General features: G+C 64.4%; 58 protein-coding genes, 1 pseudogene and 1 riboswitch. Of the genes and pseudogenes, 33 read left to right on the forward strand and 26 right to left on the reverse strand.

Annotated elements, in window-relative coordinates:
* A pseudogene (locus LZA78_RS12025) lies at positions 1–104 on the forward strand (IS5/IS1182 family transposase); the annotation flags it as partial.
* Between the two features lie 405 nt (positions 105–509).
* On the opposite strand, the gene hemP reads toward LZA78_RS12025, so the two are convergent.
* The 3 genes from hemP to LZA78_RS12040 form a co-directional block, all read right to left on the reverse strand.
* Positions 510–674: a hemin uptake protein HemP gene (gene hemP / locus LZA78_RS12030; RefSeq protein WP_233677186.1), complete on the reverse strand. Its 165-nt coding sequence runs from the start codon at positions 672–674 to the stop codon at positions 510–512.
* Positions 671–835, reverse strand: a complete 165-nt coding sequence (locus LZA78_RS12035) for a hypothetical protein (RefSeq protein ID WP_233677187.1) — start codon at positions 833–835, stop codon at positions 671–673. Before LZA78_RS12035 ends, hemP begins: the two co-directional genes overlap by 4 nt.
* Positions 836–998: 163 nt before the next feature.
* A complete protein-coding gene (locus LZA78_RS12040; protein ID WP_233677188.1) occupies positions 999–1,871 on the reverse strand; it encodes a hypothetical protein in 873 nt (290 codons plus the stop codon).
* Between the two features lie 116 nt (positions 1,872–1,987).
* Here LZA78_RS12040 and miaB point away from each other — a divergent pair, with 116 nt between their 5' ends.
* The 21 genes from miaB (at position 1,988) to LZA78_RS12145 (ending at position 20,788) form a co-directional block, all read left to right on the forward strand.
* Entirely contained in the window at positions 1,988–3,313 is a 1,326-nt protein-coding gene (gene miaB, locus LZA78_RS12045; protein WP_233677189.1) for a tRNA (N6-isopentenyl adenosine(37)-C2)-methylthiotransferase MiaB, read from the forward strand.
* Between the two features lie 211 nt (positions 3,314–3,524).
* On the forward strand, positions 3,525–4,544 hold the full coding sequence (locus LZA78_RS12050) for a PhoH family protein (RefSeq protein ID WP_233677190.1): 1,020 nt from the start codon (positions 3,525–3,527) through the stop codon (positions 4,542–4,544).
* Entirely contained in the window at positions 4,525–5,037 is a 513-nt protein-coding gene (ybeY, locus tag LZA78_RS12055) for an rRNA maturation RNase YbeY (protein WP_233677191.1), read from the forward strand. Before LZA78_RS12050 ends, ybeY begins: the two co-directional genes overlap by 20 nt.
* A gap of 35 nt (positions 5,038–5,072) precedes the next feature.
* Positions 5,073–5,963, forward strand: coding sequence for a hemolysin family protein (locus tag LZA78_RS12060; protein ID WP_233677192.1), 891 nt, complete (start codon positions 5,073–5,075; stop codon positions 5,961–5,963).
* Positions 5,964–5,965: 2 nt separating this feature from the next.
* On the forward strand, positions 5,966–7,507 hold the full coding sequence (gene lnt, locus LZA78_RS12065) for an apolipoprotein N-acyltransferase (RefSeq protein ID WP_233677193.1): 1,542 nt from the start codon (positions 5,966–5,968) through the stop codon (positions 7,505–7,507).
* Between the two features lie 11 nt (positions 7,508–7,518).
* A riboswitch (SAM-SAH riboswitch) is annotated at positions 7,519–7,567 on the forward strand.
* Between the two features lie 7 nt (positions 7,568–7,574).
* Positions 7,575–8,741 carry a methionine adenosyltransferase gene (metK, locus tag LZA78_RS12070; protein WP_233677194.1) on the forward strand — a complete coding sequence of 389 codons (1,167 nt, stop codon included), beginning with the start codon at positions 7,575–7,577 and terminating at the stop codon, positions 8,739–8,741.
* Positions 8,742–8,901: 160 nt separating this feature from the next.
* Positions 8,902–9,366 (forward strand): preQ(1) synthase, encoded by a 465-nt coding sequence (queF, locus tag LZA78_RS12075; RefSeq protein WP_233677195.1) that lies wholly within the window; start codon positions 8,902–8,904, stop codon positions 9,364–9,366.
* Between the two features lie 80 nt (positions 9,367–9,446).
* Complete coding sequence (locus LZA78_RS12080; protein WP_233677196.1) at positions 9,447–9,893, forward strand: DMT family transporter; 447 nt, start codon at positions 9,447–9,449, stop codon at positions 9,891–9,893.
* Positions 9,894–9,935: 42 nt separating this feature from the next.
* On the forward strand, positions 9,936–10,664 hold the full coding sequence (gene trmB, locus LZA78_RS12085; RefSeq protein WP_233677197.1) for a tRNA (guanine(46)-N(7))-methyltransferase TrmB: 729 nt from the start codon (positions 9,936–9,938) through the stop codon (positions 10,662–10,664).
* A 68-nt stretch (positions 10,665–10,732) separates the two neighbouring features.
* Positions 10,733–12,076 (forward strand): 3-phosphoshikimate 1-carboxyvinyltransferase, encoded by a 1,344-nt coding sequence (gene aroA / locus LZA78_RS12090; protein WP_233677198.1) that lies wholly within the window; start codon positions 10,733–10,735, stop codon positions 12,074–12,076.
* A 3-nt stretch (positions 12,077–12,079) separates the two neighbouring features.
* Positions 12,080–12,688: a (d)CMP kinase gene (locus tag LZA78_RS12095; RefSeq protein ID WP_233677199.1), complete on the forward strand. Its 609-nt coding sequence runs from the start codon at positions 12,080–12,082 to the stop codon at positions 12,686–12,688.
* Positions 12,685–13,632 carry a hypothetical protein gene (locus LZA78_RS12100; RefSeq protein WP_233677200.1) on the forward strand — a complete coding sequence of 316 codons (948 nt, stop codon included), beginning with the start codon at positions 12,685–12,687 and terminating at the stop codon, positions 13,630–13,632. The genes LZA78_RS12095 and LZA78_RS12100 overlap by 4 nt, the downstream gene beginning before the upstream one ends.
* 50 nt (positions 13,633–13,682) lie before the next feature.
* Complete coding sequence (locus tag LZA78_RS12105; RefSeq protein WP_233677201.1) at positions 13,683–14,234, forward strand: hypothetical protein; 552 nt, start codon at positions 13,683–13,685, stop codon at positions 14,232–14,234.
* 190 nt (positions 14,235–14,424) lie between these two features.
* Positions 14,425–16,107, forward strand: a complete 1,683-nt coding sequence (rpsA, locus tag LZA78_RS12110; RefSeq protein WP_218630272.1) for a 30S ribosomal protein S1 — start codon at positions 14,425–14,427, stop codon at positions 16,105–16,107.
* Between the two features lie 264 nt (positions 16,108–16,371).
* Positions 16,372–16,659: an integration host factor subunit beta gene (ihfB, locus tag LZA78_RS12115; RefSeq protein WP_233677202.1), complete on the forward strand. Its 288-nt coding sequence runs from the start codon at positions 16,372–16,374 to the stop codon at positions 16,657–16,659.
* A 3-nt stretch (positions 16,660–16,662) separates the two neighbouring features.
* Positions 16,663–17,019 carry a LapA family protein gene (locus LZA78_RS12120; protein WP_233677203.1) on the forward strand — a complete coding sequence of 119 codons (357 nt, stop codon included), beginning with the start codon at positions 16,663–16,665 and terminating at the stop codon, positions 17,017–17,019.
* Position 17,020: 1 nt separating this feature from the next.
* Positions 17,021–17,695, forward strand: coding sequence for a phosphoribosylanthranilate isomerase (locus tag LZA78_RS12125; RefSeq protein ID WP_233677204.1), 675 nt, complete (start codon positions 17,021–17,023; stop codon positions 17,693–17,695).
* A 94-nt stretch (positions 17,696–17,789) separates the two neighbouring features.
* Positions 17,790–19,022: a tryptophan synthase subunit beta gene (gene trpB, locus LZA78_RS12130; RefSeq protein ID WP_233677205.1), complete on the forward strand. Its 1,233-nt coding sequence runs from the start codon at positions 17,790–17,792 to the stop codon at positions 19,020–19,022.
* 192 nt (positions 19,023–19,214) lie between these two features.
* Positions 19,215–19,685, forward strand: a complete 471-nt coding sequence (locus LZA78_RS12135; RefSeq protein ID WP_233677206.1) for a PepSY domain-containing protein — start codon at positions 19,215–19,217, stop codon at positions 19,683–19,685.
* Positions 19,686–19,786: 101 nt separating this feature from the next.
* Positions 19,787–20,242, forward strand: a complete 456-nt coding sequence (locus tag LZA78_RS12140; protein ID WP_233677207.1) for a PepSY domain-containing protein — start codon at positions 19,787–19,789, stop codon at positions 20,240–20,242.
* Positions 20,243–20,275: 33 nt separating this feature from the next.
* A complete protein-coding gene (locus LZA78_RS12145) occupies positions 20,276–20,788 on the forward strand; it encodes a helix-turn-helix transcriptional regulator (RefSeq protein WP_306798980.1) in 513 nt (170 codons plus the stop codon).
* Here the strand turns inward: LZA78_RS12145 and LZA78_RS12150 are convergent.
* From LZA78_RS12150 to LZA78_RS12160, 3 genes are read right to left on the reverse strand one after another with little or no spacing between them, the layout of a single operon-like run.
* Complete coding sequence (locus LZA78_RS12150; protein ID WP_233677209.1) at positions 20,774–21,763, reverse strand: aldose epimerase family protein; 990 nt, start codon at positions 21,761–21,763, stop codon at positions 20,774–20,776. The two genes, LZA78_RS12145 and LZA78_RS12150, sit on opposite strands and share 15 nt — an antisense overlap.
* Complete coding sequence (locus LZA78_RS12155) at positions 21,760–22,476, reverse strand: 2-dehydro-3-deoxygalactonokinase (protein WP_233677210.1); 717 nt, start codon at positions 22,474–22,476, stop codon at positions 21,760–21,762. Before LZA78_RS12155 ends, LZA78_RS12150 begins: the two co-directional genes overlap by 4 nt.
* Before the next feature lie 51 nt (positions 22,477–22,527).
* Positions 22,528–23,448: a zinc ABC transporter substrate-binding protein gene (locus LZA78_RS12160; RefSeq protein WP_233677211.1), complete on the reverse strand. Its 921-nt coding sequence runs from the start codon at positions 23,446–23,448 to the stop codon at positions 22,528–22,530.
* 80 nt (positions 23,449–23,528) lie between these two features.
* Between LZA78_RS12160 and LZA78_RS12165 the strand changes: the two genes are divergently transcribed.
* The 3 genes from LZA78_RS12165 to LZA78_RS12175 are packed head-to-tail and all read left to right on the forward strand — an operon-like array spanning position 23,529 to position 25,598.
* Positions 23,529–24,023, forward strand: a complete 495-nt coding sequence (locus LZA78_RS12165; protein ID WP_233677212.1) for a Fur family transcriptional regulator — start codon at positions 23,529–23,531, stop codon at positions 24,021–24,023.
* Positions 24,020–24,820, forward strand: a complete 801-nt coding sequence (locus tag LZA78_RS12170; protein ID WP_233677213.1) for a metal ABC transporter ATP-binding protein — start codon at positions 24,020–24,022, stop codon at positions 24,818–24,820. The genes LZA78_RS12165 and LZA78_RS12170 overlap by 4 nt, the downstream gene beginning before the upstream one ends.
* Positions 24,813–25,598, forward strand: coding sequence for a metal ABC transporter permease (locus LZA78_RS12175; RefSeq protein ID WP_233677214.1), 786 nt, complete (start codon positions 24,813–24,815; stop codon positions 25,596–25,598). The genes LZA78_RS12170 and LZA78_RS12175 overlap by 8 nt, the downstream gene beginning before the upstream one ends.
* Before the next feature lie 6 nt (positions 25,599–25,604).
* Here the strand turns inward: LZA78_RS12175 and LZA78_RS12180 are convergent, their stop codons facing one another.
* A complete protein-coding gene (locus LZA78_RS12180) occupies positions 25,605–26,909 on the reverse strand; it encodes a UDP-glucose dehydrogenase family protein (RefSeq protein WP_233677215.1) in 1,305 nt (434 codons plus the stop codon).
* A gap of 297 nt (positions 26,910–27,206) precedes the next feature.
* Here LZA78_RS12180 and LZA78_RS12185 point away from each other — a divergent pair, with 297 nt between their 5' ends.
* Positions 27,207–27,392 carry a hypothetical protein gene (locus LZA78_RS12185; protein WP_218630257.1) on the forward strand — a complete coding sequence of 62 codons (186 nt, stop codon included), beginning with the start codon at positions 27,207–27,209 and terminating at the stop codon, positions 27,390–27,392.
* A 98-nt stretch (positions 27,393–27,490) separates the two neighbouring features.
* Here the strand turns inward: LZA78_RS12185 and LZA78_RS12190 are convergent, their stop codons facing one another.
* The 9 genes from LZA78_RS12190 to LZA78_RS12230 all read right to left on the reverse strand — a co-directional run bounded on the left by LZA78_RS12190 (position 27,491) and on the right by LZA78_RS12230 (position 38,197).
* Positions 27,491–28,165: a YjbF family lipoprotein gene (locus LZA78_RS12190; RefSeq protein WP_233677216.1), complete on the reverse strand. Its 675-nt coding sequence runs from the start codon at positions 28,163–28,165 to the stop codon at positions 27,491–27,493.
* Positions 28,162–30,273 (reverse strand): YjbH domain-containing protein, encoded by a 2,112-nt coding sequence (locus tag LZA78_RS12195; protein ID WP_233677217.1) that lies wholly within the window; start codon positions 30,271–30,273, stop codon positions 28,162–28,164. The genes LZA78_RS12190 and LZA78_RS12195 overlap by 4 nt, the downstream gene beginning before the upstream one ends.
* 182 nt (positions 30,274–30,455) lie before the next feature.
* Positions 30,456–31,610 carry an iron-containing alcohol dehydrogenase gene (locus tag LZA78_RS12200; RefSeq protein WP_233677218.1) on the reverse strand — a complete coding sequence of 385 codons (1,155 nt, stop codon included), beginning with the start codon at positions 31,608–31,610 and terminating at the stop codon, positions 30,456–30,458.
* Complete coding sequence (locus tag LZA78_RS12205; protein WP_233677219.1) at positions 31,607–32,995, reverse strand: aldehyde dehydrogenase family protein; 1,389 nt, start codon at positions 32,993–32,995, stop codon at positions 31,607–31,609. The genes LZA78_RS12200 and LZA78_RS12205 overlap by 4 nt, the downstream gene beginning before the upstream one ends.
* Before the next feature lie 73 nt (positions 32,996–33,068).
* Entirely contained in the window at positions 33,069–34,433 is a 1,365-nt protein-coding gene (locus LZA78_RS12210) for a glutamine synthetase family protein (protein WP_233677220.1), read from the reverse strand.
* 80 nt (positions 34,434–34,513) lie between these two features.
* The gene (locus tag LZA78_RS12215; protein WP_233677221.1) at positions 34,514–35,551 is read right to left on the reverse strand and encodes a TRAP transporter substrate-binding protein; all 1,038 of its coding nucleotides are present in this window, start codon (positions 35,549–35,551) and stop codon (positions 34,514–34,516) included.
* A gap of 50 nt (positions 35,552–35,601) precedes the next feature.
* On the reverse strand, positions 35,602–36,927 hold the full coding sequence (locus LZA78_RS12220) for a TRAP transporter large permease (protein ID WP_233677222.1): 1,326 nt from the start codon (positions 36,925–36,927) through the stop codon (positions 35,602–35,604).
* The gene (locus tag LZA78_RS12225) at positions 36,927–37,433 is read right to left on the reverse strand and encodes a TRAP transporter small permease subunit (protein WP_233677223.1); all 507 of its coding nucleotides are present in this window, start codon (positions 37,431–37,433) and stop codon (positions 36,927–36,929) included. The genes LZA78_RS12220 and LZA78_RS12225 overlap by 1 nt, the downstream gene beginning before the upstream one ends.
* Complete coding sequence (locus LZA78_RS12230) at positions 37,433–38,197, reverse strand: N-formylglutamate amidohydrolase (protein WP_233677224.1); 765 nt, start codon at positions 38,195–38,197, stop codon at positions 37,433–37,435. Before LZA78_RS12230 ends, LZA78_RS12225 begins: the two co-directional genes overlap by 1 nt.
* A gap of 138 nt (positions 38,198–38,335) precedes the next feature.
* Here LZA78_RS12230 and LZA78_RS12235 point away from each other — a divergent pair, with 138 nt between their 5' ends.
* Complete coding sequence (locus LZA78_RS12235) at positions 38,336–39,211, forward strand: MurR/RpiR family transcriptional regulator (RefSeq protein WP_255697433.1); 876 nt, start codon at positions 38,336–38,338, stop codon at positions 39,209–39,211.
* 68 nt (positions 39,212–39,279) lie between these two features.
* Here LZA78_RS12235 and LZA78_RS12240 read toward each other — a convergent pair whose 3' ends face one another.
* The 4 genes from LZA78_RS12240 to LZA78_RS12255 form a co-directional block, all read right to left on the reverse strand.
* A complete protein-coding gene (locus LZA78_RS12240; protein ID WP_233677225.1) occupies positions 39,280–40,326 on the reverse strand; it encodes an ABC transporter ATP-binding protein in 1,047 nt (348 codons plus the stop codon).
* The gene (locus tag LZA78_RS12245; RefSeq protein ID WP_233677226.1) at positions 40,323–41,105 is read right to left on the reverse strand and encodes an ABC transporter permease; all 783 of its coding nucleotides are present in this window, start codon (positions 41,103–41,105) and stop codon (positions 40,323–40,325) included. Before LZA78_RS12245 ends, LZA78_RS12240 begins: the two co-directional genes overlap by 4 nt.
* Entirely contained in the window at positions 41,102–41,977 is an 876-nt protein-coding gene (locus LZA78_RS12250) for an ABC transporter permease (RefSeq protein WP_233677227.1), read from the reverse strand. Before LZA78_RS12250 ends, LZA78_RS12245 begins: the two co-directional genes overlap by 4 nt.
* An 89-nt stretch (positions 41,978–42,066) precedes the next feature.
* Positions 42,067–43,170 (reverse strand): ABC transporter substrate-binding protein, encoded by a 1,104-nt coding sequence (locus tag LZA78_RS12255; protein WP_233677228.1) that lies wholly within the window; start codon positions 43,168–43,170, stop codon positions 42,067–42,069.
* Positions 43,171–43,532: 362 nt separating this feature from the next.
* Here LZA78_RS12255 and LZA78_RS12260 point away from each other — a divergent pair, with 362 nt between their 5' ends.
* The 4 genes from LZA78_RS12260 (at position 43,533) to LZA78_RS12275 (ending at position 45,788) form a co-directional block, all read left to right on the forward strand.
* The gene (locus tag LZA78_RS12260) at positions 43,533–43,850 is read left to right on the forward strand and encodes an antibiotic biosynthesis monooxygenase (RefSeq protein WP_233677229.1); all 318 of its coding nucleotides are present in this window, start codon (positions 43,533–43,535) and stop codon (positions 43,848–43,850) included.
* A 63-nt stretch (positions 43,851–43,913) separates the two neighbouring features.
* Positions 43,914–44,537 (forward strand): ParA family partition ATPase, encoded by a 624-nt coding sequence (parA, locus tag LZA78_RS12265; RefSeq protein WP_233677230.1) that lies wholly within the window; start codon positions 43,914–43,916, stop codon positions 44,535–44,537.
* Between the two features lie 66 nt (positions 44,538–44,603).
* A complete protein-coding gene (locus LZA78_RS12270) occupies positions 44,604–45,206 on the forward strand; it encodes a rhodanese-like domain-containing protein (RefSeq protein WP_233677231.1) in 603 nt (200 codons plus the stop codon).
* A 12-nt stretch (positions 45,207–45,218) separates the two neighbouring features.
* Positions 45,219–45,788 carry an NYN domain-containing protein gene (locus LZA78_RS12275; RefSeq protein WP_233677232.1) on the forward strand — a complete coding sequence of 190 codons (570 nt, stop codon included), beginning with the start codon at positions 45,219–45,221 and terminating at the stop codon, positions 45,786–45,788.
* Here the strand turns inward: LZA78_RS12275 and uvrB are convergent.
* Complete coding sequence (gene uvrB, locus LZA78_RS12280; RefSeq protein ID WP_233677233.1) at positions 45,721–47,904, reverse strand: excinuclease ABC subunit UvrB; 2,184 nt, start codon at positions 47,902–47,904, stop codon at positions 45,721–45,723. The genes LZA78_RS12275 and uvrB overlap by 68 nt on opposite strands.
* Positions 47,905–48,072: 168 nt before the next feature.
* On the opposite strand from uvrB, the gene LZA78_RS12285 reads away from it, so the two are divergent.
* Both LZA78_RS12285 and aroQ read left to right on the forward strand, forming a co-directional pair.
* Positions 48,073–48,384: an ETC complex I subunit gene (locus LZA78_RS12285; RefSeq protein ID WP_233677234.1), complete on the forward strand. Its 312-nt coding sequence runs from the start codon at positions 48,073–48,075 to the stop codon at positions 48,382–48,384.
* A 137-nt stretch (positions 48,385–48,521) separates the two neighbouring features.
* A complete protein-coding gene (gene aroQ, locus LZA78_RS12290; protein ID WP_233677235.1) occupies positions 48,522–48,965 on the forward strand; it encodes a type II 3-dehydroquinate dehydratase in 444 nt (147 codons plus the stop codon).
* 6 nt (positions 48,966–48,971) lie between these two features.
* Here the strand turns inward: aroQ and cynS are convergent, their stop codons facing one another.
* Genes cynS through nirB form a run of 5 tightly spaced genes read right to left on the reverse strand, consistent with a single transcriptional unit; the run spans position 48,972 to position 54,860 of the window.
* On the reverse strand, positions 48,972–49,415 hold the full coding sequence (cynS, locus tag LZA78_RS12295; RefSeq protein WP_233677236.1) for a cyanase: 444 nt from the start codon (positions 49,413–49,415) through the stop codon (positions 48,972–48,974).
* 31 nt (positions 49,416–49,446) lie between these two features.
* Entirely contained in the window at positions 49,447–51,180 is a 1,734-nt protein-coding gene (locus tag LZA78_RS12300; protein ID WP_233677237.1) for a bifunctional protein-serine/threonine kinase/phosphatase, read from the reverse strand.
* A gap of 55 nt (positions 51,181–51,235) precedes the next feature.
* A complete protein-coding gene (locus LZA78_RS12305; RefSeq protein ID WP_233677238.1) occupies positions 51,236–52,069 on the reverse strand; it encodes a formate/nitrite transporter family protein in 834 nt (277 codons plus the stop codon).
* Between the two features lie 26 nt (positions 52,070–52,095).
* Positions 52,096–52,416 (reverse strand): nitrite reductase small subunit NirD, encoded by a 321-nt coding sequence (gene nirD / locus LZA78_RS12310; RefSeq protein ID WP_233677239.1) that lies wholly within the window; start codon positions 52,414–52,416, stop codon positions 52,096–52,098.
* Entirely contained in the window at positions 52,413–54,860 is a 2,448-nt protein-coding gene (gene nirB, locus LZA78_RS12315; RefSeq protein ID WP_233677240.1) for a nitrite reductase large subunit NirB, read from the reverse strand. The genes nirD and nirB overlap by 4 nt, the downstream gene beginning before the upstream one ends.
* Positions 54,861–55,038: the final 178 nt, after the last annotated feature.

Below are 55,038 nucleotides of genomic sequence, written 5' to 3' on the forward strand. Positions count from 1 at the left end.
GGCGGTTGAAGGATTGGCGGCGCGTGGCGACCCGATACGACCGGTGCCCGGAAACCTTCTTCTCCACGATCATGCTCGCTGCAACCGTCTTGTTCTGGCTATGAAACTCAATGAGTCTGGACCCTAGCGACAAGGTCCATTAGATCACGCCACGGCGTCACGATGCTATCGAAAAAGCGGATTTGAACGTGATCCAATAGAGCCACCTAATGCTATCTGTGAGTTTCGTGGGAATTTCTTGGCACACTCGAAGCACTAGAGCCAGAAACAACACGCTTGGCGAGGCAACGCAAATCCATTAGCGTTAGCACACAATGACAACACGTCAGGCACACACGGGAAAAAATCACCGGAAAGCCGCGCGGATGTAAGTTATTGATATGGAAAGAAAAAGTGGCGGCGTGGCTCGGTTCGATTTCACCTCAGGTCGCCCGCCGCCCGCTCCAGAAATCCTGAAAATGAATAGGGCCGGCGGGCCGGCCCAGATCAGCGCCGTAGATGGCGCCGGATCATTTCGTCAGGATCAGCTTGCCAGCCCGCGTGATGCGCAGCGTGTAGACCTGCCCGTTCAGAAGGATATGGGCTTGATTTCCTCCGCGTGTCAGCGTCGTCGCATCGTGGATGGGCAGGGCATTGGCCAGGGTGGCCGTGGTGAAGTCTTGCGAAATGGTCATGGCATCCTCTCGATACGGTCCAGCATCATCTCCAGCCCGTCCGCCGACGGGGTAAGCCCGCTGCAGAGCGCCTGCACGAGGTCGCGCAGGGAAAAGCTCGGGTAATCGGTGGATTGCGTTGCGGCCCGCGGAACGGGGCCCGGAAGCGACAAGGTCTTCATGTCCGGTCTCCTAGGGATGGGGGCTCGTCGGGGTGACTGGCGATGCGCATAACCTGAGTTAAAAAATCAGGTTTGTAAAGTCTGATTACTTTTATCGGAATATATTTTGATTCTGCTGCTGGCAGATGCGCGAGTTGCAATTGGGAGAGCTATGCTTTGCTGCTTAGAACCACTGGCCGGGTTCGATCAGGCCGAGGTCCATCAACTGCTGGCTCGACCAGTCGAACCGAACCGAATTGTGCCAGGAGAAATTCTGAACCTCGAAGCTGGAGCCCGGGTTGTATTTCAGCGCCTTGGCGACCCGGAAGGACATCACGGCCGCCGTCAGGTTATGGTGCCAGGGGCAGGCGAAGGTGTTGTATTCCTCGTCGTTGAACGTGTGGTTTGGGCGCAGCTCCAACCCCTTGCGGGAGCGAAACAGCGCGATGCGGTCGATCTTGCGCCGGTTCTGCGGGATGTGCTCGTCAAAGCGCCAGCGCAGCCCGCCGAAGAAATCGAGCTGGCGGTCTTTCGGGTGGTAGTGGTTTGCCGGGTCCTGGCGCGCCAGCGCGTAATAGCCCGAGCGGTCGAGCATCGCGCCTTCACGATCCACGCCGTTCGGGTGCGTGCCCAGATCGGGGGCGTAAAGGTCGATCGCGTAGCACAGCATCGCGTCGCGGCGTTCCTCGGTATGGAAGGCCAGCAACTCGCGCACGTTGCGGGTCTCGCTGAACGGGTAAAAGAGGTATTCGGCGTTGAAGCCGTAATAGAACCACGTCCCCTCGGGGGCGGCGGCGAGCAGCGGGTTGATCAGGCCGGGCAGGGCCTCGGGGCCGCGGGACGCGCAGGGGATGCGGTGGACCTGATCGGCCAGCGTGGCCGGTAGTTCAAGCCCGTCCGGCATGAAGGCGATGAGGGTGCGAAAGCCAAGCCCGATGTGGTGGTTGAGCGTGCTTTCCACCTCGACCGGGTCTTCGACCACGATGATGGCGACCGGCCCCCTGGCCAGTGCCGCCCTGTCCCGTTCCAGAAATGCCGCGAGCGATGCGTGGTTCATGCCTGCCCCTTTTGGCGCCCAGATTGACCATGAGTGCCCCGATTGCAAGCGTGGAAAGGTTGCGGCGCGCGCGGGTTTTGGCTAAAGGGCGCATCTGTTTTAGCCCGGAGGGCCTCATGTCGGATACGCCGAAGAAGCTGCATATCAAGACCTATGGCTGTCAGATGAACGTCTATGACAGCGAGCGCATGGCCGAGGCCATGGGCACCAAGGGCTATGTGCTGACCGACGATCCGGCCGAGGCGGATATGGTGCTGCTCAATACCTGCCACATTCGCGAGAAAGCCGCCGAGAAGGTCTATTCAGACCTTGGCCGCCTGCGCCCGTTCAAGGAGGCCAAGCCGGATCTGAAGATCGGAGTGGCGGGCTGCGTCGCGCAGGCCGAGGGCGAAGAGATCATGCGCCGGATGCCGCTGGTCGATCTGGTCGTGGGCTCGCAGAATTACCACCGGCTGCCCGACATGGTCGCCGCGACCGACCGGGGCGAAAAGCCCGTCGACACCGAATTCCCGACCGAGGACAAGTTCGACCTGCTGCCCGAGCGTCCGCTGAGCGCGCGCCCGACCGCGTTCCTGACGGTGCAGGAGGGCTGCGACAAGTTCTGCGCCTTCTGCGTGGTGCCCTATACCCGCGGCGCCGAGATCAGCCGCCCTGTTTCGCGCATCCTGACCGAAGCCCAGAAACTGGTGAGCAAGGGCGTGCGCGAGATCACGCTGCTCGGCCAGAACGTCAACGGCTACCATGGCGAGGGGCCGGACGGCGACTGGGGCCTGGGCAAGCTGGTGCGGGCGCTGGCGCGGATCGATGGGTTGGAGCGCATCCGCTACACGACCTCGCACCCCAATGACATGACCGACGATCTGATCGCAGCGCATGGAGAAGAGCCCAAGCTGATGCCCTATCTGCATCTGCCGGTGCAGTCTGGCTCGGACCGGATCCTCAAGCTGATGAACCGAAAGCACACCGCCGAGGACTACATTCGTCTGGTCGAACGCATCCGCGCGGCCCGCCCCGACATGATGATGTCTTCGGATTTCATCGCGGGCTTCCCCGGCGAGAGCGACGAGGATCACCGCGCGAGCCTCGATCTGATCCGCGAGATCGGCTACGGCATGGCCTTCTCGTTCAAGTATTCGCCGCGCCCCGGCACCCCCGCCGCGGGGCGCGAGGGGGTGCCCTCGGATGTGGCCGACGCGCGGCTGCAAGAGATCCAGGCGCTGATCACCGAACAACAGCGCGCGGCGCAGCAGGCGATGGTCGGGCGCGACGTGGGCGTACTGTTCGAAAAACCCGGGCGGCTGGAAGGCCAGTGGGTCGGCAAGTCGGACTATCTGCACGCTGTCCACGTCAAGGCCGAGGGGCTGGCACCGGGCGCGCTGCGCCGCGTGCGGATCACGGCGTCGGGGCCGAACTCGCTGGCGGGCGAGTTGCTGGCAGACTGACTTCCGCGCGAAAAGAATCGGGGCGACGCCTTAAAATCGTGCGCGCGTCGCCTAAATATTGGGCATGCCCGCCCAGGGCTTCGTCAGGGCGCCTGTTTTGTTGCAGCTTCGTGAAATCTGCGGATTCCGCGCGGCCCGACAAAACCAATGCTTGCGTGACTCAGGGGTTGGGGGCACCATATCTTTACCAACCTCGGACAGGGAGACGTTCTTGGGCTTCAGCGCGATCACACCCCCGCCTCGCTCTCAGGATGCACACGAGACGCTTCTTGAGTTCCCTGACAACCGGCTGTTGATCGACCTGTGCGGAGAATTTGACCGCAACCTCGCCCAGATCGAACACAAGCTTTCGGTGCATATCCTGCGGCGCGGCAACCAGCTTGCCATCGTCGGAACGCCAGAGGCGCAGGAGCAGGCCGCCGGAGTGCTGAACCAGCTCTATCAGAAGCTCGAGGCCGGGCGTCCAATCGACGCCGGTGAAATCGACGCGACGATCCGCATGGGCGATTTCGGTCATGCCGGCGTGACGATGGACGAGCAGCTCGAGATGTTCGCCGCCGGCAAATACGAGATCCGCACCCGCAAGAAACAGGTGGAGCCGCGAACCGAGGCGCAGAAAGCCTATGTGAAGGCGCTGTTCGAGAATGAGCTGGCCTTCGGCATCGGCCCCGCGGGCACCGGCAAGACCTATCTGGCGGTTGCCGTGGGCGTGACCATGCTGATCGGCGGCCATGTCGACAAGATCATCCTGTCGCGCCCTGCCGTCGAGGCGGGCGAGCGTCTGGGCTTCCTGCCCGGCGACATGAAGGAGAAGGTCGATCCCTACATGCAGCCGCTCTATGACGCGCTGAACGACTTCCTTCCCGGCAAGCAGATGCAAAAGCTGATGGAGGAAAAGCGCATCGAGATCGCGCCGCTGGCCTTCATGCGCGGCCGCACCCTTTCGAACGCCTTCGTGGTGCTTGACGAGGCGCAGAACGCAACGACCATGCAGATGAAGATGTTCCTGACCCGCCTGGGGCAGGGCTCGCGCATGGTGATCACGGGCGACCGCAGCCAGATCGACCTGCCGCGCGGCGTGGCCTCGGGTCTGCAGGATGCCGAGCGGATTCTCGATGGGGTCAAGGGCATCTCGTTCAACTACTTCACTGCCTCGGACGTGGTGCGTCACCCCCTTGTGGCGCGCATCATTGACGCCTATGACCGCGACGATGTTGGAGCCGCTGGTTGACATTCTGATCGAAGACCCGCGCTGGGAGGAGATTGACCTTCCAGCGCTGGCCGAACATGCAGCGCGGGCCGTTCTGGCGGACCGTGGCCTGGACCCCGAGGATTTCGAAATCAGCCTTCTGGGCTGCGACGATGCCCGCATCGCCGTGCTGAACGCCGATTTCCGAGGTAAGGCCAGCCCGACCAACGTGCTCAGCTGGCCGTCGGACGAACGCGCGGCCGAGGATGACGGGGGCGAACCCGACCTGCCCGAGCCGTTCGCGTCCGGCATCCCCGAAGGTTTGGGCGATATCGCCATCGCCTACGAGACTTGCGTGCGCGAGGCGGGCGATCAGGGCAAGGCGCTGCGCGACCATGTGCTGCATCTGCTGGTGCATGGAACGCTTCACCTGCTGGGTTTCGATCACATTCGCGAAGGCGATGCCGCCCTTATGGAAGAAATCGAGGTGCGGGTGCTTGATCGGATGGGGATTCTCAACCCATATGGAGAGTAAGGCCGCCATCTTGGCCGGTTGTTTGGAAAGGACCGATGGGACAAGTCGCTGACGGAGGAGCCTCCGCCAACGCGTCCGTGTCAGAATCTGACGCGGGCGATAGTAGTACAGAACCGCCGTCGCGCGGATTTCTGGGACGCATATTCGAAGTATTTTCCAGCTCTGAGGCTGAACCGACGCCCATGGACGTTCCGGTCACGCCTGCGGTCTTGCCCGGCATGGGTAACCTGCGCCGGATGCGGGTGGGCGATGTTGCCATTCCCAAGGTCGAGATCGTTGCCGTTCCGGTCACCATTGCCCGCGATGAGCTGGTCGAGGTGTTCCGCGCGCAGGGCTATTCGCGCCTGCCGGTGTTCAAGGACACGCTCGACACGCCGCTGGGGCTGATCCACCTGAAAGACCTTGCTCTGGAATACGGCTTCGGCGCCTCGGGTGGGCGCTTCTCGTTGCGCAAGCTGTTGCGGCCGTTGCTTTACGTGCCGCCCTCGATGCCGATCGGGGTGCTTTTGCAAAAGATGCAGGTGCAGCGCATCCACATGGCATTGGTGATCGACGAATATGGCGGGGTGGACGGGCTGGTGACGCTTGAAGACCTCATCGAACAGGTCATCGGCGAGATCGAGGATGAGCATGACGAGGCCGAGGACGGCTACTGGAAGCTGGAGAAGCCCGGCCAGTGGCTGGTGCAGGCGCGCGCTCCGCTGAAGGATTTCGAGGCCGAGATCGGCTTGACCCTCGCCGACCCCGGCGAGGATCAGGATATCGACTCGATGGGCGGGCTTGTCTTCATGCAGATCGGCCGCGTGCCCGCGCGGGGCGAGGTCGTCGTGGGCGAGAACGGTATCGAATACGAGATCGTCGATGCCGACCCGCGCCGCATCAAACGGCTGCGCGTGCGCCTGCCGGGCGTGGCCCCGGCCGAGTGATCATGCGCCTGCCGCGTTTCCTGCTGCCGCCCAAGCGGCCCGGCTGGCGACAGCTGGGCCTTGCGGCGCTTCTGGGCGCGGGTGTCGCGGCAGGGCAGGCCCCTCTTTACTGGTGGTTCGCGGCTTTGCCCGCGCTGAGTGCGCTGATCTATCTGGCGGTGCGCTCGGTCAGCTCCGGCTGGATCGGCTTTGCCGCAGGCTTCGGCTACGCACTTGCTGCGATGTTTTGGATCGTCGAACCCTTCTTCGTCGAGGCTGACCGATACGGCTGGATGGCGCCGTTCGCCCTTGTCCTGATGGCGGCGGGGATGGGGGTGTTCTGGGCGCTGTCGGTTGGGCTTGGCGCCCGACTCGGCGCCGGTCCGGCATTGCGGGCGCTTGGCGCGGCGCTCGGGCTGGTCGCGGGGGATGCGCTGCGGTCTTACGTCTTCACCGGTTTCCCCTGGGTGCTTCTGGGCCATATCTGGATTGACATGCCGGTCGCCCAAGCAGCGGCCTATATCGGCCCCCTAGGGCTAAGCTTGATCACCGCCGCACTGGCGGCGCTGCCTGTTGCGGGGCGCAAGCCGCAGGTTGCGCGCATCGGCATCGCCGCCGCGCTTCTGGGCGTGCTCTGGTGGGGTGGGGCGCAACGGCTGGCCACGCCCGATCCCGCGCGGGCCGAGCCCGTGACCCTGCGCCTTGTCCAACCCAATGCGCCGCAGCACCTCAAATGGCTGCCCGAATACCGGATGGAGTTCTTCCTGCGCCATCTGGCGCTGACCGCGACGCCGCCCGAACAGGGCCAGCCGCGCCCCGACCTGATCATCTGGCCCGAAACCGCCGTTCCTTTCCTGCTGGAGCGCCCGGGCGACGGGCTTGAGATGATCGCCGAGGCGGCCTCGGGCGTGCCGGTTGCGATTGGTGTGCAGCGCGCCGAGGGGCGGCGCTACTTCAACAGCCTCGCCGTGATCGACCCCGAAGCGCAGGTCACGCAGGTCTATGACAAGGTGCACCTAGTGCCCTTTGGCGAGTACATCCCCTTTGGCGATCTTTTCGCGCGCTTCGGGATCGCCGCCTTTGCCGCTCAAGAGGGCAACGGTTATTCGGCTGGCCCCTCGGTGCAGGTGCTCGATCTGGGCCGCCTTGGCCTTGCGCAGCCGCTGATCTGCTACGAGGCCGTCTTTCCGCAGGATATCCGCCGCGCACCGACCCGCCCGGATTGGCTGTTGCAGATCACGAATGACGCTTGGTTCGGCGATCTCTCGGGGCCGTGGCAGCATTTCGCGCAGGCCCGGCTGCGCGCGATCGAGTTCGGCCTGCCGCTCGCACGCGCGGCCAATACCGGCGTTTCGGGGATGATCGACGCGAAGGGTCGCGTGCTGGCAACGCTTGGCATGGGGCGCGAGGGCGTGCTTGATGTGCCGCTCCCGGCTGCCCTTGCGCCTACGCCCTACGCGCGGTTTGGCGATGCGCCGATCCTCGCCCTGATCCTGACGCTTTCAATCATTATTTACCGCCTGCGACAAAGATACCGCGTTGACCCCGGCGCGCAGCGGGTCTAGGCAGTCGCATCGAACCGTCACAACGGCTTCCTGGCGTGGCGGGGTTATATCAATGGAGCACTTCCCCATGGCACGACAAAATTATGTGTTCACCTCCGAGTCGGTCTCGGAAGGTCACCCCGACAAGGTCTGCGACCGCATCTCCGACGCGATCCTCGACGCTTTCCTCGCCGAAGAGCCCAACGCCCGCGTCGCCTGCGAGACCTTCGCCACCACCAATCAGGTGGTTGTCGGCGGGGAGGTTGGCCTGTCGGACAAGGCACGCCTGGCCGAGTTCATGAGCAAGATCGACGGCATCGCCCGCGACTGCGTGAAGGATATCGGCTACGAGCAGGACAAGTTCCACTGGGCGACGCTGCAATTCGCCAATTACCTGCACCCGCAATCGGCCCATATCAGCCAGGGCGTGGACAAGGACGGGGCCGGGGACCAGGGCATCATGTTCGGTTACGCCACCGACGAGACGCCCGAACTCATGCCCGCGCCGATCCAGTATGCCCATGCGATCCTGCGCCGCCTGGCCGAGGCTCGCAAATCGGGCGCCGAACCCACGCTTGGCCCCGATGCCAAGTCGCAGCTCTCGGTGCGCTACGAAAACGGCAAGCCGGTCGGGGTCACCTCGATCGTGCTCTCGACCCAGCACAAATACGAATCCCAGACGTCGGACGATATTCGCCAGATCGTCGAGCCCTATATCCGCGAAGTGCTCCCCGAAGGCTGGATCACCGAGGCGACTGAATGGTGGGTCAACCCTACCGGCACCTTCGTGATCGGCGGTCCCGATGGCGATGCGGGCCTGACTGGCCGCAAGATCATCGTGGATACCTATGGCGGTGCCGCCCCCCATGGCGGCGGCGCCTTCTCGGGCAAGGACCCGACCAAGGTCGACCGCTCGGCAGCCTATGCTGCGCGCTACCTGGCCAAGAACGTGGTCGCCGCGGGTCTCGCGCAGAAATGCCTCATCCAGGTCTCCTACGCTATCGGCGTGGCCAAGCCGCTCTCGATCTATGCCGACACCTACGGCACCGGCGCGGTCTCGGACGAGGAAATCGAGCGCATCGTCGCGCAATGCATGGATCTGACCCCCAAGGGCATCCGCACCCATCTCGACCTGTGCAAGCCGATCTACGCGCGCACGGCGGCATACGGCCATTTCGGCCGCGCCCCCGAGGCCGACGGCGGCTTCAGCTGGGAAAAAATCGACCTGACCGAGGCGCTGAAAAACGCCCTCTGACCTGACGTCACAGGCGCGCAACACCAGGGGAGCCTTCGGGCTCCCCTTTTTATGCAACTATGCCATTCAACGTGGCGCAAATATCCTCGGGGGTGAATGGCCGAAGGCCAGAGGGGGCAGACAGCCCCCTGACGCCCCCGCAACCCGAACCGAGGCCCCGATGGAAAAAACCGATGTCACCGGCCTGACCCAACTCGGTCAGAACGTCTCCGCCCCACAATCGCCCGAAGAGGCGGTGCTCGAACGCGTGCCCGCCTCGCATCCCGGCGCCGATTACTGTGTGCGCTTCACCGCGCCCGAGTTCACCTCGCTTTGCCCGATGACCGGCCAGCCCGACTTCGCCCATATCGTGATCGACTACATCCCGACCGACTGGCTGGTGGAATCGAAGTCGCTCAAGCTCTTCCTCGGCGCGTTCCGCAACCATGGCGCCTTCCACGAGACCTGCTCGGTCGAGATTGCCAAGCGCCTCGTCGATCTGCTCAGCCCGAAATGGCTGCGCATCGGCGCCTATTGGTATCCGCGCGGCGGCATCCCTATTGATGTCTTCTGGCAGACCGGCACCCCACCCGAGGGCGCCTGGATCCCCGATCAGGGCGTCGCTCCCTATCGAGGCCGCGGCTAAGATTGTGCCCCGCACAACCCCGGCCTTGCACGCCGGGGCGATGCGTTGCAGCCTGCCCCCCGGGAGAGAGGGAGGCATTCATGGGCGACGGGTTTCGCTATGCGGCGATCATGCTGGCGGCGGGGATCGGCATTCCGGTCCTTGCGGCGCTGAACGCGCAGCTTGGCACGCGCATCGGCTCGCCGGTCGTTGCGGCAGTGGTGCTGTTTTGCGTGGCGCTCTGCGGCGCGGTGATCGTTATGCTGGTCAGCCACGGCCCCTCGGCCTTCACCCACGTGCCCGCGCAGCCGCGCCATCTGTTCATCGCGGGGCTGCTGGTGTGTTTCTATGTCCTCTCGGTTACCTTCGTCGCGCCCAAGTTCGGCGTCGGCAACGCGGTCTTCTTCGTGCTGCTCGGGCAGATGATTTCCGCCGCGATGATCGACCAGTTCGGGCTATTCGGCGCCATGGTCCGCCCCATTACCGCCCTGCGTGCGGCGGGCATCGGCTTCATGGGGCTGGGGCTTTTCCTGATCCAGAAGGGCTGAGGGCTTGACCTTGCGCGCATCGGGGCGCTAGAGGCCCGCCCCATGAGCGATGAAACCCAGACCCCCGAAACCCCCGAGCCCGAGGCCGCGCGCCCCGAGTGGCGCAATTTCTATGGCCGCCGCGCCGGCAAGACCATGCGCCCGAGCCAGAAGACCTACCTGTCCGAGGATCTCGACTCGCTCACCCCCCGCGGCATCACCCGCGAGGACAACCCCGAGCGCGAAATCATCGACCCCGCCTCGATCTTCGGCAATGACAACCCGATCTGGCTCGAGGTCGGCTTTGGCGGGGGCGAGCATCTGGTGCATATGTGCGCGCGCTACCCGCAGGTGAACATCATCGGCTGCGAGCCTTTCATCAACGGGGTCGCCATGCTCTTGGGCAAGATCCGCGAGGCCGGCGTGACCAATATCGCCGTGCATCCGGGCGATGCGCGCGACCTGATGGATGTGCTGCCCGAGGGCTCGATCGCCAAGGCCTTCCTGAACTACCCCGATCCCTGGCCCAAGCGCCGCCACCACCGCCGCCGGTTTGTGACCCAAGATCACCTCGTGCCGCTGGTGCGTTGCCTGCAACAGGGCGCCGAGTTCCGCGTGGCCACCGACATCCCCAGCTACATGACCCAGGCGCTGCGCGAAGCGCCGAAGGCCGGCTTCGAACTGACCGCCCATTCCGGCACGGCATGGGGCGACTGGATCTCGACCCGTTACGAGCAGAAGGCCCTGCGCGAGGGCCGCACGCCCGATTACGCCACCTTCCGCAAACCCTGAAGTCCGTCAGGGCTTCCGGCCCGCCCGCACATGCGCTAACAGGGGCCGACCAGACGAGGGAGGCAAGCATGTCCGGCCATGGCGATCCTGTTCCGATGATTGCGCGCAAGAGCGCGGCGCTGAAAGGCGTGGCCGAGGTGCCGGGCGACAAGTCGATCTCGCATCGCGCGCTGATCCTTGGCGCGCTGTCTATTGGCAAGACCGAGATCACCGGGCTGCTGGAAGGTCAGGACGTTCTGGACACGGCCAAGGCGATGCGCGCTTTCGGTGCGACGGTCACCCAGCATGGCCCCGGCGCCTGGACGGTCGAGGGCGTGGGCGTTGGCGGTTTCGCCGAGCCCGAGCAGGTCATCGACTGTGGCAACTCGGGTACTGGTGTGCGCCTGATCATGGGCTGCATGGCGACCTCGCCGATCACCGCGACCTTCACCGGCGACGCCAGCCTGCGCAAGCGTCCGATGGGCCGGGTCACCGATCCGATCGCGCTCTTTGGTGCGCAGTCCTATGGCCGTCGCGGTGGCCGTCTGCCGATGACCATCGTCGGCGCCCCCGATCCGGTGCCGGTGACCTACACCGTGCCGATGCCCTCGGCCCAGGTGAAATCGGCGGTGCTTCTGGCGGGTCTGAATGCCCCCGGCCAGACCGTCGTGATCGAGAAAGAGGCGACCCGCGACCATACCGAGCGGATGCTGCGCGGCTTTGGCGCCGAGATCAGCGTCGAGGAAACGCCCGAGGGCCGCGTCATCACCCTTCAGGGTCAGCCCGAGTTGACCGGCCAGACCGTGGCCGTTCCGCGCGACCCAAGCTCGGCCGCTTTCCCGGTCTGCGCCGCGCTGATCGTGCCGGGCTCCGAGATTTTCGTGCCCGGCGTGAGCCAGAACCCGACCCGCAACGGCCTCTTTACCACGCTGGTCGAGATGGGCGCCGACATCGCCTTTGAAAACCCGCGCGAAGAGGGGGGCGAGCCGGTGGCTGACCTGCGCGTGCGTTACTCGTCCCTCAAGGGCATCGAGGTGCCGCCTGAGCGCGCGGCCTCGATGATTGACGAATACCCGGTGCTGTCGGTCGTGGCGGCTTGCGCCTCCGGCACCACCGTGATGCGCGGCGTCAAGGAGCTGCGCGTGAAGGAATCCGACCGGATCGACGCGATGGCGCGCGGGCTTGAGGCCTGCGGCGTGTCGATCGAGGAAGACCAGGATACGCTGATCGTTCACGGCCTTGGCGCGGGCAATGTGCCGGGCGGGGCGACCTGCGCCACCCATATCGACCACCGGATTGCCATGAGCTTCCTCGTGCTTGGCCTTGCCGCACAGCAGCCGATCTCGGTCGATGACGGCTCGCCCATCGCAACCTCGTTCCCGGTGTTCGAGGATCTGATGCGCGGGCTTGGCGCCCAGATCGAGCGGGCCTGAGCCATGGCCTTTACCGTGGCCATCGACGGGCCTGCGGCGGCGGGCAAGGGCACGATCAGCAAGGCCGTGGCCGCGCGCTTCGGCTTTGCCCATCTCGATACCGGGCTGCTGTACCGTGCGGTGGGTGCCAAGGTCGGCGACGGGGCCGAAGCGATTGCGGCGGCGAACAGCCTGAGCACCGACGATCTGGCGCGGGATGATTTGCGCACGCTGGCGGCGGGGCAGGCGGCTTCCAAGGTCGCGGCCATCCCCGAGGTGCGCGCGGCCCTGGTCGAATTCCAGCGCCGCTTTGCCCGTCAGGATGGTGGCGCGGTTCTGGACGGGCGCGACATCGGCACGGTGATCTGCCCCGAGGCCGAGGTGAAGCTGTTCGTCACCGCCAGTGCCGAGGTGCGGGCGCGCCGCCGCTGGCTCGAACTGGGCGGCGAGGCGGCGGATCAACCCTACGAGGCTGTTCTGGCCGAGGTGAAAGAGCGTGACGACCGCGACATGAACCGCGCCGACGCGCCGCTGCGGCCTGCGACAGACGCGCTGATCCTCGACACCTCCGAACTCAGCATCGACGAGGCCGTTGCCCGCGCCGTGGCGGCGATCGAGGCCGCCCGGGCATGAGCCCGGCGCGCGTCATCCTGAACTTGACCCCACGCCTCGAGGCCCAGGTGCGCGAAGCGCGCGTGCCCTCGCTTTATAGCCGCATTCACGACCTGATCGTCCGGCGTGGTGGCACGGTCGGTTTCGGCCCGCCGCGCTGGACGCGTGAGCCCGATGGCGATCTGCATGTGATCGACAACGCGCAAATCCCCGGCCCCGGCCAATTGGCCGCCGCCACCGCCTATCTCGACAAGTTCTGGCATCTCGACCCCGAGGGCGTGCTGGCGCATTCGCGTATCCGCGACCGGGTGTTCGACCCCGAGGCGGTCCCTTCGGGCGACGCGCAGCTCTACTACGATGCACTGCGCGCGCGTTTCGTGCTGCCGCGGATCTCGCGCTACAACCAGCCGCGCGCGGTGCAGACGATCCCAGACGGCGCGATTGCCGTCTTCTTGCAAGGCCCCGCGCCCTATGTCGCCGGGCAGGCCTATCTGGACGCCGACACGATGCTGCGCGTGGTGGCTGCCGGGGCAGGGGGGCGGCCCGTCGTCGTCAAACCGCACCCGCTTTTCGTCGAGGACGGGCGCGTGCTGATCGCCGCATTGCGGGCCGATGGTCTGTCGCTGATCGAAAGCCTTGCCAATGTGCACGACATTCTGGCCGCGGCCTCGGTCACCGTCTCGGTCAATTCCGGCGCGGCGATGGAGGGGTTCTTGCATGGCAAGCCCGCCATCCTCTTCGGTCAAAGCGATTTCTCGCAGATGGTCGAAATCGTGCGCAACCCCGAGGATTTCGTCCCCGCGCTGACACGTGCGCTGGCGACGGCGCGGCCCTATGAGCGGTTCATCCATTGGTATTTCGGCACGCAGTGCCTGTGGCTCGACGATCCGGAACTGGATCGCAAGGTGCTGGCGATCTTTGCCGAGGCCGGCTTCGATGCTGAACGGCTTGGCCTGACGGCTTGATTGCCGTCTGCGCCTATTGATGCCCCGAGGGGCCGCACCATATCAGCATCATGACGCGTCTCATCGCCCTTATGGTTGCCCTTGCCCTGTCGCCTGTCGCGATACAGGCCGAGGAGGCGCGCCCACAGGGGCTGCTTTGGAGCGAAACGGACCTTCCGCGGACCTTTCCGCTGGTGGTGAAGACGGCGCCCGGAGGCGATTATCTTCTGGTGCTGCGCGACCTGGCCAACGGGCAGGATGTTCTGGGCGCCTATATCCGGGGCGGGGAGTTCTTCCGGGTGCTTGTTCCGCCCGGCAGCTACAGCCTGCAATTCGCCGCCGGGATCGAGTGGCAGGGCGAGCAGGCGCTGTTCGGTGAGCGGACCCGGCGCTTCGTGCTTGATCCGCCGCTGCGCTTCGGGGTCGAGGGCGTGGGCCGCAAGCAGGGCAATGTCGTCGATCTGCGCGATCTGGGCGATGTCAGCACCAAGCCCATCGCGCTATGCCAGCGTTTCGCGCTGAACCCCGAGCCGTTCGACCCGCAGGGGGGCAGTCCGCCCGATCCGCAAGAAGACCCCTTCACCGCGCCGGAATACACGCTGCGCAGCCGTATCTGCGACTGACCGGCACGGGCAAAGCACAGCAAAACAAGGCGCGGCGGGGCAATTATGGCTTGCTGCATGGGGGATTCGGGCCTATATCGGCGCGGTCCAGAGGCCCCGGATCGTTCCGCGGGCCGCTTGGGCGTCTTCACAAAAGACCGGCGGAGCCAACCGCATGGCCAGAAAACCCATGTAAAGGAAACTCAGACGCATGTGCGCTAAAGCAACCATGGAAGAATTCGAAGCCCTCCTGAGCGAGAGCCTCGAGATCGACACCCCGAACGAAGGTTCGGTTGTCCGCGGCAAGGTCATCGCCATCGAGGCGGGCCAGGCCATCATCGACGTCGGCTACAAGATGGAAGGCCGCGTTGATCTGAAAGAATTCGCCAACCCGGGTGAGGCCCCCTCGATCGCCGTCGGCGACGAAGTGGAAGTGTACCTCGACCGCGTTGAAAACGCCCGTGGCGAAGCCGTCATCTCGCGCGAGAAAGCTCGCCGCGAAGAAGCCTGGGATCGCCTGGAAAAAGCCTACGCTTCGGAAGAGCGCGTCGAAGGCGCCATCTTCGGTCGCGTCAAGGGTGGCTTCACCGTCGACCTCGGCGGCGCCGTTGCCTTCCTGCCGGGCTCGCAGGTCGATGTCCGTCCGGTGCGCGATGCCGGCCCGCTCATGGGTCTCAAGCAGCCGTTCCAGATCCTCAAGATGGACCGTCGCCGTGGCAACATCGTTGTCTCGCGCCGCGCGATCCTCGAAGAGTCCCGCGCCGAGCAGCGCGCCGAAGTCATCGGCAACCTCTCGGAAGGCCAGGTGGTCGATGGCGTCGTCAAGAACATCACCGAATACGGTGCGTTCGTTGACCTCGGCGGCGTTGACGGTCTGCTGCACGTCACCGACATGGCGTGGCGCCGCGTGAACCACCCGTCCGAGATCCTGTCGATCGGCGAGACCGTCAAGGTCCAGGTCGTCAAGATCAACAAGGACACCCACCGCATCTCGCTGGGCATGAAGCAGCTCCAGAACGATCCGTGGGATTCGGTCGAGTCGAAGTTCCCGATCGGTTCGGTCCACAAGGGCCGCGTGACCAACATCACCGACTACGGCGCGTTCGTCGAGCTGGAAGCCGGTGTCGAAGGTCTGGTGCACGTTTCGGAAATGTCGTGGACCAAGAAGAACGTTCACCCCGGCAAGATCGTTTCGACCTCGCAAGAGGTTGACGTCATGGTGCTCGAGATCGACACCGCGAAGCGTCGCGTTTCGCTCGGCCTCAAGCAGTGCATGCGCAACCCGTGGGAAGTGTTCGCTGAAACGCACCCGGTCGGCACCGTCATCGAAGGCGAAGTCAAGAACATCACCGAATTCGGTCTGTTCGTCGGCCTCGACAACGACATCGACGGCATGGTCCACCTCTCGGATCTGTCGTGGGAACAGCGCGGCGAAGACGCGATCCAGAACTACCGCAAGGGCGACATGGTCAAGGCCGCTGTCACCGAAGTGGACATCGAAAAAGAGCGTATCTCGCTCTCGATCAAGGCTCTGGACGCCGACACCTTCTCGGACGCCGTTGACGGCGTGAAGCGTGGCTCGGTCATCACCGTGACCGTCACCGCGATCGAAGATGGTGGCATCGAGGTCGAGTACAACGGCATGAAGTCCTTCATCCGCCGTTCGGATCTGGCCCGTGACCGCGCCGACCAGCGCCCCGAGCGCTTCCAGGTTGGTGACCACGTCGACGTGCGCGTCGTGAACGTGGACAGCAAGACCCGCAAGCTGGGCGTGTCGATCAAGGCCCGCGAAATCGCCGAAGAGAAAGAAGCCGTGGAACAGTACGGCTCGTCGGACTCGGGCGCTTCGCTCGGCGACATCCTCGGCGCCGCTCTGAAGGGCAACAAGGAGTAATCCTTGCCCTGACTGGCTTGCGCGGCCTCGCCTTCGGGCGGGGCCGCATTCATTTGGCGATTCGGATTAAGGTCAGTTTGGCTGCCCGATCATTGGGCATTTCCCCTCGGGCGCGGGGGGGGCTATGCTTTTCATACAGGCAGGAAGCTGCAAATCGGGTGCTATTCCAAGCCTTTGCTGTTTGTGCTGTCGAAATTTGACCTTATAGTCTCATAGATTAATCAACCCGGCACGAACCGGGAAGCCCGTGGGGGGAACAACAGAATGATCCGCTCGGAACTGATCGCAAAGATCGCCGAAGAGAACCCGCATCTCTTTCAGCGCGACGTCGAGAAGATCGTAAACACGATTTTCGATGAGATCATCGAGGCTATGGCGCGCGGCGACCGTGTCGAGTTGCGCGGCTTCGGCGCCTTTTCGGTGAAGCGGCGCGACGCCCGCACCGGGCGCAACCCGCGCACCGGGGATTCGGTGGATGTCGATGAAAAACACGTGCCGTTCTTCAAAACCGGTAAGCTGCTGCGTGACCGTCTGAACGGGGACGAGGAATAAATCATGTTCCGCATTTTGCGCCTGCTGTTTCTCGCCTCTCTGGCGCTGGTTCTGATCGTGCTGGCGCTGGCCAACCGCGAGGTGGTGACCCTGCGCCTGTTGCCGCCCGAGGCGGGCGAGTTTCTGGGCCTGACCTGGGGTATGCAGGTGCCGCTGTTCCTGGTGATCTTCGCGGGCATTCTGCTGGGGCTGCTGGTGGGGTTCGTCTGGGAATGGATGCGCGAATACCGTATCCGCTCGACCGCGGTGAAGGCCACGCGCAAGGCGGCCTATCTCGAGGGTGAAGTGGATCGCCTGCGCGAGAAGACGCAAGGCCCGCAGGACGACGTTCTGGCCCTGCTGGAAAAGCCGGCGCGCTGATATGGTGACGATTGCAGTCAATCGCGGACGCCCCGGCGGGGTTCGCGTCAAAATCTGTGGCCTGACCCGGCCCGAGCATGTGCGCGCCGCCGCCGACGCGGGAGCCGCCTATCTGGGCTTCGTGTTCTTCCCCAAAAGCCCGCGCAATGTCTCGATCGCGCAGGCGCGGGATCTGGCGCTGGAGGCGCCGATTGGCGTCGCCAAGGTGGCGCTTCTGGTCGATGCGACCGACGCCGAGATCGGCGCGATCCTGGCCGAGGTTCCGCTCGACATGCTGCAACTTCATGGCAAGGAAAGCCCCGCCCGTGTGGCCGAGATCCGGGCCCGCAGCGGGCTGCCGGTGATGAAGGCCGTGGGCGTGGCCGAGGCCGCCGATCTGGCCGCAATCCCAGCCTATGAGGCGGTGGCGGATCAGATCCTCGTCGATGCCAAGGCGCCCAAGGACGCGGTTTTGCCAGGGGGCAACGGGCTTTCGTTCGACTGGCGCCTGATCGCCGGGCGCGAATGGGCCAAACCCTGGATGCTGGCTGGCGGGTTGACGCCTGGCAACGTCGCCGAAGCAATCCGCCTGACCGGAGCGAAGCAGGTCGATGTTTCCTCGGGCGTCGAGCGCGCGCCGGGCGAGAAGGACGAAGCCTTGATCCGGGCCTTCATCGCGGCGGTGCAGCCGGGCTGAGGCCGCGATATTTGTCGCGCCATGCGGGGCCGGTCCTTTACCCGCAGGGGCAATCGCGCTAAGTCGCTTTGATGACTTTGCGCGAGGTGAGACGATGGCCGAGGACCTTCCTAACAGCTACATGACCGGCCCCGATGAAAACGGGCGTTTCGGCATTTTTGGCGGGCGTTTCGTGTCGGAAACGCTGATGCCGCTGATCCTCGAGCTTGAGGCGCAGTATGAGTACGCCAAGACCGACCCGACCTTCTGGGCCGAGATGGACGATCTGTGGAAGCATTACGTCGGCCGCCCCTCGGCGCTGTATTACGCGCCCCGCCTGACCGAGGAGCTTGGCGGCGCCAAGATCTACCTCAAGCGCGAGGATCTGAACCACACCGGTGCGCATAAGATCAACAACGTGCTTGGCCAGATCCTGCTGGCGCGCCGTATGGGCAAGACCCGGATCATCGCCGAGACCGGCGCGGGCCAGCACGGCGTGGCAACCGCCACCGTCTGCGCGCGCTTTGGCCTGAAATGCATCGTCTATATGGGCGCGACCGATGTCGAGCGTCAGGCGCCCAACGTCTTCCGGATGCGCCTTCTGGGCGCGGAGGTCGTGCCGGTCACCTCGGGTCGCGGCACGCTGAAGGACGCGATGAACGACGCGCTGCGCGATTGGGTGACCAATGTGCGCGACACCTTCTACTGCATCGGTACCGTCGCGGGCCCGCACCCCTATCCGGCCATGGTGCGCGACTTCCAGGCGATCATCGGCAAGGAAACCCGCTGGCAGCTCGAAGAGCAGGAAGGCGAGGGGCGTCTGCCCGACACCGTGATCGCGGCGATTGGTGGTGGCTCGAACGCCATGGGCCTGTTCTACCCGTTCCTCGACGACAAGTCGGTGCGCGTCATCGGCGTCGAGGCGGGCGGCCACGGCGTGGATGAGCGGATGGAGCATTGCGCCTCGCTTACCGGCGGGCGCCCGGGCGTGCTGCACGGCAACCGCACTTACCTGTTGCAGGACGAGGACGGTCAGATCCTTGAAGGCCACTCGATCTCGGCCGGTCTCGACTATCCCGGTATTGGCCCCGAACACGCCTGGCTGCACGATATCGGCCGCGCGGAATATGTCTCGGTCACAGATCAGGAGGCGCTGGCCGCGTTCCAGCTGCTGTGTGCGACCGAAGGGATCATCCCCGCGCTTGAGCCCTCGCACGCGCTGGCGCATGTGACCAAGCTGGCGCCGACGCTGCCCAAGGACCACATCATCGTGGTGAACCTCTCGGGGCGCGGCGACAAGGACATCTTCACGGTCGCGAAGCACCTCGGCTTTGATATGAAGATCTGAGCCACAACAGATCCAAAGGCCCGGCACTGCCGGGCCTTTTTCTTTGAATTTTCCGCATAAACTCTGGTTTATGCCCCTATCGCAGGGGGTTAAAGGGCCGGTTTATACCCTCAGCCCTATATCGCCCGCCGAAATTGCGTGGTGTAATCCCCTCGACGGCAATTGGTTCCGCCGCATAACGGGAGACCCACAATGAAACGCACTTTCATCCTGTCTGTCGCCGCCGCCATGTTCATGGCTGGTTCGGCATTTGCAGCAATTGACACCCAGTCGATCATCGATGACCTGACCTCGAAGGGCTTCACAAAGATCGAGATCGTCCGCGGCACGACCCAGGTCAAGGTCGAGGCCTATGGCAGCGTCGGCAAGATCGAGGTCATCTACGATTCCACGACCGGTGAGATCCTCAAGCAAGAGCAGGAGCGGGTACGTGCGGGCGAAGACATGACCCAGGGCGTGAGTATCCGTGATCGCGAGGGCGACTTCCTTGATGACGACGAGGAAGACGATGATGATGATCACGACGGCCATGATGACGATGATGATCACGACGACGACCACGACGATGATGACGACGACTCGGATGATGACGACAGCGATGACTCGGACGACGACAGCGATGACTCGGATGACGACGACAGCGACGACTCGGACGACGATTGAGGCTTTCGCCTGATTGAAAAGACGGGTTTGATACACTGAAAGGTCGTGCCCCGGATGCTCGGGGCGCGACCGTGACGCGTTATGAGGCGTGTGACACGGAAATGCACAGACGCGAGCTACTGAAATACGGGGCGGCGGCGATCACGCTGCTGGTAACGGCCGCGCCGGTCTTGGGCGCGGGGCTTGCCGACCAGTTCTCGGCCGAGTTGAAGGCCGCGGGCTACAAGGATATCCGCGTCAGCCGCACACTTTTGGGCCGTATGCGCGTGATCGGAATGCGCGGCGGCTTCAAGCGCGAGATCGTCTTCGACCCCCGCACGGGCGAGATCTTGCGCGATCTGACTGTAAAGGTGGGGAGCGGCTTTGGGTGGGGGAGCGATAGCTCTTCCTCATCCGGCTCGTCCGGTTCCTCGGGCTCGGGAAGCTCGGGCAGTTCGGATGACGACGACAAGGACGACGATGACCCGGACGACAATTCCGGGTCCGGGTCGAATGACGACGATGACGACGATGACAGCAGCGACGACAGCAGCGGGGGGAGTGACGATGACGATTGAGGATTGCGCGTGGGGACGGGCCAACCGCGCATGATGCGACTGGCCGTCCTTGTCGCAGTTTTTGCGTTACAGGGAATCTGTGCGCTGTTTTTCGTCTCCGACATCATCTTGTCGGTGCTTGGCATTTATGTGCCGCCGCTCAGCTGGGAAAGCCGCGAGATCCTTGAAATTTCAGCCGCGCTTGGGTTGCTGTTGGGCTTGGGCCTGGGCGGCGTTCTGATCCTGCGCGCCTTGCGGGAATCGCGTCAGGCCCGCGAGCGGCTGCGCCGAGCCGCGACGGCCTTCAATGAATTGCTCGAGGAACGCTTTGGCGAATGGGGCCTGACCCCTGCCGAGCGCGAGGTGGCCCTGTTCGCCATCAAGGGGCTGAGTACGACCGATATCGCGCGGTTACGCACCACGTCCGAGGGCACGGTGAAGGCGCAGACCGCAGCGATCTATCGCAAGGCCGGGGTGAACGGGCGGGGTCAGCTGCTGAGCCTGTTCATAGAGGACATGATGCACGAAGAGCCCCTCGGGGCCGCGCCCGCCTCAGGCGCGGCTTAGGGTGTAGCGCGTTTCCTGGCGCCATTGCTGACCGGCAGGCAGGACAATCGACGGAAAATCCGGGTGGTTCGGGGCATCGGGCCAAAGCTGCGGCTCAAGCGCGATACCGGCATGGGCCTTGTAGGGCTGTCCCGTCAGACCCGGATAGGGGGCCGAGTCCAGCGCCCGCCCGTCATAGACCTGCAACCCTGGCGCATCCGTTTCCAGCACAAGCGTCACACCACGCTCCCCCGTCAACCGGGCAACCGGGCGCAAGTTGTCCGACGCGTCTAGGCAGTAGTTGTGGTCCAGCGGTGGCAGGTCGGGCAGCGGCTGCGCGCGGCGCAGATCGTAGGGGGTGCCCTCGACTGGGACCGGTGCAAGTGGCAGGCCGTCAGCGGTGGGCAGGATTCGGTCGGCTGCGACGCTCAGACTGTGGCCCGAGGTCGTGCCGGTGCCGTCGAGGTTCCAGTAGGGGTGATGCGCAAGGTTCACCAGCGTCTCGCGGTCCGATTGCGCGGTCAGCGTGATCTCCAGCGTCGCAGGGGGCGCGATGCGGTAGGTCGCGCGGATCACGCGGGCGCCGGGAAAACCGCCGAAGCCATGCGCGAGATCGCATTGCAGCGTAACCGCGTCGCCGGTGGCCTCGGCGATGTCCCAGATAAGTCCCGAGACGCCATCGTCACCGGAATGCAGCAGGTTCTCGCCATCGTTCGGGGGGAAGCGGTAGTCCTGATCCGCGATCCGCGCCTGCGCCCCGCCGATCCGGTTTGCAACGGGCCCCACGACCGCGCCGCACCAGCTCAACCGGCCCGCATAGGCGCCGGGCAGGTCCGACCCGAGCACCAGTGGCCAGGGTGTCCCCGCCAGCCGCAGATCCTGGAGTGTCGCCCCCAATGTCAGGACGCGCGCGGTTAGCTCGCCCGCTCGCAGCGTAATCACGCGAATGACGCGCCCGTTTGCCAGCTTTCCGAAATCGCGAATATCCGCGCTCATTTTCCGCTCCATGCGCGTTGCAGCCCGGCGATCAGGGCGGCTTCGCCGTCGCCGGTAATAACCTCGCCACCCTGTGCGGCCAAAGCGCTGGCGCAGGTCGCGCCCCAACCGGGCGCGGCTGCGCTGTCGAGGGTGATGACGCGCTGGCCAAGCCACCAGGGCTTGGCGGCGGCAAGCTCGGCCCCGAGGATTGCTCCGGCGGCAGCGCCCGGCTCCGCCGCGCCATCGAGGTAGCGCAACATCCGTTCGGGTCGGCTGCGGCAGTCGTCCAATGCGCGGTCGAAGGCGGGGCCCTCGGGGGCGCTGAGGGGTTCATTCAGGGCGAGGAGAAGCCGCGCCGAGGCAAGACGGCTGATGCTGACAACCTCGCCTGCGCTGAGATGCGCCCAAAGGCTCGATTGCCCGCAGAGCCAAACGACGCCATCGAACTGCGGCTGCGCGGCCAGAAGCCCGGAAAGGCGCAGCGCCTCGGCGGGGTGGACGCTGACCGGGGGCGATGCCTGCGCAAGCCCCGGAACCTCGCTGACAGGCCCCTCGGGCAAAGGCGGGGCGGGCAGGGGGCGGGGCGGGGCGTAGATGCGGGCGGTCACCGCAGCACCCGCCCAGTCGGTCTTTTCGATCGCGCGCGCGTCAGAGATGGCGCCCGAGGTCTCGATGCGAAGCGCCCGGTTCAGACCTGGTTCCTCGACGATTGCCAGCCAGTTCGTATCCACCTTGGCACCCCCCTTAGCCGTCAGAAAGCATGCAAGGGTGTGGGGCGCAAGTCACTGCGTGCCCAGGCATCCGGCAATATTGCCCGCCAGGTCACGCATCAGGCCATAATACAGATCGGGGCCATATGTGAGGCTTGAGCCCGAGGGATCGAGCGCCGCGCCAAGGCGGGCCGGTGTACCCTCGATCAGCCGCTCGATCAGGCGCGGGTCATGCTGCGCCTCGGGGAACACGCAGACGATGCCATCCTCGGTGATGTGGGCGCGCAACTCGGCGAGATGCGCGGCACCCGGTTCCGCCGCATCGCCCATCGCGACCGATCCTGCGTTGCTTAGCCCGAAATGCCCCGCGAAATAGCCGTAAGCATCATGCGCGGCGACGAAAGGACGGCCTGCAACGCCTTGCAATTGCGTGGAAATGTCAGCCTCCATCCGGTCGATGCGCGCCTGGGACGCCGCAGCATTCGCCGCGTAGGTTGCCGCGTTCTCGGGGTCGATTTCGGCCAGCCGCGCGGCGATCAGGTCCAGCCATGCGCGGGCATTGGACGGATCAAGCCAGGCATGGGGGTCGATGCCCTCGTGGTCGTGACCCTCGGCATTTGCCTCGGGGGCCGGGTGGTCGTGGTCATGCCCCTCCTCCTCGAACTCACGCCGGAAGGTTTGCGGTGCGTCGAGCAGTTCCAGCTCGGCACCGCTCGCCATGCCGTCGATCGCGCGGGCCAGCCAGGGCGTCATCTCGGGACCGACCCAGACGACCAGATCGGCCTCTTGCAGCGCGCGGGCCTGCGAGGGGCGCATCTGGTAGTTATGCGCATCGGCGCCGCGATCCAGAAGCACCTCGGGTGCCGCGATCTCGCCCATGACCTGCGAGACCAGCGAATGCACCGCCGGGATATCGGTTACCACGCGCGGCGCCTCGGCCAGCGCCAGGCCGGGCAGGGCGGTGAGGGAAAGTCCAAGAATGAATGCGCGCATCGCGGGTCTCCTGCTTGTGGTTCGGCGATAATGTATGTATGTTATAGCATAACGCGTCAAGTGGAATGTGATAGAATAACATGACTGAAGCTTTGCCCGAAGCGCGCGCCTTTGCGGCGCATGACCACAGCCATTGCGCAGGCGATACTCTTGCGCGCGCAGAGGCCGAGGCCGCGCGGCAAGGGCTGCGCTTGACCCCCGTTCGCAAGCGGACGCTTGAGATCCTGCTTGAGGCACATCGTGCCATGGGCGCCTATGAGGTGCTGGACCGGCTTGCAGCCGAGGGGTTCGGCAACCAGCCCCCCGTCGCCTATCGCGCGCTGGAGTTTCTGGTCGAGCATGGTCTGGCGCATCGTGTGCGTCGTCTGAACGCCTTTGCCGCCTGCATGCATCCGGGAGAGGAGCACGCGCCGGTGTTCCTGATCTGCCGCGAATGCGACGCCGTGGCCGAGGCTGCTGCGGGCCCCGTGCGCGCGGCGCTTGACAGCGTGGCGCAGGATCTCGGCTTTGCCATCGAGCGCGCGAATATCGAAGCGCTCGGCCTTTGCCCGACCTGCGCGGAACATCAAGAATGAGCGGTAACGCACTGATCGAGGCCAGCAATCTCGGCGTACGCCATGGCGAGACGACGGTGCTTGCCCATGTCGATTTCCGCATTGTGCCGGGTGAGATCGTGACGGTCGTCGGCCCCAATGGCTCGGGCAAATCCACCCTGATCCGTGCGCTGATCGGGCTAGAGCCCGCCGCCAGCGGCCGCGTCAGCCGAGCTGCTGGGTTGGTTATCGGCTACGTCCCGCAAAAGCTGCATATCGATGCGAGCCTGCCGATGACGGTGCGCCGCTTCCTGTCGCTGCCGCGCCGGGTGAGCGACGCGCAGGCCGCCGAGGCGCTGGCCCGCACCGGCGTTGCCGGGATCGAGCAACGCCCCCTGGCGGGCCTTTCGGGCGGGCAGTTCCAGCGCGTGCTGCTGGCGCGCGCCTTGCTGGCCAAGCCGCAGATCCTGATCCTCGACGAGCCGACGCAGGGCCTCGACCAACCCGGCACCGCAGGTTTCTACAAGCTGATCGAGGAGGTCCGCCGCGAGACCGGCTGCGCCGTGCTGATGGTCAGCCACGATCTGCACGTGGTGATGTCGGCCTCGGACCGGGTGATCTGCCTCAACGGCCATGTCTGCTGTGAGGGAGCGCCGCGCGTCGTTTCGGCCGCGCCCGAGTATCGGGCGCTGTTCGGTCTGGGAACCGGTGGCGCCTTCGCGCTCTACCAGCACGTCCACGATCATGATCACGATCATGACGAGGGGCATGGTCACGACCACAGCCACCCGCATGCCGCACACCCCCATAACCACGACTGCGAGCACGATCATGCTTGACGATTTTCTGATCCGTGCTGCGCTTGCCGGACTCGGGTTGACGCTGGCGACCGGCCCGCTCGGGGCCTTCGTCGTCTGGCGCCGGATGGCCTATTTCGGCGATGCGACGGCACATGCGGCGATTCTGGGCGTCGCGATCAGCTTCGGACTCGGGCTGCCGGTCTATATCGGCACGCTGTTCGTGGCGCTTGCCATGGCGATCACGGTGGCCATGCTGTCGGGCAGGGGGCACGCGAGCGATACGATCCTTGGCGTTCTGGCGCATTCTGCGCTGGCCTTTGGCCTTGTCGCCGCCTCGTTTTTCTCGGGGCTGCGGGTGGACCTTTCGGCCTTCCTGTTTGGCGATATCCTGGCGGTCAGCCGGGGCGATCTGGGGGTGATCTGGGCGGGCGCGCTGGCCGTTGCGGGGCTGCTGGCCTGGCGTTGGCAGGGGCTGCTGACAGCAACGGTGAATGAGGAACTGGCGCAGGCCTCGGGCCTCAATCCGCGACTTGAGCGTCTTGCGCTAACGCTGGCGCTGGCGCTCACGGTTGCCGTGTCGATCAAGATCGTGGGCGCGCTGCTGATCGCGGCCTTGCTGATCGTCCCGGCCGCCACCGCGCGCCAGTTCGCGCGCGGGCCGGAGGGGATGGCGGCCCTTGCCACCGGGATTGGCGCTGTGTCGGTCCTGTGCGGGCTTTGGGTGTCGCTTGGCTATGACACGCCCGCCGGCCCCTCGATCGTCGCTAGCGCGGCGGTGCTGTTCGCACTGTCGCTGCCCCTGCGGCGGACGGGCTGAAGCGGTTTAGCGCCCCACGCTGGTGTAAGCCGCAAAGCCCGCCGCCTTGGCGTCCTGCGCGTTGTAGATATTGCGCAGGTCGGCCATGCGCGGCTCGACCATGCTGGCTGCCAGCTTTTGCAGATCAAGCGCGCGGAACTCGTTCCACTCGGTCAGGATGACGACGCAATCGGCGCCAGTCGCGGCGCCGTAGGCGTCGCTCAGCCAATGAACATGCGGCAGCAGGTGGGCGCCTTCACGCTCGCCCTGGGGGTCCACGGCGCGGACATTCGCCCCGGCCCCGACCAGCGCCGGAACGATGGTCAGCGAGGGCGCGTCACGCATGTCGTCGGTGTTGGGCTTGAACGTCACACCCAGCACCGCGATGGTCTTGCCGTTGACCGAGCCGTCGCACAGATCGACGATCTTTTCGATCATGCGGCGCTTGACCTCGTCATTGACCTTGATGACCGTTTCGACGATCTGCATGGGGGCCGCGTGGTCCTGCCCCATGCGCGCCAGCGCCTGCGTATCCTTGGGGAAGCACGAGCCGCCATAGCCCGGCCCGGCATGCAGGAACTTGTTGCCGATCCGGTTATCAAGGCCCATCCCGCGCGAGACCTGCTTTACATCGGCGCCGACTTTTTCGCACAGGCGCGCGATCTCGTTGATGAAGGTGATCTTGGTCGCCAGGAAGGCGTTGGCCGCGTATTTGATCATCTCGGCCGTTTCCAGATCGGTGTAGAGAATCGGGAACTCGCGCAGGAAGAGGGGGCGGTAGATCTCGCCCATCACGCGGCGGGCCTGTTCCGAGGTCACGCCGACGACGACACGGTCGGGGCGCATGAAATCGTCGATTGCCGCTCCTTCGCGCAGGAACTCGGGGTTCGAGGCGACGTCGAAGGCGAAGCCGGGCCGGACGCGGCTGATGACGTCATGAACGGCCTTGTTGGTGCCGACCGGGACGGTAGATTTCGTCACCACGACCGTGTAGGCAGTCATCGCCTCGGCGATCTCTTCGGCGGCGGCCATCACATAGGTCAGGTCGGCATGGCCATCGCCGCGCCGGGTGGGGGTGCCCACGGCAATGAAAACTGCATCGGCGCCATTTACAGCGGCCTTCAGATCGCCGGTGAACGACAGCCGCCCCGCCGCGACGTTCTTGGCCAGAAGCGTATCCAGGCCCGGTTCGTAGATCGGGATCTCGCCGCGTTCGAGCATTTCGATCTTGCGCGGATCCTTGTCCACGCAGATCACCTCATGACCGAAATCCGAGAAGCACACACCCGAGACAAGGCCGACATAGCCGGTGCCGATCATGGCAATCTTCATGGTTCTCTCCTCAGGCTTGCTTTGGCCGAAGCGTTGTTTCGGCGAAGCAGGATGTCAACGCGGCAAAGGGTGCAAATGCACGAAATCAGATAGGAATTCCAGCCGCAGAGTGGCATACTGAACAAGATTTGAACCCTTTAGAGCCCATGGTTGCGGGTGCTCTTGCTAAACTGCAACACTTGGCTGTGGCTGATGCGACAGGTTCCAAATTACCCCTTTGCAATCCCCCGCGCATGTGAGACTCTCGCTGCGATGCTGCCAGAGTGGCGGCTGTCAACGGTAATTACGGAGATTACTATGAAAAAAATCGCTACCATCGCTCTGGCCCTCGGCCTGTCGGCTTCGACCGCTTTTGCTGGCGGCTACACCGCTCCGGTCGTGGAAGCCGAACCGGTCGTCGTCGAAGGTTCGTCGTCGTCGAACGCTGCTTGGCTGATCCCGGCCCTGCTGATCGTCGGCATCGCGGTTGCCGCGAACGACTAATTTCGACTTCGGTTGAATTAGAAAGATCGGAAAGCGCAAGCTTTCCGATCTTTTTATTTTGTGGTGTGCGATGTTCGCAGGAGCGTGGTCCTGCGTGATCAGTTGCGCAGGGACTGGATGACCAGATAGCCCAGGCCCGGGCCCGCCCATTGGCGCGAGACAAGCACGCGGCCCTCGGCACTCACCAGATATCCGTTATCGACCACCGCGCCCGAGCCCTCGCAATGCTCGGCCACCTGCACGCCGCTATAGGCGATTCCCGAGAGCGTCTGGCTGACCGGCTGCCCGATCGTGACAGTGCAGCGCATCGGTACGGGGCGCTCGGTGCCATCGCCATCGAGATAGCGTTGCACCCGCTCGGCGGTGCCTGCGCTGTGCGCGGTGACCAGTTGGGCGACGCCCTCGGTGCTGGCCGACATCAGATCCTGGCCAAAGCCGCGCGTCGCGGCCAGCAGTCCGTTCCGCAGCACGATGCCGCGCTGATCGGGGCTGTTGTAGCTGCGCATTGCGCCATTCTCGCCAACCATGCCGAAGACCATCGTGGCGCCCGAGGCCTCGAAGGTCGCCAGCATAACCGGCCCCTTGACCGAGGAGAGCGCGGCCTGTGCCAGCACCTCGGGGCTCGGCGGAGCGGTTGGGGCAGAGCGGCTGCCCGGCATGACGCGCGCAAGGCCCGCCTTCAGCGTGCCGCCCGGCGACACCCCGGCGGTATCGCTGGTGCAGGCGCCAAGCGCGACAGCGGCGGCCAGGGCCGCCAGCAGGGAGCGGCTCATCGCCAGAATCTCCCCCAGTCCTGATACAGGGCGCCCATATGGGTCTTGCGCACGGATTCATAGAGGCGGCCGTCGACATCGACGCGCGCGCCGCCATCGCCGACATAGGGGCGGATCGTGGGCGTGAAGGTCGCAAGCGAGGGTTTGCCAGTCGCCCAGGACAGCGGGATGCGCAGCTTGACGCCCTTGTCGAAGGCACCGGGGCCGAACTCGTCCGAGCTCATGTCGGTGACGGTCGCGAAGGCTCCCACGCTCCAGCCGTTCGCCAGTTCGCGATCGACCGAGAAGGTCGCGCCCCAGTCCTCGGCCAGGTAGCGGCCGACATCGACCGAGCCGGTCACGCCGGAACCGAAGTCGTAATAGGCCGACAGGTGCCCCGAAAGCGTGTCGTAATCGAGGAACTCGAAGCGCTGGTCATAGTCGCGCTGCTTGACCCAGTTCAGCTCGCCGCCCAGGGCCAGACGGCTGTCCACGGGCTTCCAGAGGATCTCGCCCGAGACACCGCCATACATCTGCTCGAGATAGCCGACGGTGACGCGGCTGTAGAGGTTCTCGGCGGGGCGGCCATACCAGGCCAGCGTCAGGCGTTGCAGCGCCAGATCGCCATGCTTCTGATACTCGGCGATATCCGAGCGCACATGCGGCACGGTCGAGGTCGAGACCTTGGTCTGCTCGTCGAGGTTGCCAAAGACCTTTTGGTTGACTGCGCCCGACAGGATCAGGCCCGGCATGATCTCGTAACGCGCGCTGAGCTGAACGCCCATGTCGGCGTATAGATCGGCGTCTTTTTCATAGGTCGAGAATTCGGCATAGGGGCGCAGGCCGAATTGCAGGCGCGGGTAGAGGCCCTCGGTGGGCACATAGGCGCCTGCGGTTTCGGCCTCGCCAATCTGTGCCGCGGCAAGGATCTCGCCCGCCTGGGTGTTTTCGAGGCGCTCAAGGTCGGACCGGCGGAAGGTGACCGACGAGGTCGGCATCCCGTTGGAGATCTGCGTGACGGTGATCGTCTCGACCGAGGGGGGCAGGGCGCGCGTCAGGACGCGGGCGGTATGGCCGATGGCCTGCGGTGGGGCCGCGTAGATCTGGTTGCGCACGCGGACGTTCACGCTGTCGGCGGACAGCTGCATCGAGTCGAGGATCTGCCCGTCCTTGCGCAGCGCATCAGCAACGGCGGTCTGGATCGCGGGTTGCGCGGTGGGGTCGGCGGTCCAGGCGCCCGACCAGCCATCCGGGTCGGCGGCGGGGTTGGGGCGCGGGCGCACCGGCAGCGGCGCCTTCTCTAGCCCCGAAGGCGCCGGCGGGTGACGCGGATCGAGCGCGACGGTCAGTTGCAGCCCGACCTCGGACCCGGCGAGGTAGTAACCCGACAGCTTCACCATGCTGTTGATCTTGTAATCCGCGCCGAAATTCAGCGAGGACTTGCGGTCGAACCCGGCCGCGGCGGTCTCGGCCTCGTAGGCGTCCGAGCTGTATTCGGCCTTCAGCGTCAGCTTGTCGTTGGCCTGCCAGGCAAGGCCCGCGAAAACCGCGGCCGGGCCACGGAACCAGGCCTCGGTGTTCAGGCCGCCCGTGGGGTCGGTCACCGGGCGCGTGCCGCCGCCAAAGCTGCCTTCCGAACCCAGACGGCCCCAGCCGAGGCCCACGGTGCCGCGCAGCGAGGGGTTCAGCGTCTTGGTCGCGACGATGTATTCCGAGCCGTGAATGCCGCCGCCCATCAGGTCACGCAGGCCGATGGCCAGTGCCGGGCGCATCCCTTCCTCGCTCAGCACCTGCCAGTGCAGATCGAAGCTGCGATCGCGCAGCGCGCCGCCATCGTCGGCCAAGCCATCCTCGTTCGAGACGCGCAGAACGGCGGTCAGCTGCGGGGCGATCTGGAAGCTGAAATTGCCGCGCCCGCTCTTGCCATAGCCATAGACCGAGGCGACCAGCTCACCGTCCTTGTTGACCTCGGCGGTCGGCATGTCGATCAGGCCGGGGGCGCCGTAGGTGCCAAGGCTCCAGCCGATGGTGGGTTCGGCATGTGCCGGGCTTTCGAATGCCATGGGCAGGCTGCCCGCGATCAGGGCGAGCGTGCTGATCTGAGCAATTTTCGAGACTTTGTGCGCCACGTGTCCCTCCAGGATTTTCCCCTGTTTATCGCGCACGCGCGCTCAACGCGAGAGGAAGCACACGATTCAGGCGCCACTATGGGCGCGAAGCGACACTTTTTTCGCAAGAAATTGCGGAAGGCGGCGCAAGGGGGCCTTCCTGTAGGGCCGGGGCGCGGGAATGTGCGCCCCGGACCGATGCTTTACATGCAGCTGTCGAAGAGGGCGCGGGTGTTCTCGCGCGTCATTTCGATCGGGTTGCCGCCGCAGGAGGGGTCCTCCAGCGCCATCTCGGTTAGCATGTCGAGGTCTTCGGGCTTCACGCCCATGGCCGAGAGGTTCTCGGGGATGCCAAGCTCGCTGCGCAGCTCCATCACGCGGGCGCGGAAGCCGTCGAAGCCGCCCTCGATGCCCAGATAGGCGGCGGCAGCCTTGATCCGGCTTTCAATGGCCGCGCGGTTGTAATCAAGCACCATCGGCATCACGACGGCATTGGTGGTGCCGTGGTGGGTGCCATAGACCGCGCCAACGGGGTGCGAGAGCGAGTGGATCGCGCCAAGCCCCTTCTGGAAGGCAACAGCCCCCATCGCCGCCGCCGACATCATATTGGCGCGGGCCTCAAGGTCGGTCGGGTTCTTGTAGGCCTTGGGCAGGTTTTCAAACACCAGCCGCATCCCTTCCAGGGCGATGCCCTGGCTCATCGGGTGGTAGAAGGGCGAGCAATAGGCCTCAAGGCAATGGGCCAGCGCGTCCATCCCGGTGCCGGCGGTGATGAAGGCGGGCATCCCCACGGTCAGCTCGGGGTCGCAGATCGTGACGGCGGGCATGAGCTTGGGGTGGAAGATGATCTTCTTCTTATGCGTGTCCGAGTTGGTCAGAACGCCCGCGCGCCCGACCTCGGAGCCCGTTCCCGCCGTGGTCGGCACGGCGATGATCGGCGCGATCTTCGTGGCATCGGCACGGGTCCACCAGTCGCCGATGTCCTCCAGATCCCAGACGCCGAGCGAGGCCGCCTGACCGGCCATCAGCGCGATCATCTTGCCCAGATCCAGCGCCGAGCCACCGCCAAAGCAGATCACGCCGTCATGGCCGCCCGCTTTGTAAACGGCGATGCCGTCGGTCATGTTCTTCTCGTTCGGGTTCGGATCGACCTCGGAGAAGAGCGCGCGGCCAAGGCCTGCGGCCTCCAGCACATCCAGCGCGCCCGCGGTGATCGGCAGGCCCGCCAGTGCCTTGTCGGTCACCAGAAGGGGCTTCTTGATCCCCACGGCCTTGCAGTGATCGGCCAGTTCCTTGATACGGCCGGGGCCGAACTTGATGGCGGTGGGGTAGGACCAGTTGACGGTCGGGGCGGTCATTTCGTCACCTTCTTGAGATGGTAGGATTTCGGCCGGGTGACCGAGTAGAAACCGAGAACCGAGAGCGAACCGCCCCGGCCCGTGTCCTTGCAGCCCGTCCAGCACAGCGCCGGGTCAAGGTAGTCACAGCGGTTCATGAAGACCGTGCCGGTCTGCACATGTGCGCCGACTTCGGCCGCGCGCTCGGGGTCCGAGGTCCAGAGCGAGCAGGTCAGCCCATAGGGGCTGTCGTTCATCGCGGCGATCGCCTCGGCGTCGTTAGACACCGACATGATGCCGACCACGGGGCCAAAGCTTTCCTCGCGCATCACGCGCATCTCGTGGTTCACGTTGACCAGAATCTGCGGGGCCAGATAGGCGCCGCCGTCATCCTCAGGGAAGAGCGCGGGGTCGATCAGCGCGGTTGCGCCCTCGGCCACGGCCTCGGCGATCTGTTCGCGCACGGTGTGGGCAAAACGCTTGTTCGCCATCGGGCCGATGGTGGTGGAGGCGTCGAAGGGGTTGCCAAGCTTGAGGTTCTTCACCCAAGCGACGGCCTTTTCGACGAAGGCGTCATAGAGGCTTTCGTGGACATAGATCCGCTCGATCCCGCAGCAGCACTGGCCCGCGTTATACATCGCGCCATCCATCAGGCTGTCCACGGCGGCGTCGAGGTCGGCGTCGTCCATCACATAGCCCGGATCCTTGCCGCCAAGCTCAAGCCCTAGCCCGGTGAAGGTGCCTGCCGCCGCGCGTTCGATCGCGGCGCCGCCACCGACCGAGCCGGTGAAGTTGATGAATCCGAAGGCGCGCGACTGGATCAGTGCCTCGGTCACGTCATGGGTCAGGTAGACGTTCTGGAACACGTCCTCGGGGATGCCCGCCGCGTGGAAGGCCTCGGCCAGACGCTCGCCCACCAGAAGGGTTTGCGAGGCGTGTTTCAGCACGACCGTGTTGCCCGCGATCAGCGCCGGGGCCAGCGTGTTGATCGTCGTGAGGTAAGGGTAGTTCCAGGGCGCGATGATGAAGACCACGCCGACCGGCTCACGCGCGATCTGGCGCAGGAAGCGGTTGCTGTCTTCCACCACCATCGGCGCCAGCGACTCCGCCGCGATCGAGGACATGTATTCGGTGCGGTCGTTCACGCCGCCGAATTCGCCACCATAGCGCGTCGGGCGGCCCATCTGCCAGGCCAGTTCCTCGACGATTTGCTCTTTCATCTCGCTGAGCTTGGCGACACCGGCCTTGACCAGCGCGATGCGCTCTTCGAGCGGGCGCGCGGCCCATTCGGCCTGCGCCGCGCGGGCGCGCTCGGCGACCATCTGCGCCTCGGACAGGCTCAGCGCCGGCCTTTCCGCATAGACCTGCCCGTCCACGGGCGAGATGCATTGGATCATCTTCGTCATATCGACCTTCCTTGCGCCCCGAGGGGCCGCGTTCGTTGCGCCCGAGTGGCCGGGCGCCGCCATTTTCCGGGCCTCAGGCCCGCTCAAACCCGCGCGTGCGTTCCCAATCGGTCACCACGCGCATTGCCTCTTCGATCTCCCAACGCGCGGCGCGATGGTAGTGTGACACAACGTCATCGCCGAAAGCCTTGCGCAGGAATTCCGATCCATTGAGCGCCTCGGCCGCCTCAAGCAGCGAGCGCGGCACCTGCGGCGCGGTGTCGTTGAGATAGAGATCGCCCGAGATCGGCGCGCCGGGTTCCAGCTTGCGCTCGATCCCCTCAAGCCCCGCCGCCAGCAGCGCCGCGCAGGCCAGATAGGGGTTCAGGTCGGCCCCGCCGATCCGGCATTCGACGCGCACCGACTTGGTGCTTTCGCCGCAGATCCGGTAGCCCGCGGTGCGGTTATCCAGCGACCAGACCGCCTTGGTGGGCGCGAACATGCCGACGCAGAAACGCTTGTAGCTGTTGATATAGGGCGCGAGGAACACGGCGATGTCGCGCGTATAGGCCAGCTGCCCGGCAAGGTAGTGGCGCATCGTGTCCGACATGCCATAGGCCGCGTCCGCGTCGTAGAAGATATTGGCGCCACCCTGCCAGAGCGACTGGTGGATATGGCTCGACGAGCCCGCGCGCTTGTCATCGTATTTCGCCATGAAGGTGACACTCGCGCCGTAGTCCTGCGCGATCTGCTTGGTGCCCAGCTTGATCAGACTGTGCATGTCAGCGGTATCGATGGCGTCGGAATACTTGGCGTTGACCTCTTCCTGACCGGCGTCGGCCTCGCCTTTCGAGCATTCGATCGGGATGCCCGCACCGTAAAGGCCGTTGCGGATCGCGCGCATGATCGGCTCGTCGCGGGTCGAGCCCATGATCGAGTAATCGACGTTGTAGCGTGCCATGGGGGTGGGGGTGGGGTAGCCGTTGTCGAACAGTTCGGCAAAGCTTTCCTCGAACAGGAAGAACTCAAGTTCGGTCGCCATCATCGGCTCAAATCCCATCGCGCGGGCGCGTTCGACCTGCTTTTTCAGGATGGTGCGCGGGGCGTGGGGGACAAGCTCATGCGTGTGGTGATCGTAAAGATCGGCCATCACCAGCGCCGTGCCATCGGCCCAGGGGATCAGGCGCAGCGTGGCCAGATCGGGCTTCATGATGTAATCGCCATAGCCGCGCGACCAGGACGAGGCCTCATAGCCCGGAACGGTGACCATCTCCATATCGGTGGCCAGCAGGTAGTTGCAGCAGTGGGTTTCCTCCACTGCGCTTTCGAGGAAGTGCTGTGCGTGGAAGCGCTTGCCCTGCAGGCGGCCCTGCATGTCGCAGATGCACACTATCACGGTGTCGATGTCGCCGGAAGCTACGGCGGATTTCAGAGCCTCAAGCGAGAGGTTGGCGGGCATTCTTTCCTCCTGTGGACGGCCCCGCCTTCTTGCGGGCGGGGCTCGGGTAGTGCGTGGCGGGGCGCGTGGCCCCGACCGGATCAGCTGTAGCGATAGGGTGCGCCAGCCTTGACCATGGTATCGTTATACTTGCGGATAATTTCGACAACCTTCGCCTTGAGCGGGCTTTCGGCGGCGATCTCGTCCCAGAACTTGTGCGCGGCTTCTTCGAGCTTGGCATAGTCCTCGTCGGGCAGGCTGGTCAGCTTCATGTCCGGCCCTTCGACGCGCAGCTTGGCCTCGCCGGCCCAGTACCACCACTGGCGGCGGTAGTGCGACTGCTCGAAGCAGGTCGTCATCAGCTGTTGCAGATGCGGCGGAATCTCGTTCCAGCGATCCATGTTGGCGAAGAAATGCCCGATCCACGCGCCCGAGATGTTGTTCACGAGGAAATAGGGCGCAACCTTCGACCAGCCCGAGGTGTAATCCTCGGTGATGCCCGACCAGGCCAGGCCGTCAAGCTCGCCGGTTTGCAGCGCGACCTCGACATCTTCCCAGGGCAGGGTGACCGGCACGACGCCGAACTGCGCGAGGAACCGGCCCGCCGTCGGGAAGGTGAAGACGCGCTTGCCGTTCAGGTCCGCGAGCGAGTTGATCGGCTCTTTCATGTTGAAGTTGCACGGATCCCACGACCCGGCCGAGATGTGCTTGATGCCCACCTTGGCGTATTCTTCCTTCCAGATCTCGTCGAGGCCCCAGGTATTGAACAGCGCGGGCACGTCAAGCGAGTAGCGCAGCGCGAAGGGGAAGTAGCCGCCGAACACGGTCACCTCGGTCGGCGAGGCCATGCTGTCGTCATCCGACTGCACGGCGTCGATCGTGCCGTTCTGCATGGCGCGGAACAGCTCCGACGTGGGCACCAGCTGGTCCGAGGTGTAAAGCTCGATCTCCATCTGGCCGTTGGCGATGGCGTTGAACGCGTCGATGGCGGGTTTCACCACCTCTTCGGCCAGCGCCGGACCGGCATAGGTCTGAAGGCGCCACTTGATCGTGCTTTGCGCGCGTGCTGGAGCCGCGAGGCCCGCCGCGGCAGCACCCACCGCACCGGTCGTGAGGAACTTACGTCTTGTCGTCGTCATTTCTCTCTCCTTGTTGGTTCAGCGCCCCGTTTCGGGGTCGTTCGTTATCATCAGCGGCCCAGAACCTCGCGCGGTAGCCAAAGCGCAAGTTCAGGGAAGATCATCACGAGGATCAGTGTCAGCAGCATCACGAGCACGAAGGGCGCGACCGAGCGGTAGATGACGGGCAGCGTGAACTCGGGCGGCGCCATCGCCTTCATCAGGAACAGGTTATACCCGAAGGGCGGCGTGAGATAGGCAATCTGACAGGTGATCGTGTAAAGCACGCCGTACCAGACCAGATCGAAGCCCAGGGTCTTGGCAAGGCTGACATAGACGGGCGCCACGATGACCAGCATGGCGGTGTCGTCGAGGAACATCCCCATCACCAGAAAGCTGACCTGCATCAGCACCAGGATCTGCCAGGGTTCAAGCCCGAGGCTGTTGAGGAAGAAGTCGTTGATCGCGCGGCCCGCGCCAAGCCCGTCGAAGACTGCGCCGAAAGACAGGGCGGCAGTGATGATCAGCATGAACATCACGGTGATCGCCAGCGTCTGGCGCGTCGCGGTCTCGAATACCGTCCAGGTGAAGCGGCGCTTGGCGATGGCGGCCAGAACGGCGGCCAGCGCACCGATGACCGAGGCCTCGGTCAGGCTGGCCCAACCGTTGAGGAAGGGGATCATCATCGCCACGAAGATGAACACCGGCAACAGGCCGGCGCGCAGCAGGCGGAACTTCTCGGCGCGGGTGACCGAGGCAAGCTCTTCGGCAGGCATCGGCGGGGCGAGGGCCGGGTTCAGCTTGGTGCGGATCAGGATGTAGAGGATGAACAGCACCGCCATCAGCAGGCCCGGGATCACACCCGCCAGCCACAGGTTCGACACCGGCTGGCGCGCGATCAGCGAAAACAGCACCAGCACGACCGAGGGCGGGATCAGGATGCCAAGGCTCGACCCCGCCTGGATCACGCCCGACACCATTAGCTTGTCATAGCCGCGCCGCATCAGCTCGGGCAGTGCGATGGTGGCGCCGATGGCCATGCCAGCGACCGACAGACCGTTCATCACCGAGATCATCACCATCAGAAGGATCGTCCCGATGGCAAGCCCGCCCGGCACCGGGCCGAACCAGACGTGGAACATCCGGTAGAGGTCATCGGCCAACCGGCTTTCCGACATGACATAGCCCATGAAGACGAACATCGGCAGCGTCAGCAGCGGCGTCCACTTCATCAGCTTCATGACGGCGGCAAAGCCCATGTCCGTGCCGCCCGGCCCCCAGAGCATCAGCGCGGCGGCCACGGCGACAAAGCCGATGGCACCAAAGACCCGCTGCCCGGTCAGCATCATCAGCAGCATGGTCGAGAACATCAGAAGGGCGATCGTGTTGTGATCCATCAGATTTTCTCCCCGCGGACGGTCGCTATGTCGCGGATCAGATGGACCCCGGCTTGCAGCAGCATCAGCGCGAAGCTGATTGTGATGATGGATTTGATCGGCCAGAGCGGCGGGCGCCAGGCCGTCGGGTTTCGCTCGTTCACCGAGAAGGAGTAGACGGTGGAGTCGAACGCCCCCCAAAGCATGACGCCAAGGTAGAACATCAGCACGAAGACGGTGAACACGTCCCACAGCGCCTGCCCCTTGGTGGTGAAGCGCGCGTAGATCAGGTCCATGCGCACGTTGGTATCAAGCTGGAACGAGTAGGGCGCGCCGAGCATGTAATAGGCGACCAGCGTGAACTGTGCCATCTCGAGCGTCCAGAGCGCGGGCACATGCATGATCTTCGTCACCGAGGACCACAGCATGATCGCCATCATCACATAGAGCAGATACATGGCGAAACGCCCGATGCGGCGGTTCAGGCCCTCGACGAAGCGGACATAGGCGTGGCACCAGCCGGGCATCAGCGCGTCTCCTCGATCTTGGCGACCGCCGCCAGCAGCAGCGGGGCGAGGCGCTCGGCCATGGCGTCTTGCTGGGCAGGGGTGGCGATCAGGTCGTTGCGCAACTCGATCATGACATTCGGAATGCCCATGGGGGTTGCTTGCAGGGCGAGCGTGTGGGTCACCTCATCCGCCGCCGAATAGGGCTCATTCAGGCGGGCATCCATCTGGGTCGCGGCACAGGCCTCGGCGTGGAAGGCCAAGGCCAGCGCGGGGTCGGCGTCATGAATCACGCCCAGTTCGACGGCGCGGGCCTTGCCGTTGAAGACGGGGGTGAAGCTATGCACGGTGATCATCACCGGCGCGTGGCCCAGGGCCAGCTTGCGCGCGATCTGGGCGCGCAGCGCGGCGTGGAAGGGCACATAGAGCGCCTCGGTCCGCGTCAGGCGCTCCGACGGGGCGATGTTGCGGTTCCCGGGAATGTCGTGAATTTCCGAGCGCGCGGGCATGGCGCCTGCGGAATGCGGGGGGCGGTTGAGATCATAGATCAGGCGCGAGCTGTTGGCATGCACCAAAACCGCGTTCAACCGCGCCGCCAGCCCCCGCGCCAGCCCGAGCGCACCCGGATCCCAGGCGATATGGGCCTCGCGCTGCGCGGCGCTCAGCCCAAGGTCGCCCCAAGGCGCCGGGAAGGCGTTGGACGCATGTTCGCACACCACCACGAAGCGGCCGGAGGAATCCGGCCCTTCGATAGATACGGCGATATCCGTGATCTGATCGGTCATTTCCCTGTCGATTCTCTTTTTATCTTTCGGTCAGGCTCTCTCGCATGGGCGGGTTCTGTCAATATCATTTCAAAAATCTAATTTCTGTTACAATCTGTTCTAAAGCCGAGTCGGCCCATCACAGGGGGATTGCCCAATTTGGCAGCAGTGACGCAGACCATCGAAGAGCAGTTGCGCGGCGGGATCGAGGCGATGACCCGCGCCGAAAAGCAATTGGCCAGCCATATCTTGCGCCATTATCCGGTGGCGCTGCTTGGGTCGGTTACCCAACTGGCCAAGGCGGCCGAGGTGAGTTCACCGACCGTGGTGCGGCTGGCGCAGAAAATGGGATTCGGCGGCTATCCCGGCTTGCAGGCTGCCGTGAAGGAGGAGCTGGAGGCGCGGCTGGAAAGCCCGCTGGCCAAGCATGACCGCTGGGCCGAGGCGGCGCCCGAGGCGCATATCCTCAACCGTTTTGCCGATGCGGTGCTGAGCAATCTGCAAGCGACGCTGAAGCAGATCGACCATGCCGAGTTCGACGCGATCGCGCGGCTTCTGGCGGACCCCAATCGCAAGGTCTTTGCCACGGGCGGACGGATTACCATGGCGATGGCCGAGTATTTCGTGACCCATATGAAGGTGATCCGGCCAGAGGTGGAATTGCTTGCGCCGGTCTCGAACGCTTGGCCGCCTGCGCTGATCGAGATGCGTCGCGGCGATGTGCTTTTGGCCTTCGATATTCGCCGCTATGAAAACAACGTGCTGCAATTGGTCGAAATGGCAGCCGAGCAGGGGGCCGAGGTGGTGCTGATCACCGACCCTTGGGTTAGCCCCGCCGCGACCCATGCACGCTATCGGCTTTCGGCGCAGGTTGAGGTGCCCTCGGCTTGGGACTCGACGGTGGCGATCCAGGTTCTGGTCGAGACCCTGATGGCGGCGGTGCAGTCGCTGACCTGGGAGCAGACCGCCGCGCGGATGAAGCGGCTTGAGGAGCTTTATGCGCGGGCACGCTTTTTCCGGGGGCGCAAGGGGTAGGGGGCGCTGCCCCCTCGGGCCTTGCGGCTCTCACCCCCGAGGTATTTTCGCCAAGAAGAAACGGCGGGTCAGTCTCCGATCACCAGCAGGTCGGAAGCGTTGAGGCCGAGGACGACCTTTTCGCCGAGGCGCGGGGGCGTCGTGTGGGTGGTGTTGAATGTGTCGAAGGCGATGCTTTGGCCACCGACATCGGCGCGCAGGCGGATCACCGAGCCGAGGAAATCGACATCGGTGATCGTGCCTTGCAGCCCGGTGTCATGCGCGCCCTGGCCCAAGGCGACCATTTCGGGGCGCAGGCCGAGGGTTGCGGTTTTTCCGGTCAGTGCCCGGTGCAGGAGGATCTCGGTTCCGGCGACATCGACGCGTCCGGTGCTGGCGTCGAGGACTTTGGCCTCGAGCGTGTTCAGCGTGCCGACGAAGCCCGCAACAAATCGAGTGGCGGGGCGGTTGTAGATCTCGAACGGGGTGCCGACCTGATCGGCGATGCCCTGGTGCATCACGACCACGCGGTCGGACATTGAGAGCGCCTCTTCTTGGTCATGGGTGACGAAGATCGTGGTGATACCAAGCTCACGCTGGATCGTGCGAATCTCGTTGCGCAGGCTGACGCGGACCTTGGCGTCGAGCGCCGAGAGCGGCTCGTCGAGCAGAAGGACTTGTGGTTTGGGCGCGAGGGCGCGGGCAAGCGCCACGCGCTGTTGCTGTCCGCCCGAAAGCTGGAACGGGTAGCGGTTGCCAAGCTCGGGCAGGCCGATGAGGGCGAGCATTTCCTCGACCCGCGAGGCGATCTCGCGGGCAGGCGCGCCCTTGACCTTGAGGCCGAAGCCCACGTTCTGCGCGACCGTCAGGTTGGGGAAGAGCGCATAGGCCTGGAACACCATGCCGATATTGCGCTGGTTCGGGCGCAGGCGCACCACGTCCGCGCCGTCGATGGTGATCTGGCCGGCCGAGGGGGTCTCAAACCCTGCGACCATGCGCAGGACCGTGGTCTTGCCGCAGCCGGATGGGCCGAGGAGCGAAATGAACTCGCCCTGTTCGACCGAGAGGTTGAAGTCTTTCACCACGCGGTTCGGGCCGAAGCTCTTTTCCAGATGGGAGATAGTCAGAAAGCTCATCGGGCAGCCTTGGTATGTTTCGAGAAGCGGGTGACAAGTTGGATCAGGCCCATGCAGGCCCAAGTGATCACGAAGGCGATGGTCGCCAGCGCGAAGGGCTCATAGGCCTTGTTGGCGCCCATCAGCTGAAGATAGGGGCCGAAGGCGGGGCGGTTCAGGAGCGCGGCCATGGTGAATTCGCCCATGACGATGGCGAAGGTGACAAACGCGCCCGAGAGCACCGCGACCAGCACATTGGGCAGGATGACGCGCGCGAGCACCGTGAACCAGCCCGCGCCAAGGGACTGGGCGGCCTCGGTCAGGGTTGCCACGTCGATGGTGCGCAGGCCGGTGTCCACGGCGCGATACATGTAGGGCAGCGAGAGCGTGGCGTAGCCGAACATCAAGAGCATGTTGGTGCCAAACGTAGAGCCCGTCATCGGCAGCCAGCTGGAGGTGTTGAACAGCCGGATATAGCCGAAGACCACGACGATCGCCGGGATTACCAGCGGCAGCAGGGTCACGAATTCGACCACCGGGCGCATGCGCGGCATCTTGAGGCGCACCCAGAAGGCCGTGGGAACGACAAGGAACATGCCAAAGACGATGGTCAGCAGCGCCATGAACACCGAATAGGAGAAGGTCTGGCGGAATTGCGGATCGGCCAGCACCTTGGCGTAGGCGTCGAAGGAGTAGACTCCCCGGCGCATCGACAGCGAGAACTCGACCATGCCGATCAGCGGCAGGACGAAATAGGTGACCCCGAGGAAAAGGATGGCCCAGGCGGCGGCTTTCTTCATTTCAGCCACCTCTCGGAGCGCATCCGCAGCCAGATGTAGATCACGTTGGCGATGCCGGTCACGAGGATCATGCCGAAGGCCATGGCATAGCCCAGATGCGGGTTGCCCAGAACGTCGCCGCGGATCTGCGCGAACAGCATGATCGGCACGATGTTCAGGCTGGAACCCGTCAGTGCGATGGCGGTGGCGACGGCGCCGAAAGCGTTGGCGAACAGAAGCGCGAAGGTGCCCAGGATCGTCGGGAACAGGATCGGCAGCGCGACCATGCGCCAGTATTGCGTACCCGTCGCGCCAAGGCACGAGGCGGCCTCGCGCCACTCGCGCTTCAGCCCGTCAAGCGCGGGGGTGATGATCAGGATCATCAGCGGGATCTGGAAGAACAGATAGGTAATCGTCAGACCCCAGAAGCTGAGGATGTTGAACCCCATGGCGCGCAGATTGATGCCGAACTGCGTCTTGAGGAACATCGTCACAAGGCCAAGCGGCCCGAGCGTGGCGAGGAAGGCAAAGGCCAGCGGAACGCCCGCGAAGTTCGAAGCGACGCCCGAGAACGTCATCAGCGGCGAGCGGATCGTGTTGGGCAGCCCGCCCAGCACCATCGCGGACGCCATCAGGAAGCCGACAAGGCAGCCGATCGCCGAGGAGGCGACCGAGATCTTGATCGAGATCCAGTAGCTGGCGATGATCGAAGGGGTGAAGAGGCCCGCGATATTCTCGAACGTAAAGGAGCCGTCGGCGCGCTGAAAGGCGCCGATCACGATCTTCATCGTCGGCGCGATCAGGAACAATCCAACGAACAACGCAAAGGGCACAAGGCCCAGCCAGTTCAGATTGATCCGCCGGCGCGGTGGGGGCAATTGCGTCTCGCTCACGCTTTCTCCGCTTGGTCTTGGCCCCAAGGGGCGCAGGAGCCGCCCCCGGTTAAAAACCGGAGGCGGCATTGTATCACGAAAGATCGCGTTTACTGGACGTTGGCGCCGACGACGGCATCCCAGCCACCGACAACGGCCTCTTTGTTGGCGCCCTGTTCCTCGATGGTCGGGAAGTAGGCGGCCTCATAGGATTCGGCCGGGGGCAGGGCGTCCATCAGCTCTTGCGGGATCTTGCCAGCAGCGGCCATCGCATTGAAGCGCGCCGGGTGGCAGTAGCCCTTGAGCCAGAGGTTCTGGCCTTCGTCCGAATAGAGGTACTCCATCCACAGCTTGGCTGCGTTCGGATGGGGCGCGTGGGCCGAGATCGCCTGGACATAGACGCCGGCGAGAACGCCGGTTTTCGGCACGACGACCTCGACCGGCGGGTTGCCCGCCAGCGTGTCGCGCGCGGCCAGCGCGTTATAGTCCCACATCACCACGATCGGAGTCGCGCCCTGCGCGAGCGTGCCGGCCTTGCCGATGACCGGGACGAAGTTGCCCGCCTCGTTCATGGACTTGAAGTACTCAAGACCCTTCTCGCCCGCTTCCTTGCCAGCCGCGCCGCCATTGGCCATGCCGGCCGCCAGCACCGCGAGAATCGCCTGGTTCGAGGCGCGCGGGTCACCCGCAAGCGCCACCTGACCCGCATATTCCGGCTTGAGCAGGTCGGCCCAGTCGGTAGGCGTGTTGTCCACGAGGTCCTTGTTCACCATGAACGACATCACGCCGTAGTAGTCGGCATACCAGTAGCCATCCGGGTCTTTCGCGCTGTCCGGGATCTCGTCCCAGGTCGAGACCTTGTAGGGCTGGATCAGCCCTTCTTCCTTCGATTGCGGGCCGAAAGCCAGGCCCACGTCGATCACGTCGGGCGCCTGCGGGCCGGTGTTGCCCTTGTTGGCGCGGATCGCCTCAAGCTCGTCAGCCGAACCCGCATCCGGGTTCAGTTCGTTCACGCTGATTTCGGGATACTTGGCCTTGAAGCCGGCGATCACGTCGCCGTAGCCGCACCAGCTGTGCGGCAGCGCGATCGTGGTCAGCATGCCTTCCGCCTTGGCGGCGGCTTCGAGCGCGGCCATGTCCTCGGCATGGACCAGCGCGGTCGATGCCAGAAGTGCTGCGGCCCCTACCAGCCAGTGCATCGGTTTCGTCGTCATTTCGGATCTCTCCCCGTCAATCGGATCTCTCGGGCCCGGAATGGGCGCCGACTAGCAGCTAGGCGCCTTCTGTGACAGTCTTGCGACGCGGGCGCTCATTGGTCGTCAAAGTTTGACCGACCGGGCAAGACTTGCTTGAAAACTCGTGGCTTGCAACATTTCCGTTACTTCCCTGTCATGAATGCTGAAATTTTGGGCGCCAGTAGGGGCGCCGGAAGAGCGGGCGCCATTCGCGCCGGGCGCGCTCTGACGAACCAGTGGTCTTTGCGGTGGTGACGCGCGCTCGTGCCGCGCTCTGAGGCCCTTGAAAACGGGTGATTTTTCCGCCCCCCTGTGCAAGCATGAGGGCAGGAGGACCCGCCATGACCGAGATCACCAAGGATTTCACCGGACAGACCGTCATTTGCACGTTCGAGATGACGCCCGCCACCGCGATCGAGCTGATGGAGGCGCTGACAGATGCCTATGAGCATTGCATCCGCCACCAGCCGGGCTTCATCGGCGCCGGGGTTCACATGAACGACGCACATACCCGCATCGCGACCTATTCCAAGTGGGAAAAGCGCGGCGATTATCAGGCCATGCTGCGCTCGCCCGAGATGATCACGCGCAACCGGCACATCGCCACGCTGTGCCGCAGCTTCGAACCCGTGATGTATGAGGTCTTCGGCGCCTATTGACGCCAAAGAACGTGCATTCCTTGACGACTCACTCTATGCTGCGCTGCGGCATAGGAGGTGGGGATGTCTGGACTGGTTATTACGGTTGCGCAGCAAAAGGGCGGCGCGGGCAAGACGACGCTGGCGGTGAACCTGGCGGTCGGCTTCCTGCAGCGGGGCCTGAGTGTGGCGTTGCTCGACACCGATCCGCAGGGCTCGCTCGGGCGCTGGTTCATGGCGCGCCGCGACGTGCTGGGCGAGCCGGGGCTGGAATTCTCGACTTCCTCGGCCTGGGGCGTCAGCTACGAGGTTGAAAAGCTTAAACGCAGCGTGGACGTGGTGATCATCGACACGCCGCCCAAGGTGGACAGCGACCTGCGCCCCGCGCTGCGCGAGGCCGACGTTATCCTCGTTCCGGTGGCCGCCAGCCACGTGGACCTGTGGGCCACCGAAGGCGTGCTCGACCTTGCGCGGCGCGAGAACAAGCGACCCAAGGTTGTCCTGAACCGCGTCAAGCGCGGCACCCGGCTGGATGCCGAGGTCCGCGAATCCGCAGAACAGCTTGAGGCCGATCTGCTCGACGCGGTCCTAGCGCATCGCGTGGTCTATGCTGAGACGCTCGGGCAGGGGCTTGGCGCCCTTGAGGCCGCGCGCAAGGGCCCGGCGCATGCCGAAGTTCTGGCCCTGCTGGCCGAGCTGACGGACTGAACGATCACTATAGATATTCAATAATCTGCATGTTACGCTCCGCCCATTACAATCAGGGAGGATGTAATGCGCATTGCTTTGGGTCTTGTTTCTGTTCTGGCCTTTGCGGCCCCGGCTTTGGCCGAGAATGCCCCAGTGGGCATTACCCCCGACATGATGAGCGTGACCGTCGAGACCGAGTCTGGCCCGGTAGAGATCTCGCGCATTCAGGACAACGCCAATGAGCTGAGCGGCGAATGGGCGCGCACCTCGCGGCCCTGTCCGAATTTCTGCCTTCAGCCGATGATCCCGGCGCCTGGTGTGACCCCGATCGGCGAATTGGAAATGCTGCAATTCCTGCAAGATCCGAACGTCGTGGTGATCGACGGCCGCGTGCGCCCCGATTTCGAAGGCGGCGCCATCCCCGGCGCGATCAACGTGCCCTATACCGAAGCTGGCGACCGCTTGGGGGAACTGGGCTGCGAGCCTGATTTCGACGGGTTCGACTGCTCGGTCGAGGGCGTGAAATCCGCCGCGCTCTATTGCAACGGCCCCTGGTGCGGCCAATCCCCCACCGCCGCCCGCCGCATGATCGAGGCCGGTTTCCCTGCCGGGAAAATCTATTACTATCGCGGCGGTATGCAGGTCTGGCGGATGCTTGGGCTGACGGTGACTGACACGAAGAACTGAGTGGAGTGGTAAATGGTATCAGCAGATAGTCTTGCAGTCGGTCTGCTGGTCCTGATCCTAGGTGTCGTTTACCTGTTGCTGCGGTCGAGAAGCCGGCCGCAGCCTCGTTACGCCGTTCTCGATGGTTCCAACATTCTCTATTGGCGCAATGAAGCGCCCGATCTGAGCGCGGTGCGGCAGGTCGTGCAGGAACTTCAGGCGCGGGGTTGCTCTCCGGTGATCTGGTTCGATGCGAATGCCGGTTACCTGGTCGAGGGACGCTATATTGGGGAGTATCAGTTCTCCGTGGCGCTCGGAGTGCCGGTGAGGCAGGTTTACGTTGCGCCGAAAGGAACGCCCGCCGATCCGCTGATCCTTGATGCGGCTACCAAGCTCTCTGCGGTCGTTGTCACGAATGATCGCTATCGAGACTGGGCCGGCCAATACCCCATGGTCGGCGAATATGGGCGCTTCATTCGCGGCAGCTTCCGGGATGGTCGGCTGGAATTGGTAGAGCCGGTCGCACAGATGGCGGCTAGCGCCCCTTCCTTCTCTTCACCCCTCCGCGTTGCCCGGGACGGCCTGCGGTCGAGCGGCCCTTGACCTTGATCGCGGCCTCGGCAGCCTCTTCGACGGCGGATTTGCGGGCCATGGGGTCGTCATGCACGGCCAGATCGACGGCTTCGAGGCGCTTGATCTCATCGCGCAGGCGGGCGGCTTCCTCGAATTCGAGGTTCTCGGCGGCTTTGCGCATGGTCTCACGCAGGCCGTCGATATGGGCGGCAAGGTTGGCGCCGAGCATGGGCTTTTCGATGGTGGCGGTGACGCGCGACATGTCGGTGTCGCCCTGCCAGAGTCCCGCGAGCACGTCCTCGACGTTCTTGCGCACGGTTTGGGGCGTGATGCCGTGCTCCTCGTTATAGGCGATCTGCTTGGCGCGGCGGCGGTCTGTCTCGTCCATCGCGCGCTGCATGCTGCCGGTGATCCGGTCGGCATACATGATCACCCGCCCTTCGGCATTTCGCGCGGCGCGGCCGATGGTCTGGATCAGCGAAGTTTCCGAGCGCAGGAAACCTTCCTTGTCGGCATCGAGAATCGCGACCAATCCGCATTCGGGAATATCGAGCCCCTCGCGCAGCAGGTTGATGCCCACGAGCACGTCGAAGGCGCCAAGGCGCAGGTCGCGCAGAATCTCGATACGTTCGATTGTGTCAATATCCGAGTGCATGTAGCGCACGCGGACGCCCTGTTCATGTAGGTATTCTGTAAGATCCTCGGCCATGCGTTTGGTCAGCGTGGTGACCAGCGTGCGCATCCCGCGTGCCGCCACTATGCGGATTTCATCAAGGACATCATCGACCTGGGTCTCGACCGGGCGGATCTCGACCACCGGATCGAGAAGGCCGGTGGGGCGGATCACCTGTTCGGCGAAGACGCCGCCTGCCTGCTCCATCTCCCACGCGGCCGGGGTGGCGGACACAAAGACCGATTGCGGGCGCATCGCATCCCATTCCTCGAACTTCAATGGGCGGTTGTCCATGCAGGAGGGCAGGCGGAAGCCATGCTCGGCCAGCGTGAACTTGCGCCGGTAGTCGCCGCGATACATGCCGCCGATCTGCGGCACGGTGACGTGCGATTCGTCGGCGAAAACGATGGCGTTGTCAGGGATGAACTCGAACAGGGTCGGCGGCGGCTCACCGGGCGCGCGGCCGGTCAGGTAGCGCGAGTAATTCTCGATCCCGTTGCAAACGCCCGTCGCTTCAAGCATTTCCAGGTCGAAGTTTGTGCGTTGCTCCAGCCGCTGCGCTTCCAGCAGCTTGCCCTCGTCGTTGAATTGCTTGAGGCGCTGTGCCAGTTCAACTTTGATATGTTTGATCGCCTGCTGAAGTGTCGGGCGCGGCGTCACGTAGTGGCTGTTGGCGTAGATGCGGATCTGCTTGAAGTTATCGGTTTTCTGCCCGGTCAGCGGGTCGAACTCAATAATAGATTCAAGCTCTTCCCCGAAGAAGCTGAAGCGCCAGGCGCGGTCTTCGAGGTGGGCGGGCCACAGGTCAACGGTATCGCCCTTGACCCGGAACGAGCCGCGCTGGAAGGCGGCGTCGAGGCGCTTGTATTGCTGCGCGACCAGATCGGACAGAAACTTGCGCTGGTCGATCAGGTCGCCCACCGTCAGGTCCTGCGTCATCGCCGAGTAGGTCTCGACGGAGCCGATACCGTAGATGCAACTGACCGAGGCCACGATGATCACATCGTCCCGCTCCAGAAGCGCGCGGGTGGCCGAGTGGCGCATCCGGTCGATCTGCTCGTTGATCTGCGATTCCTTCTCGATATAGGTGTCCGAGCGCGGGACATAGGCCTCGGGCTGGTAATAGTCGTAGTAGGAAACGAAGTATTCGACCGCGTTGTCTGGGAAGAAGCCCTTGAATTCCCCGTATAATTGCGCGGCCAGCGTCTTGTTCGGTGCCAGGATGATGGCGGGGCGCTGCGTTTCCTCGATCACCTTGGCCATGGTGAAGGTCTTGCCCGTGCCCGTGGCGCCAAGCAGAACCTGGTCATGCTCGCCCCCCAGAACACCACCCGCCAGTTCCGCAATCGCGGTGGGCTGGTCGCCCGCCGGGGCGAATTCGGTCTTCATTACAAAGCGCTTGGCGCCCTCAAGCTTGGGGCGGGTCAGCACGTCGGGGCGGTGCATCGGCATGTTGGAATTGTTGTGCGGCATGGCAAAACCTCCGGGGCCTGCCTAATTTGATCTATTTTTGTTCTCTTGCAAGGTCTGCGGTGGCTGCAGCGCGGCAATCGGGTGCGATTGAGGGCGCCAAACCGCCCAAAGGGCTTGCGCTTTTGGCCGGTTTGGCTAAGAAAGGCCAAGCATCCGAGGAGGTAAGCCATGCGCGCGCGTATCTATCAGCCGGCCCGCAACGCCATGCAGTCTGGCCAAGCCAAGACCAAGATCTGGTATCTGGACTTCGCTCCGGCGACGGCGCGCGATATCGACCCGCTGATGGGTTGGACCAGCTCGGACGATACGCAGTCGCAGGTGCGCCTCAAGTTCGAAAGCCGCGAGGCCGCCGAGGCCTATGCCAAGGAGCAGGGGCTGGAATACACCGTGACCGAGCCGCACAAGCGCGCCGCCAACGTCCGCGTTCGTGGCTATGGTGAAAACTTCGCCTCGGACCGCCGCGCGAACTGGACGCACTGAGCCAGCCTTTCCCGTCTCAGGGCTTCTGAAGCAAAGCGCGCCGCCTGGCGCGCTTTTTGCTCTGGGGGTGGAAACACTCGCCACAGCGCGAATGCTGGGCTAACAAGGGCAGGCGCAGCACGACCGGAGAGAACCCCATGAGCCGCAAGCCGATTTTCATTCTGAACGGACCGAACCTGAACCTGCTCGGCAAGCGGCAGCCCGAGATCTATGGCCATGACACGCTGGAGGATGTCGAGCGCAACTGCGCCGCCGTCGCGGCCGAGAAGGGCTTCGAGGTTCAGCTGTTCCAGTCGAATTACGAAGGCGGTTTGGTAGAGCTGATCCACCGCGCGCGCGAAGAGGCCTGTGCCATCGTGATCAACCCTGGCGCCTATACCCATACCTCGGTGGCCATTCTCGATGCGCTGAATGCCTTCGAAGGGCCAGTCTTCGAGTGCCACATCTCGAACGTGCACAAGCGCGAAAGCTTCCGCCACCACTCCTATGTCTCGCTGCGCGCGGACGGGGTGATGGCGGGCTTCGGTGTCGAGGGCTACGCGCTTTGCGTGCGCCGGGTGTGCTCGCTGCTGGCGGGCTAAGCGACCTTACCAGGCACTATACTGAAGGTATTTGCCGCTCATCTCGACCTTCACGCGGTCGCCCTTGGGGTTGGGGACGCGGGTGACTGTCATGTCGAAGTCGATAGCAGACATGATGCCGTCGCCGAACTTCTCTTGGATCAGCGCCTTGAGCGTCGGGCCATAGACCCCGACGATCTCGTAGAAGCGATAGATGCAGGGGTCGGTCGGCACGGTCTGGGCGAAGTTCTTGGTTGGGCTTTCGGACAGGACCAGCGCGGCCTCCTGCGGCAGGGCGAGCAGCTTGACCAGCTCGTCGGCCTTGGCGGGCGGGAAGGCGTTCATGCCGACGCAGGCCGAATGGGTGAACACCGGCGACATGCCGATCTTGTCGGCGATCTCTTCCCAGGTCAGGCCGGTGGTGCGCTTGGCCTCAAGGATCATCAGGGCGACATCGTCTTTGGTCATCATGGTCGTCTTCCTTCCTGTTGGTGGTTATAGGTCAGCTGAAGGCGATGCCCGCCAGCACGATGCACAGCACCGCCAGCAGCGCCGAGGTCGCCTTCCAGAAGCGTTCGGGGTTGCGCTCAAGCAGCGGGCGCTGGTGCTTGGCGATATAGGACACCGAGGGCGCGCGCAGGTTCGCGGTGAATTCCGACAGCGCATCGTGGCGCTTGGCCGGGTCGGGGTGGACCGCGCGCGCGAGTGCCTCGTCCAGCCACTCGGGCATCGGGTGCGCGTCATCCTGCGCGCGGCGATAGCTCAGGCGCATACGGTCGCGCGGCGTGCGGATGCGCGAGACCTGCGCGCCATAGGGCAGGTAGCCCGTCAGCATCTCATAGGCGATCACCCCGAGCGAGAAGAGATCCGAGCGCCAGCTGACAGACTCGTTCGAGAAATATTCCGGCGCGGTGTATTGGCAGGTGCCAAGGATGCCGTCCTCCTCGCGCTCGGGCGCGGCCTCCTGCACGCCTGCGACATAGGCCGAGCCAAGGTCGATCAGCCGCACCACGCCCGCCGCGTCGATCATCACGTTTTCGGGGCGCAGATCCTGATGCAGCATCTCGCGGCGGTGAAACGCGCGCAGGCCCTTGGCGATCTGCTCGACGATGTCGCGCACCTGTTCGAAGCCTGGGTTGGGGTTGTCCTGCATCCACTGGCGCAGGGTCTGGCCCTCGATGAAGTCCGTGACGATGTAGAGGCCGCTGCGGGCCTCGGAGAGATCCGGCGCGCCCATCACATGCGGGCTGTCGATCCGGCGCGCGATCCATTCCTCCATCAGGAAGCGGCGCAGCGCCTCGTCATCGTCCTTCAGGTCCGAGGACGGGATCTTGAGCGCGACCTTGCGCCCGTCAGACGCCCGCGCGAGGTAGATGTAAGAGCGGTGATTGCCGTGCACCTCGCGCAGGATCTCGAACCCGTCGAGTGTGCCGCCCACGCGGGGCAGGGGCGGGATCGGCAGGCGGCGCGCCTCGGTGGCAAAGCTGTCCTCGCCCTCGGGCAGGACGTCGATGCGCACGATCTGGACGGTCAGGTTGTCGTCGCTGCCAGCCTCCAGCGCGGCGTCAACGATTTGGCGTGCGGCCGCGTCAAGATCGGAGGCGTCGGCGATGATCTCGGTCACGCGGCGCGGCTGCCAGTATTCGTGCACGCCATCGGTGGTCAGCAGGAAGACATCGCCTGCCGAGAGCGGCTCGGTCCGGTAGTCGATCTCGACCTCGGGTGTCGCGCCCATGGCGCGGGCCAGAACGGTGCCAGTCCCCAGGGTCGCGCGGTGGTCAACGGTCAGCGGCTCGATGGACGCGCCGGAAATGCGCCAGATCCGGCTGTCGCCGACATGAAACAGATGCGCGCTGCGCGCCTTGAGGATCAGCGCGGCAAGCGTGCAGACATAGCCCCGGTCCGCATCCTCGGCCCCGGCATAGCTGCCCTGCGCACTCAGCCAGCTATTGGTCGCCGCGATCACCCGCGAAGCCGAGGTTTTCACCGTCCAGGCGTCCGGGGTGCAGTAGTAATCGCTCAGCAGCGACTTCACGGCCGTTTCGGCGGCGATCTGGCTGACCTGCGAGGTCGAGATGCCATCGGCCAGCGCGACGGCGATCCCCTTGAGATGCAAAACGCGCCCGTCAGGAACGAGGGCGCCGTGGAAGTCCTGGTTCACATCCTTGCGGCCGGCGCTCGAGGCCTGCCCGATGGAAACTTTCAGCGTTTCGGAAGATTGCGTATCTCTAGGCACGTCACCCGACCTTCAAGCCAGAAGGCCCCGCCTTGCGGCGGGGCCCCGGTTTCAATCACTCCGCCGGCTGGCCGACAGCGCCGACCTTGCGCTTAGGCGAGGTCTTGTAGTGGGTCGAGTAGATCATGCCGCCCACGAAGGTCAGGCCGCCCACGAGGTTGCCGATCACGACGGGGATCTCGTTGTAGGCAAAGTATTCGAACCAGGTGAAGTTGCCGCCGAGCATAATGCCCGAGGGGAACAGGAACATGTTCACGATCGAATGCTCGAAGCCCATGTAGAAGAACACCAGGATCGGCATCCACATCGCGATGACCTTGCCCGACACCGAGGTGGACATCATCGCGGCGACAACGCCGGTCGAGACCATCCAGTTGCACATCACGGCGCGGATGAAGACGGTCAACATCCCGCCCATGCCGGCAGCAGCATAGCCAACGGTGCGCGATTCACCGATGACGCCGATCTTCTGGCCGACAGCATTTGGTTCGGTCGTGAACCCCATGGTGAAGACGATTGCCATGAACACGGCGGTAGTCAGTGCCCCGGCGAAGTTGCCCACGAAGACGAGGCCCCAGTTGCGCATAACGCCGCCCCAGGTGATGCCCGGACGCTTGGCGATCACCGCCAGCGGTGCAAGGGTGAAAACACCCGTCAGCAGGTCGAAGCCCATCAGGTAGAGCATGCAGAAACCCACCGGGAAGAGCAGCGCACCCACCAGCGGGTTGCCGGTGTTGACGGTGATGGTGACGGCGAAGGCCGCAGCCAGCGCCAGGATCGCGCCCGCCATGTAGGCGCGGATCAGCGTGTCCTTGGTGGACATGAGAACTTTGGATTCACCGGCCTCGATCATCTTGGCGGCAAATTCGGCAGGTTGGACGTAAGCCATATTCTGTCCCTTTGTTTTTGAGGAGGTTAGAGACCTAGCAGTACGGTCTGACCGTCGAGTTTGACGGGGAAGGAGGCGGTCTGGCCTTCATCGGCGCCCTGTGCGGCCCCGGTTTCGAGCGAGATCACCCAGTTGTGCAGGGGGCAGGTGACGCATCCGTCATGCACGATTCCCTGGCTTAGAGGCCCGTTCTTGTGCGGGCATTTGTCTTCGAGTGCGAACACCCGGTCGTCCGAGGTGCGGAAAACCGCGATGGTCATCTCGCCGTTCTTCACGCAACGCGCGCCCTGACGCGGAATGTCGTTGATCGAGCCGATCTCGACCCAGTTTCTGAGGGGGGCGTTCATTCCGCGGCCTCCAGTTTGATTTCTGCCATGTTGCTGAATTCATGCGCTTCGGCGCCCGCGACGCGCTCGGCCCAGGGGTCGACCTGTGCGAATTGCTGCGAATAGACGAAGCGGTCGTAATAGGTCTTGCGCGCCTCGAGGTCGTTCAGGATCACGTCCTTGATGTGGTCGTATCCCACGCGCTCGGCCCATTTGTAGATGCGCTCCAGGTAGAAGCCCTGCTCGCGATACATCTGGGTCATGGCGCCGATCACCTCGATCACCTCGTCCTCGGTCTTGACGTTGCCAAGCTTGGTGGTGCCCTGGATATGCAGGCCCGCCGCGCCGCCGTAGACGATCTCGTAGCCGCTATCGACGCAGATCACGCCGATGTCCTTGCAGGTCGCCTCGGCGCAGTTGCGCGGGCAGCCGGTGACTGCAAGCTTCAGCTTGGCGGGCGACCACGAGCCCCAAAGGAACTTCTCAAGCTTGACGCCCAGGCCCATCGAGTCCTGCGTGCCGAAGCGGCAGAAATCCTTGCCCACGCAGGTCTTGACGGTGCGCAGACCCTTGGAATAGGCCGCGCCCGAGATCATCCCGGCGTCGTTGAGATCCTTCCACACCGGGATCAGGTCTTCCTTCTTCACGCCCAGAAGGTCGATGCGCTGGCCTCCGGTGACCTTGATCGTGGGGATGCTGTAGCGATCGGCCACATCGGCGATGGCGCGCAGCTCATCGGCGGTGGTCAGGCCGCCGAACATGCGCGGCACGACCGAATAGGTGCCGTCTTTCTGGATGTTGGCGTGGACACGCTCGTTGATGAAGCGCGATTGCTGGTCATCCGTGTATTCACCCGGCCAGTCGCACACGAGGTAGTAGTTCAGCGCGGGGCGGCACTTGGCGCAGCCCTCGGGGGTGGACCACTCCAGCTCCTGCATCACGGCGGGGATGGATTTCAGCTCCTTGGCGCGGATCAGGCGACGCACCTCGCCATGGCCATGCGTGGTGCAGGGGCACATGCCAGCAGCCTGCGGGATGACGAAAGTGTCGCCAAGCGTCAGGCCCATTACATTCTCGACAAGGCCGGTGCAGGTGCCGCAGGAGGCCGAGGCCTTGGTATGCGCGCGCACCTCGGCCAGCGACGTCAGGCCCTTGTCACGGATCGCGGCCATGATCTGACCCTTGGTGATGCCGTTGCAGCCGCAGATCTCGGCGTCGTCGGGCAGGCTGGCGACGGCGGCCAGCGGGTCGGCACTGGCGCCACCCTGATAGGCCTGACCGAAGATCAGCGTCTCGCGCATCCCTTCGACATCCTCGCCGGATTTCAGCATCTCGTTATACCAGCCGCCATCGGCGACATCGCCATAAAGAACGGCGCCGATGATCTTGTTATCCTTGAGGATTACGCGCTTGTAGCTGCCGCGCGCGGCATCGCGCAGCACGATATCCTCGCGGTCGGGGCCTTCGGCAAAATCGCCCACCGAGTAGAGGTTCACGCCGGTGACCTTGAGCTTGGTCGGCGTCTCGGCATGGACGAACTCGGCCTTCGACGGGCCGGCCAGATGCTCGGCGGCAACCTTGGCCATGCGGTAGAGGGGCGCGACGAGACCATAGACCATCCCGCCCACTTCGACGCATTCGCCCACCGAGTAAATCGAGTGGTCCGAGGTGCGCATGGTCGCATCGGTCACGATGCCGCGGTTGACGGCCAGCCCCGCCTCTTGCGCCAGCTTGACGTTCGGGCGAATGCCCACGGCCATCACGACCAGCGAGGCGTCGATGATGCGGCCATCGGCCAGCTCCACGCCCTCGACCCGGTCGGTGCCGATGATGCGCTTGGTGTTGGCCTGGCAGAGAACCTCGATGCCGCGGCCTTCAAGCTCGCGTTGGAGCAGGTAGCCTGCGGCGGTGTCCAGCTGGCGCTCCATCAGCGTCGGCATCAGGTGGATGACAGTCACCTCCATGCCGCGCAGCTTCAGGCCAGCGGCAGCTTCAAGGCCCAGAAGGCCGCCGCCGATGACAACGGCACGCCCGCCTTTTGCCGAGGCGGCAATCATGCCCTCGGTATCGTCGAGATCGCGATAGGCCAGAACGCCGGGCAGGTCGGAGCCGGGCACCGGGATGATGAAGGGCGACGAGCCGGTGGCGATCACCAGGCGGTCATATTGCGCGACCGTTCCCTTGTCCGAGACGACCTTGCGCTCGTCGCGGTCGATCTGCACGATCTTCTCGCCCTTGTGCAGGGTGATGCCGCGCTCTTCGTACCAGCCTTCGCCGTGAATGATGATGTCGGTGTAGGTTTTCTCACCCGACAGGACCGGCGACAGCATGATGCGGTCGTAGTTCACGCGGGGCTCTGCGTTGAAAATCGTCACCTCGAAGGCGTCGCTCACCTCGAAGAGATGCTCGAGCATACGGCCGGGGGCCATACCGTTACCAATGATGACGAGTCGCTGTTTGGACATGTGGCACTCCATCTTCGCCAGGGCCGGGAACCGGCCGGGTTGGGGAAAAGATGCAGCGCCGTTGCTGCGGGCCCTTTCGGGCTATCAGTTGGGCCGACACCGTTGCCGGACCCGTTCGCCTTTCATTTCATACATAAAAATGAATCGTGCAACTGCAGCAAAATGCTGCCCCTGCGAA

It is taken from the genome of Rhodobacter flavimaris (genome assembly GCF_021378075.1).
Lineage (GTDB): Bacteria > Pseudomonadota > Alphaproteobacteria > Rhodobacterales > Rhodobacteraceae > Rhodobacter > Rhodobacter flavimaris.

Coding starts and splice junctions, on each gene's coding strand:
- hemP (WP_233677186.1), bottom strand. CDS start 674: ATGACCATTTCGCAAGACTTCACCACGGCCACCCTGGCCAATGCCCTG.
- LZA78_RS12035 (WP_233677187.1), bottom strand. CDS start 835: ATGAAGACCTTGTCGCTTCCGGGCCCCGTTCCGCGGGCCGCAACGCAA.
- LZA78_RS12040 (WP_233677188.1), bottom strand. CDS start 1,871: ATGAACCACGCATCGCTCGCGGCATTTCTGGAACGGGACAGGGCGGCA.
- miaB (WP_233677189.1), top strand. CDS start 1,988: ATGTCGGATACGCCGAAGAAGCTGCATATCAAGACCTATGGCTGTCAG.
- ybeY (WP_233677191.1), top strand. CDS start 4,525: ATGTTGGAGCCGCTGGTTGACATTCTGATCGAAGACCCGCGCTGGGAG.
- LZA78_RS12060 (WP_233677192.1), top strand. CDS start 5,073: ATGGGACAAGTCGCTGACGGAGGAGCCTCCGCCAACGCGTCCGTGTCA.
- lnt (WP_233677193.1), top strand. CDS start 5,966: ATGCGCCTGCCGCGTTTCCTGCTGCCGCCCAAGCGGCCCGGCTGGCGA.
- metK (WP_233677194.1), top strand. CDS start 7,575: ATGGCACGACAAAATTATGTGTTCACCTCCGAGTCGGTCTCGGAAGGT.
- queF (WP_233677195.1), top strand. CDS start 8,902: ATGGAAAAAACCGATGTCACCGGCCTGACCCAACTCGGTCAGAACGTC.
- LZA78_RS12080 (WP_233677196.1), top strand. CDS start 9,447: ATGGGCGACGGGTTTCGCTATGCGGCGATCATGCTGGCGGCGGGGATC.
- trmB (WP_233677197.1), top strand. CDS start 9,936: ATGAGCGATGAAACCCAGACCCCCGAAACCCCCGAGCCCGAGGCCGCG.
- aroA (WP_233677198.1), top strand. CDS start 10,733: ATGTCCGGCCATGGCGATCCTGTTCCGATGATTGCGCGCAAGAGCGCG.
- LZA78_RS12095 (WP_233677199.1), top strand. CDS start 12,080: ATGGCCTTTACCGTGGCCATCGACGGGCCTGCGGCGGCGGGCAAGGGC.
- LZA78_RS12100 (WP_233677200.1), top strand. CDS start 12,685: ATGAGCCCGGCGCGCGTCATCCTGAACTTGACCCCACGCCTCGAGGCC.
- LZA78_RS12105 (WP_233677201.1), top strand. CDS start 13,683: ATGACGCGTCTCATCGCCCTTATGGTTGCCCTTGCCCTGTCGCCTGTC.
- rpsA (WP_218630272.1), top strand. CDS start 14,425: ATGTGCGCTAAAGCAACCATGGAAGAATTCGAAGCCCTCCTGAGCGAG.
- ihfB (WP_233677202.1), top strand. CDS start 16,372: ATGATCCGCTCGGAACTGATCGCAAAGATCGCCGAAGAGAACCCGCAT.
- LZA78_RS12120 (WP_233677203.1), top strand. CDS start 16,663: ATGTTCCGCATTTTGCGCCTGCTGTTTCTCGCCTCTCTGGCGCTGGTT.
- LZA78_RS12125 (WP_233677204.1), top strand. CDS start 17,021: ATGGTGACGATTGCAGTCAATCGCGGACGCCCCGGCGGGGTTCGCGTC.
- trpB (WP_233677205.1), top strand. CDS start 17,790: ATGGCCGAGGACCTTCCTAACAGCTACATGACCGGCCCCGATGAAAAC.
- LZA78_RS12135 (WP_233677206.1), top strand. CDS start 19,215: ATGAAACGCACTTTCATCCTGTCTGTCGCCGCCGCCATGTTCATGGCT.
- LZA78_RS12140 (WP_233677207.1), top strand. CDS start 19,787: ATGCACAGACGCGAGCTACTGAAATACGGGGCGGCGGCGATCACGCTG.
- LZA78_RS12145 (WP_306798980.1), top strand. CDS start 20,276: ATGCGACTGGCCGTCCTTGTCGCAGTTTTTGCGTTACAGGGAATCTGT.
- LZA78_RS12150 (WP_233677209.1), bottom strand. CDS start 21,763: ATGAGCGCGGATATTCGCGATTTCGGAAAGCTGGCAAACGGGCGCGTC.
- LZA78_RS12160 (WP_233677211.1), bottom strand. CDS start 23,448: ATGCGCGCATTCATTCTTGGACTTTCCCTCACCGCCCTGCCCGGCCTG.
- LZA78_RS12165 (WP_233677212.1), top strand. CDS start 23,529: ATGACTGAAGCTTTGCCCGAAGCGCGCGCCTTTGCGGCGCATGACCAC.
- LZA78_RS12170 (WP_233677213.1), top strand. CDS start 24,020: ATGAGCGGTAACGCACTGATCGAGGCCAGCAATCTCGGCGTACGCCAT.
- LZA78_RS12175 (WP_233677214.1), top strand. CDS start 24,813: ATGCTTGACGATTTTCTGATCCGTGCTGCGCTTGCCGGACTCGGGTTG.
- LZA78_RS12180 (WP_233677215.1), bottom strand. CDS start 26,909: ATGAAGATTGCCATGATCGGCACCGGCTATGTCGGCCTTGTCTCGGGT.
- LZA78_RS12185 (WP_218630257.1), top strand. CDS start 27,207: ATGAAAAAAATCGCTACCATCGCTCTGGCCCTCGGCCTGTCGGCTTCG.
- LZA78_RS12190 (WP_233677216.1), bottom strand. CDS start 28,165: ATGAGCCGCTCCCTGCTGGCGGCCCTGGCCGCCGCTGTCGCGCTTGGC.
- LZA78_RS12200 (WP_233677218.1), bottom strand. CDS start 31,610: ATGACCGCCCCGACCGTCAACTGGTCCTACCCCACCGCCATCAAGTTC.
- LZA78_RS12205 (WP_233677219.1), bottom strand. CDS start 32,995: ATGACGAAGATGATCCAATGCATCTCGCCCGTGGACGGGCAGGTCTAT.
- LZA78_RS12210 (WP_233677220.1), bottom strand. CDS start 34,433: ATGCCCGCCAACCTCTCGCTTGAGGCTCTGAAATCCGCCGTAGCTTCC.
- LZA78_RS12215 (WP_233677221.1), bottom strand. CDS start 35,551: ATGACGACGACAAGACGTAAGTTCCTCACGACCGGTGCGGTGGGTGCT.
- LZA78_RS12220 (WP_233677222.1), bottom strand. CDS start 36,927: ATGGATCACAACACGATCGCCCTTCTGATGTTCTCGACCATGCTGCTG.
- LZA78_RS12225 (WP_233677223.1), bottom strand. CDS start 37,433: ATGCCCGGCTGGTGCCACGCCTATGTCCGCTTCGTCGAGGGCCTGAAC.
- LZA78_RS12230 (WP_233677224.1), bottom strand. CDS start 38,197: ATGACCGATCAGATCACGGATATCGCCGTATCTATCGAAGGGCCGGAT.
- LZA78_RS12240 (WP_233677225.1), bottom strand. CDS start 40,326: ATGAGCTTTCTGACTATCTCCCATCTGGAAAAGAGCTTCGGCCCGAAC.
- LZA78_RS12245 (WP_233677226.1), bottom strand. CDS start 41,105: ATGAAGAAAGCCGCCGCCTGGGCCATCCTTTTCCTCGGGGTCACCTAT.
- LZA78_RS12255 (WP_233677228.1), bottom strand. CDS start 43,170: ATGACGACGAAACCGATGCACTGGCTGGTAGGGGCCGCAGCACTTCTG.
- LZA78_RS12260 (WP_233677229.1), top strand. CDS start 43,533: ATGACCGAGATCACCAAGGATTTCACCGGACAGACCGTCATTTGCACG.
- parA (WP_233677230.1), top strand. CDS start 43,914: ATGTCTGGACTGGTTATTACGGTTGCGCAGCAAAAGGGCGGCGCGGGC.
- LZA78_RS12270 (WP_233677231.1), top strand. CDS start 44,604: ATGCGCATTGCTTTGGGTCTTGTTTCTGTTCTGGCCTTTGCGGCCCCG.
- LZA78_RS12275 (WP_233677232.1), top strand. CDS start 45,219: ATGGTATCAGCAGATAGTCTTGCAGTCGGTCTGCTGGTCCTGATCCTA.
- uvrB (WP_233677233.1), bottom strand. CDS start 47,904: ATGCCGCACAACAATTCCAACATGCCGATGCACCGCCCCGACGTGCTG.
- LZA78_RS12285 (WP_233677234.1), top strand. CDS start 48,073: ATGCGCGCGCGTATCTATCAGCCGGCCCGCAACGCCATGCAGTCTGGC.
- aroQ (WP_233677235.1), top strand. CDS start 48,522: ATGAGCCGCAAGCCGATTTTCATTCTGAACGGACCGAACCTGAACCTG.
- cynS (WP_233677236.1), bottom strand. CDS start 49,415: ATGATGACCAAAGACGATGTCGCCCTGATGATCCTTGAGGCCAAGCGC.
- LZA78_RS12305 (WP_233677238.1), bottom strand. CDS start 52,069: ATGGCTTACGTCCAACCTGCCGAATTTGCCGCCAAGATGATCGAGGCC.
- nirD (WP_233677239.1), bottom strand. CDS start 52,416: ATGAACGCCCCCCTCAGAAACTGGGTCGAGATCGGCTCGATCAACGAC.
- nirB (WP_233677240.1), bottom strand. CDS start 54,860: ATGTCCAAACAGCGACTCGTCATCATTGGTAACGGTATGGCCCCCGGC.